Source organism: Alsobacter soli, from assembly GCF_003004785.1.
Lineage (GTDB): Bacteria > Pseudomonadota > Alphaproteobacteria > Rhizobiales > Beijerinckiaceae > Alsobacter > Alsobacter soli.
The window spans coordinates 166,268-209,612 of record NZ_PVZS01000007.1 but is presented as its reverse complement, the minus strand read 5'-3'; the positions used below and the strand labels follow the sequence as shown (position 1 = coordinate 209,612).

The following is a 43,345-nucleotide window of genomic DNA, read 5'->3' as shown; positions in this document are numbered from 1 at the left end:
GCCAGGCGCCCAGCTCCGCAGCGCGGATGCAGGCGGCCCGGCGCGCGCCGTCCACGTAGGCGTCCAGCCCGGGCTCGGCCGCGCGGCAGGCGTCCAGCGCGTGCGGGCAGCGCGACGCGAAGGCGCAGCCTTGCGCCTGGGCGAACGGGCTCGGCGGCTCGCCCGCGACCGCGCCTCTCAGGCGCGGAACGGCCGCATGCGGGCGCGGGGACGCCTCCAGCAGCATGCGCGTGTACGGGTGGCGCGGCGCGCCCAGCACCTGCCCGGCCGGGCCCGTCTCCACCAGCCGCCCCGCGTAGAGCACGCCCACCCGCGAAGCCAGATGCCTCACCACGGCCATGTCGTGGGAGATGAAGACGTAGCTGACGCCCAGGCGGGCCCGCAGGTCGGCGAGAAGGTTCACGACCTGCGCCTGCACGGACAGGTCCAGCGCGGAGACCGGCTCGTCGCAGACGATCAGCTCGGGCTCGACGGCGAGGGCGCGGGCGATGGCGACGCGCTGGCGCTGCCCGCCGGAGAAGGCGTGGGGATGGCGATCGAGGTGCTGGGAGGAGAGGCCGACCAGCTCCAGGAGCTCCACGACCCTGTCCTTAACGCCGGCCGCCGGGCGAAGGCCATGGAGGCGGATGGGAGCCGCGATGGCGTCCCCGACCCGGACCCGCGGGTCCAGGGAGGCGAATGGATCCTGGAAGATCATCTGGACCCGCCGCCGCAAGCGGCGGAGGTCGGCGGCCCCGAGACCCCGGACGTCCTGCCCGTCGAACAGGATCTCTCCCGCGTCCGCCTCGATCAGCCGCAAGATCATGCGGCCGATGGTGGACTTGCCCGAGCCGCTCTCGCCGACAAGGCCGAAGACCTCGCCGCGGTTGACGGCGAAGCTCACGTCCCTGACCACCTTCGCGACACGGGGAGGCCGCAACAGGCCGCCGCCCGAGCGGAAGCTCTTGGACACGTTCCGAAGTTCGAGCAGCGCGGCGCTCATGGGGCGACGCTCCGCTCGAGGGGGGCGCGCCAGCACGCGGCCCAATGGCCGAGCGCGACCTCGGCCAGGGGCGGATAGGCGGCTCGGCAGCGCTCCTGGACAAAGGGGCAACGCGGCGCGAAGCGGCAGCCCTGCGGCATGCGGCCGACCGCGGGGGGCTGGCCCTCGATGGTGGTCAGCGGCCCCCCGACATCCTCCTCGCGCGGCAGGGCGGCGAGCAGCGAGAGGGTGTAGGGGTGCATGGGATCGTAGAACAGGTCGGCCCGGGAACCCTTCTCGACGATGCGGCCGGCGTACATCACCGCGATCTCGTCGGCGATCTCCGACACGAGGGCGAGGTTGTGCGTGATGAACAGCACCGCCGTCCCGAGCTCGGCCCGCAACGCGTCGACGAGGTGGAGGATCTGGCTCTGGATGGTGACGTCGNTCGACGAGGTGGAGGATCTGGCTCTGGATGGTGACGTCGAGCGCGGTGGTGGGCTCGTCGGCGATCAGCAGGGCCGGGCGACAGATCAGCGCCATGGCGATCATCACCCTTTGCCGCATGCCCCCGGAGAGCTGGTGGGGATAGGCCGCGAGCCGCGCCTCGGGGTCCGGGATTTTGACTCGGCGGAGCATGTCCAGCGCGGCGGTCCGGGCCTCGGCCCGGCTGGCCCCGCGATGGGCCTCCAGGATCTCCGCCATCTGCTCCCCGACCGACATCACCGGATTGAGGGAGGTCATCGGCTCCTGGAACACCATCGCGACGCGGTCTCCGCGCAGGGCGTTCATGGCCTTTTCGGATGCCTTCGAGAGGTCTTCGCCCTCCAGGGCGAAACGCTCGCTCGTGACGCGGGCGCCGGGCGGCAGGAGCCCCATGAGCGACAGCGCGGTCATGCTCTTGCCCGAGCCCGATTCTCCCACGAGGCAGAGGAGCCGCCCCCGATTCAACCTCAGGTCGACGCCGTCCAGGATGGGCGGCCCGCCGAAATCGACGCGCAGGCCGCGCACGTCGAGGACCGGGCGGTCGCCGGAGGCAGGCGTTCTGTCCAGAGACATGCAGCGGGAGCCCCGTCTGGAATGCGTGCGCCTGGCATTGACACCGGCGACGACACCTGCAGTATCAGACGCATTGAACCGGTTCAAGGCGGCGCGGACGGCCATGGGACGCTATCTGCTGGGACGGCTTGGCAGCCTCGTCCCAATCCTGCTCGGCACGTCGCTCGTCGCCTTCCTGCTGATCCGGCTGGTGCCCGGAGATCCCGCCGTCGCGCTGCTCGGCATGGAAGCCGACGACACGGCCCTTGCCGCGCTGCGCGCCAAGCTGGCGCTCGACCAGCCGCTCTGGGTCCAGTACTTCTCGTGGCTTGCCGCCATCCTGAAGGGGGATTTCGGCCGCTCGATCCAGGGCGGGCGCGAGGTGCTGCCCCTGCTCGCATCGGCGCTCGGCCCCACGGCGCTGCTGTCGGCCGCCGCCCTCGCCATCTCCCTCGTGATCGCGATTCCGGCGGGCGTGATCGCCGCCACGCGGCGGAACACGGGGGCGGACTATGCGGCCTCCTTCGTGGCCCTTTGCGGCCTGTCCCTGCCCAGTTTCTGGCTGGGGATCCTGCTGATCCTGCTCTTTTCCGTGCAGATCCCGCTGCTGCCCGCGTCCGGCTATGTCTCGCCTCTCGTGGATCCCGCCGGCTTCCTGGCCCGGCTCGTCCTCCCGGCCGTCACCCTGGGGGCCGCCCTTGCGGCGTCCACCATGCGCATGACGCGCGCTGCGATGCTGGAGGTGCTGCGCTCGGACTATGTCCGCACCGCCCGGGCCAAGGGTCTGGCCCCGTCGCGCGTGGTCTGGCGCCATGCCTTCGCCAACGCCCAGATCCCCATCGTGACGCTGCTTGGCATCCAGATGGGGCAGCTGCTCGGTGGCGTGGTGATCACCGAGACCGTGTTCGCCTGGCCCGGCATCGGCAAGCTGACCGTCGACGCCATCTTCGCGCGGGACTACCCCGTCGTGCAGGGAGCGGTTCTGCTCACGGCGGCGCTGTTCGTGCTCATCAACCTCGCCACGGACCTCGTCTACACCGTGATCGATCCGCGCGTGAGGGTGGCATGACCGACGCCGCTCTCGCGAACGCGGAAAAGCCCCGCCGCGACTGGACAAGGGGCCTGCTGCGTGACCCGCGCGCGGCGCTCGGCGTCGCGCTGGTGCTTCTGGCCGTGATCCTGGCGATCGGCGCGCCGCTGATCGCGCCTTTCGATCCCGAAACGCCGGACTTCGGCGCGATCCTGTCGCCGCCCTCCGCAGAGCATTGGTTCGGCACGGACGACCTGGGCCGGGACGTGCTGTCGCGCATCATCTTCGGGGCCCGCGCCTCCATCGTGGTCGGCGTCCTCAGCGTAGCCGGGGCTCTCGTGGTCGGCGCGGCCGCCGGCCTCGCGGCGGGTTTCTTCGGACGCTGGACGGACGCGGTGATCATGCGCGTCATGGATGTGCTGTTCGCGTTCCCGAGCATCCTGCTCGCGCTGGCGATCACGGCGGTGCTGGGCCCGAGCCTGCAGAACGCCATCCTGGCGATCGCGGTGGTGAACCTTCCCGTCTTCGCACGCATCGCCAGGGCGCAAACCATGGTGGTGCGCGAACTGGAATACGTCGACGCCCAGCGGGCGCTCGGCTTCGGACCCTGGGCCATCCTGCTGCGCACGGTCGCCCCCAACATCGCCGCGCCCCTGATCGTGCAGGGCTCGCTGCTGTTCGCCTCGGCCATCATCACCGAATCCTACCTGTCCTTCCTGGGGCTCGGGGTGCAGCCCCCAGCGCCCACCTGGGGCAGCATGCTGCGCAACGCGATCGGGTTCCTCGACATGGGGCCGTGGCTCGCCTGGTTTCCGGGCCTGGCGATCTTCCTCGTGGTGCTCGGCTTCAACCTGCTTGGGGACGGGCTGCGGGACCGCTTCGACCCCCGCGAGACACGCTGACCATGACACTGTTGGGAGGGACTGATCGATGCTGAGACGGATCCTGGGCGCCGGGTTGGGCGTCGCTTTGGCGCTGGCCGCCGCCCACCCTGCCGCGGCGCAGGACAAGAAATCGCTGGCGGTCGGCATCGTATCCGACCCGGTGACGCTCGATCCCGCCCAAATGGCGTCGTTCTTCGAACTGTCGGTCCAGTACAACATCCACGAGCCGATCCTGCACATGACGCCGGATCTGAAGATCGAGCCCGGGCTCGCCAGCGTGGAAACGCCTGATCCGCTCACCTACGCCTTCACGCTGAAGCCCAACCTGACCTTCCACGACGGGACGCCGATCGACGCGCAGGCCGCGAAGGCGAACTTCGACCGCATGCTCGACCCGAATGGCGGATCGCCGCGCCGGAGCGAACTCGGTCCGGTGGACTCGGTCACGGTCACCGGGCCGCTGACCTTCACGATCAAGCTGAAGACGCCCTATGCGCCCTTCCTGCAGGTGCTCGCCAATCGCGCCGGCATGCTGGTGTCGCCCGCGGCGGTGAAGTCCCTCGGGGCGGACTTCGCGACCAAGGCGGTGGGGGCGGGGCCCTACAAGGTGGTCAGCTGGACCAAGAACTCCGAACTCGTCCTCGAGCGTTTCCCCGGCTATTGGCGCGGCCCGGCCGCGATCGAGCGCATCGTGTTCCGGCCCATGGCCGACGAAACCGTGCGCGTCACCAACCTGCGTTCCGGCACGGTGCAACTGGTGGACGCAGTTCCAGCCCAGACGGTGGCCCAGCTCGGGCGCGAGAGCGCCATCACGGTCAAGCAGACGGACGGCCTCGGCTTCAACGCCTTCTCGTTCAACACGACCCGGCCGCCCTTCAACGACGCCAAGGTGCGCCGCGCCTTCGCCATGGCGATCGACCCGACGGCGGTGCAGAAGGCCGTGTATTTCGGCACGGGCGCGCCTGCCTACGGCCCCATCCCGCCGTCCATCGGCTGGGCCTACGACAAGACCGCCCCCCATCCGAAAGCCGACCCGCAGGGCGCCAAGAAGCTGCTGGCCGAGGCCGGCGTGACGACCCCCGTGCCGGTGGCGATCACGGTGACCAATTCGCCGGCGCAGGTGCGCACCGCGGAAATCCTCCAGGCTATGGCCAACCAGGCCGGTTTCAAGGCCGAGGTGAAGCAGATCGACGCCACGAGCCTGATCACCGTGCTGCGGCAGAAGGACTTCGACCTGTGCATGTCGCCCTGGTCCGGCCGTTCGGACCCGGACGGCAACATGTTCAACTACTTCACCAAGACCGGCCCCAACAACTTCGCCGGCTACGCCAGCGACAAGGTGACCGACCTGCTGATGCAGGCGCGCAGCGTCGCCGCCCAGGACGAGCGCGCGAAGCTCTACAAGGAAGCCGAGAAGCAGATCGCGGCAGACGCCCCCATGCTGTTCCTCACCTTCCCGGCCACCATCCAGGCCTCCGTCTCCAGCCTGGACTGGCTGCAGTATCCGGACGGCGCCTTCCACCTGCAGTTCGCCAAGTTCAAGTGACCTTGCGCCCCTCCGGCCTGCGCCGGAGGGGCCCGCCCACCAGAGGCTCCATGACCAAGACCATCCTCCTCGCCGGCGAAAGCTGGACGTCCACCGCCACCCACATCAAGGGCTGGGACCAGTTCGCCTCCGTGACGCACCACCGTGGAGCGGACCCTTTCATGGCCGCGCTCGACGGCTGCGGCTTCACCTTCGACTACATGCCCTGCCATGTGGCGGCGGAGCGGTTCCCGTCCACGCCGGAGGAGTTCGACCGCTACGACGCGGTCATCCTGTCCGACATCGGAGCCAACACGCTGCTGCTGCCGCCCGAGGTGTGGATCCATTCGCGGCGCGCGCCGAACCGCCTCAAGGGCCTGCGCGACTACGTGGCGCGCGGCGGCGGGCTCATGATGGTGGGCGGCTACCTGAGCTTCCAGGGCATCAACGGCAGCGCGCGCTTCCGCGGCACGCCCGTCGAGGAGGCGCTGCCGGTCGCGATCTCGCCCTGGGACGACAGGCGCGAGATGCCGGAAGGCGTGCATCCCGCGGTGACGGAGACAGGCCGCGGCCACGCGGCCCTGGGCGCGGTGGCGGGCGAGATCCCGTACGTGCTGGGCGTCAACGAGGTCACGGCCAAGCCGGGCGCGGAGGTGCTGCTCGCGCTGCCGGACGAGGAGGGCGGCTGGCCGCTGCTGGCGGTCGGCCGCCACGGTCAGGGCCGCACGGCGGCCTGGACCACGGACATCGGCCCGCACTGGCTGCCGAACGAGTTCCTGGCGTGGAACGGCTTCCAGCCGCTGTGGACGAACCTGCTCGGCTGGCTGTGCGAACGCTCGGCCCGCTAGAAGGCGCGCAAAATCAGCGTCGTCACGCCGGGCCAAAGGCGAACAGGCGGCGTGGGGTGTCCATGAAGAGCTTGCGCCGGTTCGCCTGGTCGGGAACCAGGCTGGCCATCAATGTGAGCAGCGGGCCATAGTCGACCCGCTGCCTCGCCTTCAGGTAGGGCCAGTCGGAGGCCCAGACGCAGGCGTCGGAACCGGACGAACGCCAACGCGTCCCGCTTCGCTTGACGAGGACCGTGGGCTATGGCTGCAGGGCAGCGGTTGAAACGGAGCACGGGCATGCAGCCGGGAGTACGGGTCAGGTCGCCGGAACCTCAGGACAGGGACGCATGGGGGCGGCTCTACGCAGGCTACGCGGCCTTCTACAAGGTCGAGCAGACCGAGAGCATGCGTGACCGGGTCTGGAACTGGATCCGGGATCCCGCGCATGAGGTCCAAGGCCTCGTGGCCGAGCACGGCGGCCAGTTGGCGGGGCTGGCTCATTTCCGCGCTTTCGCCAGGCCGCTTTCGGCCACGACGGGCGGCTTCCTGGACGACCTCTTCGTCGATCCCGCCGCGCGGGGCTCCGGAGCCGCCGAAGCCCTGATCGCCGCCGTCAAGGCGGAGGGCCAGGCCCGGGGCTGGTCCGTGATCCGGTGGATCACGGCCGAGGACAACTATCGCGCCCGCGGGCTTTATGACCGGGTGGCCGAACGCACCAAGTGGGTGACCTACGACATCAGGCTCTGAGGGCGAGGCCGCGCCGCCGGGCTCACAGCCCGGCGACGGCGGCCGTCAGCCGGCGGATCGCCTCTTCCACCGTGGCGCGCGGGCAGCCCAGGTTCACGCGCATGTAGCCGTGCCCCTCGGCCCCGAACTTCTGCCCCTTGTCGAGCCAGAGCCGCGCCTTCGTCAGCATGAAGGCGTTGAGCGCGTCCGCGTCCATGCCCAGGCCGCGGCAGTCCATCCACGCCAGGTAGAGGGCGTCCGCCGGCAGAACCGTCACGCCGGCGCCGAGGCCGTTCACGCCCTCCGCGAAGCGCGCGTGATTCTGGCGCAGATAAGCGAGCAGGTCCTCCAGCCACGGCTCGCCATGGGCGTAGGCAGCCTCCGCCGCGACCATGCCGAGGACGTTGACCAGCGGGAACATGTTGCGGTCGTACTGACGCTGGAATTCCTCCCGCAGGCGCCGGTTCGGGATGAACAGGTTGGCGCTCTGCAGCCCGGGGAGGTTGAAGGTCTTGCTTGGGGCCGTGCACGTGATGCTGCTCTGGGCGAAGGCGTCGCCCAGCGAGGCGAAGGGGATGTGCCTCTTCGCCTGGTTCATGACGAGGTCCTGGTGGATTTCGTCGGAGATCACGAGGACGCCCCGGCGCAGGCAGATCTCGCCCATGGTCCGCAGTTCGTCCGCCGACCAGACGTTGCCGGTCGGATTGTGCGGATTGCTGAGGATGAACAGCTTCGTGTTGTCCTGGATCGCCGCCTCGAAGGTCGCCGCGTCGAAGCGGTAGCCGGTCTCGGTCCGCAGCAGGGGCGCGAAGGCCAGGCTCCGGCCGTTCAGCAGCACGTCGGTGTGGAAGTGCCCGTAGACCGGCGGCTGGATCAGCACGCTGTCGCCCGGCGCGGTGAACGCCTGGATGACCGTCTTCAACGCGGTGATGATGCCCGAGGTCTGGACGACCCACTCCCTGGCGACCTCCCAGTGGAACCGCCGGGCCTGCCAGCCCACGACGGCGTCGACGTAACTTGCCGTGGCTCCGCCGGGATACCCGAACACGCCCTCGGCCACCGCCTCCTGCAAGGCGTCGATGACCGGCTGCGGGGAGCGGAAGTCCATGTCGGCGACCCACATGGGCAACGGGTCGGCGGCGGCCTCCGCCGGCTTCAGCAGCTTGTGTCCGCAGGCCCACTTCATGGAGTTCGACTGACGCCGGTCGATCACGTCGTCGAACACGGTCGCGAGGCGGCGCGAGGCGGCGAGCGTCTTCGGGTCAGTCGCGATGGTCATGTGCTGTCCTCTTGGCAGGGCGGAGCGCGCGAGCCGGGCAGGGGCGCCGCGTCGCCTCTCCGTAGCGGCTGGCTCTCATGACGAAAAATGGTATGTTCTCATGCTTGCATGAGCAGGAGTCATGATGCTGGACTGCCAACACCTGGCCATTCTGCGGGAGGTCCACCGGGCGGGAAGCGTCACGGCGGCCGCCGAGCGGCTGAACGTCACGCAGTCGGCCCTGTCCCACATGATCCGCAAGGTCGAGGAGCGATACGGCGTGAAGATCTGGATGAAGCAGGGCCGCGGCCTGCGCTTCACCCAGGCCGGCGAATACCTGCTCGCGCTGGCGCAGCGCATTCTGCCCCAGGTCGAGCACGCCGAGCGGATCCTGGGCGATTTCGCCCGGGGACGGCGCGGCTCGCTGCGCGCCGGCATGGAGTGCCACCCCTGCCAGCGGTGGCTGATGCGGATCACCCCGCACTACCTGGCGGCCTGGCCGGATGTGGACTTCGACATCCGCACGGACTTCCGGTTCGACGGCGTCGCGGCGCTCCTGGGCCACGAGATCGACCTGCTGATCACGCCTGACCCGGTCGACCTGCCCGAGGTTCTGTTCAAGCCGGTGATCGACTACGAGCTCGTGCTGGTGGCGCACGAGGAGCATGCGCTTGCCCGGCGCGGGTTCGCGAAGCCGCAGGATCTGCTCGACGAGGTGCTGATCACCGTTCCGGTGGGCGCCGAGCGGCTTGATGTCTACACGCGATTCCTCGTGCCCGGGCAGTGCCGTCCGCGCGAGCACAGGACCGCCGAGACCATCGACCTGATGCTGCAACTGGTTGCGGCCCGGCGCGGCGTGGCAGTGCTGCCGGACTGGCTCCTCCGCGAGGAGGGAGCGCATCTTCCCGTCCGCGCTGTCCGCCTGGGCGAGCAGGGCATCCAGAAGAGCATCAACCTCGGCGTGCGCCGGGGGGAGGAGAGTGTGGGCTATGTCGCCGGCTTTCTGGCTCTCGCGCAGGAGATCGGGGTGTAAGGTCGCGCGGCGGGCAGGGGCGAAGCTGATCCACGGATGGCCTATGCTGGAAGCCGGCGCAGGCCGGCCTGCGCCTTGGATGAAGGAAAACGCATGACACTGACGGTGCTCGTCACGGGCGCATCGAGCGGGATCGGTCGGGCGACGGCCATTCGCCTGGCGCGAGTCGGCTACAGGGTGCTGGCGCTCGCGCGCAATCGCGAGGCGCTGGACAGGCTGGCCTCCGAGACCGGGGCCGAGGCGCTCGTCGCCGATCTTGCGGATCCCGAGTCGCTGGAGCGCGCCGTGAGGGGTCGCGCCATCGACGTGCTCGTCAACAACGCCGGGCTCTTGTCGATCAAGGCGCCTTTCCAGGAGACCCCGCCCGAGGCCATCGCGGCGCATGTTGTCACCAACGTCACGGGGCCGCTCACGCTGACGCGCCTCGTCCTGCCCCAAATGGTCGAACGACGGACAGGGCATGTGCTGTTCGTCACCTCCATCGTGGCCAGGGTCCCCCATCCCGACATCGCCCTCTACGCCGCCACCAAGGCGGCCCTCGCCCATTTCAGCGACAGCCTGCGCTGCGACCTGCTGGGAACAGGGGTGCGGGTCACCGATGTTGCGCCTGGGCGCGTCCAGACCGAACTCTACCGGGACGCCCTGGACGAGTCCGGCCGGCAAGCGCTGTACGAGGGCTTCCGAAACCTGCAGCCCGATGACGTCGCCGAGGCGATCGCGGGCGTGCTCGCCGCGCCCGACCACGTCAACATCTCGCGGATCGAGGTCAATCCCACGGAACAGGCGGCTGGCGGGTCCAGGATCGTGAGCTTGCGCGCCTGAGCGGCGGCCAGTGGACTCGCGAACAGCCGCTTGGAGGACCACGCGCGGCCGTCCGTCCAGCCTGCGCCGCCGCGTTCAGAACGGTCCTTCGCCCCGGGTCCTGACGAGGGCCTCCCGCAGACGCCGTTCCGCGTCGCCGAGACTTTCGCTGATCACAACGGGGTAGGGCGTAGCCGCAGGCGCGTTGGCGGCGACGGGATCCGGGAGCCGCGCGAGGGCTTCGGCGGCGCGCCGGCGGATTTCGCCCAGGGGGCGGATTCCGGCAGGCAGGATGGCGCCGTCGCGCATCACCGGTTGGAGGAGCGGTTCGCCGGTAAGGCCTTCGTCCCGCAGGGCCAGCGTGTCCTGGCGGTAGCGGCCGTCGCGCATCTCCCTGAAGACCTGCTTTCGCCCAGGATAGGTGCGTTTGCCCGCAGACAGCTTCATGCGCCCGCGTCCGCCGTACTCGGTCAGCTTGTACACGATGTCGAGGTCCGGGGCGTCGCGGGAGACGCTCATCGCCGTGCCGATGCCGAAGGCGTCCACGGGCGCTCCGGCGGCGACGAGCGCCTCGATCCTGTTCTCGTCGAGACCGCCGCTGGCGAAGATCTGGACGTGGGACAGCCCTCCCTCGTCCAGCAAGGCCCGGGCCTGGCGGGACAAGGGGTCGAGGTCGCCCGAGTCGAGCCTTATCCCGCGGATCGGGCCCAGGCGCCCGGCCCGATGCAGCCCCACGATCTTCCGGACGGCCTCCAGGGTGTCGTAGGTGTCCACCAGCAGGATCGTGTTGGGGTAGAGCGCCGCGAAGCGCTCGAACGCCGCATCTTCCGAGTCGAAAGCCTCGATGAAGCTGTGCGCCACCGTCCCGGCGACGGGCAGGCCGTCGCGGCGTCCGGCCATGAGGTTCGACGTCGCGGCAACCCCGGCGATCGCGAACGCCCTGGCGCCCTTCACGGCGGCGTCGAGCCCTTGGGCCCGGCGGCTGCCGAAATCGACCACCGGGCGCCCCTGCGCGGCCCGCACGACCCGGGCCGCCTTGGTGGCGAGCATCGTCTGCAGCCCGATCTGGTTGGCCAGGAAGGTCTCCAGCAACTGCGCCTCGCCGATGGGGGCCGTCACCTCCAGCAGGGGTTCGTTGGCGAAGACCGGTGAGCCTTCCGGCACGGCGTCGATGTCCCCGCTGAACCGGAAATGCTTCAGGCTGTCCAGGAACGGCGGCGGAAACAGGCCGAGGCTGGACAGGTACTCGATGTCCTCGGACGCGAAGCGCAGCGATTCCACAGCCGCGAGCGCGTCCGCGAGGCCGCAGGCGACGAGGTAGTTGCGGCACGGCGGCAACTTGCGGACGAACAGGCTGAACGTCGCCCGCTCCTGCATGCCGAGGGCCTGGTAGGCGCGCAGCATGGTGAAGAGGTAAAGGTCGGCGAAGAGTGGAGCCATCGTCGCGGACCTCGTCAACCGCCCACCAGGGTCACCCCGGCCTGCCGCATCTCGGCCCGGGCCGCGGCCTGCCCCTCGGGGCTGAGGGCCCGCGTGGCCTCCGTGAGCAGCCGGACCTCGAAGCCTTCGGCCGCGCCGTCCAGGGCCGACGCGCGCACGCACACGTCCTCGGCGAGCCCGCCGACCCACAGGCGCCTTACCCCCCGCTTCCTCAGGAAGGACGCGAGCCCCGTGTCGTCGAAGGCCGAATACTGGTCGCGGTCGAGCCGCGTTCCCTTCGCCACCAGGACGGCGTCGGGCGGCAGCCGCAAGCCGGGATGCAGGGCCGCGCCGGCCGTTCCCTGCACGCAATGGCGCGGCCAGGGCCCGCCCTGCGCGGCGAAGCTTGGGTGCTGGGCTGGGTGCCAATCCACCGACGCGATCACCGGCGCTCCGGCAGCGGCCGCCTGCTCGATCCACCTGTTCGCGGATGGGATCACGGCGTCTCCGTCCGGAACGGGCAAGGCGCCGCCGGGGCAGAAGTCGCTCTGCACGTCAACGAGGAGGAGGGCGTCTTCCGACGAAAGGTTCGGCTGCATGTCCGACGAGCCCGCAACGAACACCCCACAAGCCCTACACTATCACGAGACGGCCGCTCTGATCCGGGTCATCGCAGCGCGGCCGGCGAGGCGGTTTCGGCAAAACTGATCCGGGGCAGCATCGCGGCGCATCAGCCGCCCCATCCTGATCTCCTGTGCAGAATGGCGGCGCGGACCGCCGGCCAGGGGGAAGCGCCATGTACCGCCACATCCTCGCCGCCACGGACGGAACGCCGTTCGCCAGGCACGCCGTGGAACACGCCGTTGGGCTGGCCCGGGCGCTCGGAGCCCGTCTCTCGATCGTGACGGTGACCGAGCCGTTCCATGTTTTCTCGCTCGAGGTCCAGCAGCTCGAGGACACGCGGACCCAATACGAGGCGCACGCGCGCGAGTGGGCCGACCGCGCGCTCAACGATGCGGCGGCGCTCGCGCGCGCCCAGGGCGTCAGCCACGACCTGGTGCAGGTCGAATCCGACAGGCCCTACCAGGCGATCATGGACGCGGCGGCCGATCGGGACTGCGACCTCATCGTGATGGCCTCCCATGGACGCCGCGGGCTCGCGGCGATGATCCTGGGCAGCGAAACCCTGAAGGTGCTGACCCATTCCAAGGTCCCGGTCCTGGTGATCAGGCCCGGCGGCGCCGAGCCGTGGCAGGCCCTGACCTGACGCGGGAGCGTTCGCCCGATGGCGGCTGCGGCCGCCGAAGGGCGGGCGAGAGCGGGCCGTCGCTGCCCGGCGCGCGGCGAGGACGTGGTCGTGGACGAACGCAGGACTGAGACGGTCGAGGCCGGGCGGGATCTCCCGGACGCCCTTCGGTCGGCCATGGCGGTCGCATCCGACCTGTATGTCCAGCTGCATGGCGGGCGACCGCCCCCGCAAAGCCTGACCCCCGCCAGCTCGCTCGACCGCGACTGGGGATTCGACAGCCTTTCGCGTGCGGAACTGCTCCTGCGCGTCGAGCGCGCCTTTCGGGTCCGTCTTCCGGAGACCCTGCTGGCCAGGGCCGACAATCTCGAAACGCTCGTGGAAGCCGCCCTGAGCGCGGGCGCCCACCCGGTCGCCCCCGTCGCCGCGCCGATGCTGTCGTCCGGGGAGGTTGGCGCCCCCGTGGCTGCCGAAACCTTGACCGCCGCGCTGGACTGGCATGCGCAGCGCTGGCCAGACCGCGTGCATGCGGTGCTTCATGGCGGCGACGGATCCGAAACGCCCATCACCTACGGCGAGCTGCGCCGGCGAGCTCTGGCCGCGGCCGGCGGCCTTCTGCGCGCCGGCTTGCGCCCAGGCGAGCGCGTCGCCCTGATGCTGCCCACCGGGGCAGACTTCCTCGTCGGCTTGTTCTGCGTCCTCTACGCCGGAGGGGCGCCGACGCCCATTTACCCGCCGTCGCGGCCGTCGCAATTGCTGGAGCACCTGCAGCGGCAGGCGGAGATCCTGCGCAATGCGGCGGCCGCAGCGCTGGTCGTCCCGGCGGAAGGCAAGGCCATGGCCGGCATGCTCCGCCTCCAGGTGGAGTCGCTGAGGCTCGTCGCCACCGTGGAAGACCTGGGAGACACGCCGCCGGACAGCACCGGCGCCGCCGACCCTCATGGATTGGCGCTGGTGCAGTACACGTCCGGCAGCACCGGCCGGCCGAAAGGGGTCGCGCTGAGCCACGCCAACCTGCTCGCGAACATCCGCGCCATGGGCGCCGCCATGGAGGCGAGCTCCAGGGACGTGTTCGTCAGCTGGCTGCCGCTCTACCACGACATGGGGCTGATCGGGGCCTGGCTCGGCAGCCTCTATTTCGGAGCGCCTGTGGTGATCATGGCGCCGCTGGTGTTCCTCGTGCGGCCGTCCGAGTGGCTCTGGTGCATCCATCGCCATCGCGCGACGCTGACCGCCGCCCCGAACTTCGCCTATGAGCTTTGCATCCGAAAGGTCGCGGACGCGGATCTCGAAGGGCTCGACCTCTCCTGCCTGCGCATGGCGGCGAACGGGGCCGAGGCCGTGAGCGCCGGCACGGTTCGCCGCTTCACCGAACGCTTCGCGCGCTGCGGATTCAGGCCGTCCGCCATGGCGCCGGTCTATGGCCTGGCCGAGAACGCCGTGGGCCTCGCCTTTCCGCCGCCGGGGCGCGCGCCGGTGTTCGACCGCATCGACCGCGGCGCGCTCGCCCGGGAGGGCCGCGCCCGTCCGGCGCCTGCGGACGCTCCGGACGCAATGGAGCTCGTCGGCTGCGGACGGCCGCTGCCGGGCCACGAAGTGCGCATCCTGGACGAGGCGGGCGAGGCGCCGGACCGGCGCGAGGGACGACTGCAGTTCCGGGGACCTTCGGCCACGGCGGGCTACATCAACGACATCGCCAAGACCCGCGAGCTGTTCGACGGGCCGTGGCTCAACACCGGCGATCTCGCCTACACGGTCGCCGGGGAGATCTTCATCACGGGCCGCAGCAAGGACATCATCATCCGGGCGGGCCGGCACATCTATCCGGAAGAGATCGAGGGGGCCGTCGGCGAAGTCGCGGGCGTCCGGAAGGGATGCGTGGCGGTGTTCTCGGCTCCGGACGTCAAGGCCGGCACCGAGAAGATCGTCGTCATGGCCGAGGCGCGCGACGCCGAGCCGGCCAGGCTGTCCGATTTGCGCATGCGCGTGACCGCCGCGGCCGGGGCCCTGCTCGACGCGCCGCCCGAGGAGGTTGTGCTCGTGCCGCCGCATGTCGTCCCGAAGACGTCCAGCGGCAAGCTGCGGCGCTCCGCGGCGCGCGACCTCTACCTCGAGGGCCGCCTGGCGCCCTCCAGTCTCCCGCCGTGGTTGCAAGGCGTGCGCTTCGGCCTCCAGTCCCTCGGGGCGGCGGCGGCGCGGGCCGGCCGCGCGGCAAGGGCCTACGCCTTCGCGGCCCGCTGGTGGTGCGCCATCGTGGCCGGGGGCGTGGTCGGCTGGCCGCTGGTGGTGGCCACCCCGGGCCGGGAGCGGCGCTGGCGCGTGCTCCGCGCCGTGGCGCGCGCCGTTCTGCGGGCGGCGGGGACGCCCGTCCAGCTGCGCGGGGCCGAACGGATCCCCCGGGATGGGGTGATCGCGGCCACGCACGCAAGCTACGTGGACGGGCTTGCGCTGGCGGCGGTCCTGCCCGGACCCCTGACCTTCGTGGCCAAGCAGGAGCTCGCCTCCCAATGGGTGGCGGGGCCGTTCCTCCGTGCGCTCGGGACGGTGTTCGTCGCTCGGGACGCCTCCGACCTCGCCACGGCGGACCTGTCGGGCCCCGCGGAGGCGGTTGGCCGCGGGGAATATGTCGTGGTTTTTCCCGAAGGCACTTTCACCCGCGAGGCGGGGCTTCGCCCGTTCCGCCTCGGCGCGTTCCTGCTGGTCGCCGCGACCGGCCGTCCGGTGACGCCGGTCGCCCTGCGCGGAACGCGATCGGTGCTGCGGGGGGACCAATGGTTTCCCCGCAAGGCGGCGATCGTCGTGGAGGCGTTGGCGCCGGAGACGCCCGAGGGATCCGGCTTCGAAGCGGCGGTGCGCCTGCGCGATGCGGTGCGCAGGAAGCTGCTGCCCGCCTTCGGCGAGCCGGATCTGGCGCCGTGACCGCCACCTCTCGGCCCGCTCTCAGCCGGAGGAGCCGCCCGACGCCTCGGGGGACTCCGCGTCGGGACGGCCCGGCTCGAACTCCTCGCAGGACAGGTCGAATTGGGCCAGCCCTTCCTGGAGATAGTCGCCCAGCAGCGGCGTGCCGCAAAGGTAACGCGCCGTCCTCGTATTGTGGGCCTCGGCGGCGGCCTGGCGAAGGCTTTCGAAGTTTTCGACGCTGTCGTCTCCCCGGCCGAGCCAGGCGAGGGCGACGAGGTCGATCTGCTCGTCCTCGCTGAGACCGTTTATGAGGCTGACGAGCTCCCTCAGGGCGGGGTCGTCGGGATGGTTCTCCAGCACCGCCGCCTGCAGGTCGTCGGCGGGGTTGGAGGCGACATCCGTTTCCGTGACCGCGTCCTTGGCGTCCCATCGGCGCGCCAAGGCCGCCACCGCGCAGACCTTTTCGGGCGAGATCGCAAGTTCCACGTCCGCCATCGTCGTCTCCCGTCCGTCGTGATCAGCGCGCCCGCCGGCGCTCACAGGCGCATACCGTGCCGGCCCAGCGGCCGTACGGTGCTGGCCTGCGGGCCCTTGTCGCCCATCTCCTCGGCGAAGGAGACCCGCGAGCCGACCTTGAGGCGGGGATACTGGCCATGCAGGACGCTGTTGCGGTGGAAATAGATCTCGCGCCCGTCCGCGGTGGTCAGGAAGCCGAATTCCGCATCCGGCGAGAGCTGCGTCACCGTCCCCACCGGCGCGTCCTCATGGACCTTCACCTGCCGCTGAAGCTTGCGGACATGGTCCTGCAGGCGGCGCTCGGCGCGCTTGAACGCGTCCCCGAGGGCGAAGATCAGATGGGAATGCCGCTCGTCGAGTTGCGGCGTCTTCACCACCGCGACCTCGCGGCCTTCCGGCAGCGAGAGCCAGATGTTGATTTCGTAGAGCCCGCCTGTCTGGTGATGGCCGCTGGGCTTCTTCACCGCCACGCGGCAGGCCGTGATCCGGCCATAGCGTTTTTCGAGTTTCTGCACGTGTTCGACGACCTCTTCGTGCACGAAGTCGACCGGCTCCATGCCCTGGAAGTCGATCTCGACGGGTGTTTGCATGGTCCACCTGGAGGTTCGAACGGGAGCCCGCCGGCCGGCCGGCGGCGTCGGACCGCGCCTTCGCCCGGCCCCGTCCGGGGTTCCCGCATTCGGTTCAGATGCGCCACACTAGGCCGCGAGCGCTCGAACGGGGTTGCTGAGGATCAGTTCTGGCCCTTGGGCAGGTGGCCGAGGCCGCCGGCTCGATGGTCCCGCCGTCATCCCTGGCGCAAACGACGGCGAGAGCCGCTTAAGGCTATGCAGGACTTCGCAGCCCGGTGCGGCTGCGACCTGCCGGTCGTAAGCCAGGCGCGCCAGCAATACCAACGCTTCGTGGATTCCGGAGGCCGCCTAGGCCAGGAGCGAGGCGGTCAGATAGCGCGCCTCCAACTGGTCCAGCGCAGTGTTGACCCGTTCGGCCTTGGCCGCCAGGTCCAGCGATTTCCAGTCCCGGCGGCCGACGCAGACGCCGTAGGCGGTCAGTCGGGCCCGAAGGAGATCCAGCATGGCTTCGCCGTCAAGATCCGCTTCCCGCGCCGCCGTGATTTCGTCGAGCAGTCCCATTGTACATCCCCTTTTCGGGGATGTTGGAATTGAGCAAGTCACCCATCAATGCGCGAGATCAAAGCTCAAATCCTACGATACTGGCGTGGAGGAACAGCCAGGTCAGAAGCCGCGCGTCCCGGCGGGCCGCTGGTCGATGCTCCTGCCGTCCTGCAGCCGCGGTCGCTTGCGGGTCGACGCCGACGGGATCGCGCGACTGAGGCAAGATCCGCCAACGAAAGACGTATCGGCTATCAGCGGAATTACGAATTGGAAAGAAAGTAGGCGCAGGTCACGCTGTCTTCAATTCTCCCGGACCTTCACCCACATGCCTGATTACCTGCTCGGACTTGAGCTGCTGGACCAGCTCGCGGCGCGTCCCGTGTCGTCGCTGTCGGACCTGAGGGAGAAGTACGAGGCCCTGCACGCGCTCCTGCGCTGCCTCGAGGTGCCCGAGCCTGTGCTCAACGCCGCCCTCGCGATCGAGGTCGGGATGCGGCAGTTCATCTCCGTGGAAGTCGCCGAGTAGATGGCCGGCTCATTGGATCGACGTGCGCGCAAAGCCCCGATCGAGTGCCCAGTCCGCCGGCTCGGCATCTGCGGCGCCGCGGCCGATCCCTGCGGCCGGCTCAGGGGCGCCCGGAAGAAACACGGCCCTGACGAGACCCTTGTGGAAGAGGGCGAGTCCGTGGCGACGATCCAGGTCGTGGTCTCAGGATGCGTGCGCGCGTTCAAGATGCTTCCCGATGGCCGACGGCAAATCGTCGGTTTCCTCGGCCCCGGCGACCTGATCGGGCACCTGTCGGACCGGCAGATCGCCGGCTGCGAAGCCGTTGACGCCGTCGAGGTCTGCGCGTTTCCGAAGATTCGGCTGGAGAACGCCTGCAGCGAAGAGCGGGCGGTCCTGGCCGAGCTGGACAACATGCTCGCCGCCCAGGCCCACCGCGCGCAGGAACTGGCGGCGAACCTGGGCCGCAAGAACGCCCTCGGACGGGTCGCCTGGTTTCTGCTGGACCGCGCGGGCCGGTCGGCTCGGCGGTCGGAGATCCCGCTTCCGATGTCCCGGATGGACATTGCGGATTTCCTCGGGCTCCGGATCGAAACGATCTCCCGGGCCTTCTCGGCTCTCAAGAAGAGCGCCGCGATCGCGACGGGGCCGAGCTCGTTCTCGGTGCGCGACCACGGCGAACTTGCGAGAGCGGCAGGCGGATAGGCGGGGGTCTGAAACTGGCCCGAGCGCATGGTGGGCGGCGCGCTGGGGAACCTTTGGCGCGAATCCAATTGACGATTTTGGCCTGCGGGAGCCCAATTCCCCACAGGGGAGGGGGCGCGCACGGATTCATTCCCGGCCGCGTTCGTAGCCCCGCCGTCCTCGACACGCTCCCAGGCGCTGAGCCCGCTTGAAGCCGCCAGCAAAGCCGCCGGGATCCTGGCCGCGGACGGTTTTGCGAACTGCTGAACGGCGCACGCCGCCAACGGCAAGGGAGGATGAGCCATGACATCGTCTGCGAAGTCTGCGAATGCCCCCGAAGATCCCGCGCTCTGGCCGGCGGAGCTGGACGCGGTCGCCGCGGCTCCGCGCCACCACCGAGTTCTCTTCGAAAATGAGGCGCTTCGGGTTCTCGAAGTCACGCTCGATCCGGACGATGAAGAGCCGGTTCACCACCACCGCTGGCCATCGGTCTTTGTGTTCGACGAAGTGCAGGGCCCTGTTCACGACGTCGCGCCCGATGGCGCGATGCTCCCGCCGAACCGGGACGTCATGCGCGCCATCGAGACCTGGGACGGCAAAGGCTGCCTCGTCGTGAACATGGCTCCCCAGCCTGCCGGCCGTGTGCTCAACCGCTCCGGCAAGCGCATCCACGGCGTCCGCATCGAAATGAAGAAGTAGCCTCTGCGTCGCCTGCTGCCCGGAATACATGTGAGCAGGGCCGTGGCGACGCGGGGCTAAGAACCCGAAGCGAGCGTGCGCTCCAGTGTTTATCGGGGCCGCCCAGGAAGGGGCGGCCTTTTTCTGGATGTCTGTTCGCGATCAGCAGACGGGCGTTCGATGGAGGAACCATGCCCCCGCCACGTGATTGACAGCCGTCGAGGGAGGACACCATGGCGAACCAGGCAAGCTTCACACCAGAGGAATGGGCGCGCGTCGTAGGGAGCCCGATGGTGGCAGGGCTCGCGATCACGGCCGCGGACCCCAGCGGGCTGTGGGGCCTCCTGAAGGAAGCCATGTCGGGCGGCTGGGTTCTGCTGGAGGCCAAGCAGGATGCGAACGCAAACCCGCTCGTGAAGGCGGTGGCGGACGGCCTGTCGAACTCCCAAACGCGGACTGCGGCCCGCGATTGGTTGGGATCGCGGTTCAAGGGCGCGCAGGCGGCGGACCTTAAGGCGCGCGCGCTCCAGGAACTCAGGGACGTTGCGCAGATCCTCGACGCGAAGGCCCCCGAGGACGCGGCCGCCTTCAAGCTATGGCTCCAGCACGTGGCCGAGAAAGCAGCCGAGGCCGGCAATGAGGGCGGGTTCCTGGGGTTTGGCGGGGTCCAGGTCAGCGAAGCCGAGAAAGCGACCTTGGCGGAAATCTCCGCTACCCTGAATGGCGCGTCACCGACGATCTGAACAGTCGGTTCCAGCCTTGCGACCGCCGAGACCTTGCCCAAGCATGCGGCTCGCAGGGCAAGCCCTCGGAGAAACGAATGCGCGAGGCCACATGCAGTTGCGGACGGTTGCGGATCGCCTGCGATGGCGAGCCGGACATCGTGTCGCTTTGCCACTGCCTCGATTGCCAGCGCAGGACCGGGAGTGCGTTCGGCGTCCAGGCCTGGTTCGCCGAGGACCGTGTCTCCCTGCCGAACGGCGAGATCGAGCGCCATACCCGCGTCGCCGACAGCGGCGGCTCCGTGCATTACGGGTTCTGCAGAAGCTGCGGCAGTACGGTATTCTGGCGGGCGGACAAACAGCCTGGGAAGATCGCCGTCGCGGTCGGCGCCTTCGCCGACCCGACGTTTCCAGCGCCAGCCCGCTCCATTTGGGAACGGCGACAGCACCCCTGGACCAAACGGATCGAGGACCTCGCGGCCAAGCACGCCGATTAGGGGGGCGCGGGAGGCGCGAGGCTGCGCGCTACTCGAACCCGGCGGCCCGGAAAGCCGCCTTGCCGTCCGGGCCCGTGGCGTATTCCAGGAACTCCTGAGCAGCGGGATTCGACCGGCCTGCCGGCGTCAGGGCGGCGGTGTAGGTGCTGACCAGTTGCTGCGCCTGGGGCAGGAAGCCGGCGATTTCCACGCCCGGGACCGCCAGCACCTCGCTGGCCTGGGTGACGCCGAGAACCGCGCGGCCTTCGGCCACCTCGCGCATCACGTCCAGGCCGTCCTTCTGCAGGTTGGCCTTCGCGTTCACGGCTTCAGCGACGCCCATCTGCTCCAGCACCTTGGCGAAATGGATGCCCGTCGTGGCGCCGGCCTTGGGATCGCCATAGCTGACGCTGGGCGCCGCGACCAGGGCGGCCTTCAGGGCCTCGGTCGTGCTGACGTCCGGCTTGGCGGCGCCCTTGCGCACGGCGACGGCCATGCGGACGTGGCCCAGGTCGCGAGGCTCGCCGACGATCTTCCCGCCGTTTCCGAGGGCGGCGATGCTCGCGCGGCTGGAGGCGACGATATCCGCCGGTTCTCCCGCCTCGATGCGGCGTGTCACGACTCCGGCGGTGCCATAGGTCCCTCTCAGGTCGTGGCCTGTCCTGGTCTTGAAGTCCTGGGCCAGCTTCTCGAGCGTATGGCGCACCGCGCCCGTGCCGACCAAGACGACCTCCCCGGCCCGCGCGGCGCCTGCGGCCATCATCGCAGCCGCCATCACCGCGGTTCCTACCCTGCCTCGCATCGCCGTCCCTCCTCGTGTTCGTTGGGGGGAGCTTCAGGCGACAGCCGCCCTTGTTCAAGCGTCTGCGAGTATGCGTCACGCAGCGTTGACAAAGCTGGCGTCCGTTACGCCAGATGGCGGAGTCGGCGCGCGCCGGCCTACGACAACCATAAGCTTGAAGGAAACGCCATGGAGCAAAACCGTCGGGAGATGCTGAGCCTTGCGGCTCTGGCCGGCGCGGGCGCCGTTCTGGCGTCCGAGGCGCAGGCGCAGGTGAACGCCGGCCCGAAGACGCTCTTCACCGTGCAGCAGACGACCATTCCGATCGCGGGAAGCGACCAGGTCTTCCCTGTCCGACGCATCTATTGCATCGGCCGAAACTACGCCGCGCACTCGCGCGAGATGGGGTCGGATCCCAACCGCGAGCCGCCGTTTTTCTTCCAGAAGCCCAGCGACGCCATCCAGAACGTGAAGATCGGCGAGGTGGCGGACCATCCCTATCCGTCGCTGACCAAGAACTACCATTACGAGGTCGAACTGGTGGCGGCCCTGAAGAGCGGCGGCCGCAACATCCCCATGGACAAGGCGCTCGACCACGTCTTCGGTTACGCTGTCGGCCTGGACATGACCCGGCGCGATCTGCAGCGGGCCATGGGCGACGAGAAGAAGCCCTGGGAGATCGGCAAGAGCTTCGACCATTCCGCGCCGCTGGGACCCATCCACCCGGTGGACAAGGTCGGCCATTTCACCAAGGGGGCGATCTCGCTGGCGGTCAACGGCCAGGTGAAGCAGTCGAGCAACCTGTCCAACATGATCTGGAGCGTGGCCGAGCAGATCGCCAAGCTGTCGGAGGCGTTCGAGCTCATGCCGGGCGACATCATCTACTCGGGCACGCCGGAAAACGTCGGGCCGGTGGTGAAGGGCGACGTGCTGTTGTGCAAGATCGAGGGCCTGCCGGACATGTCGGTGAAGATCGTCTGATCTCGCCCGTGAAGGCCGGCTCTGCAATCGCTCGGCGGGCCGGCCGACCTGGAAGCTCGAAGGCTCGTCCGGGCTGGCCCGCATGTCGGCAGGCTTGCCCGGACGGCAGGGCCGCTCACGGGGCTAGCAGGCTGATCAGGACATAGCTCATCGTCGCCAGGGCCATGATCGACAGCGTCACGGCGGCCGTGACGCGCGCGCCCACGTGCCGCAGCTGGCGGATGTCCACGCCGAGGCCGAGGGCGGCCATGGACATGATGGTCAGAATGGCTGTCGTGGTCTGGATGGGAGCAAGAGCGCGCTCCGGGATAACGCCCGCCGCCCTGAGCAGGGCCAGGCCCACGAAGCCCACCACGAACCACGGCACGAAGCGCCAGATGCTGAACCGCACGGCGGGGCCCGGGGCGCCGCGCGTGGCCCGGCGCGCCAGCGCCACGCCGAACACGAGCGGACCGAGGATCATGACGCGCACGAGCTTCACGACGGTGCCTAGCTGGGTGGCGATGGGCCCGACCGGAACGGTCGCAGCCAGCACCTGCGGAACGGCGTAGACGGTCAGGCCCGCCAAGGCTCCGTAGCGCATCTCGTCAAGGCGGAGCAGACCGGCCGCCACCGGCAAGGTGAGCACGACGATCACGCCCAGGATGGCCGTGAAGGCGATGGAGGAGGCGATGTCCTCGGCGTCGGCCTCAATGACGGAGGCGACCGCAGCGATGGCCGAGTTGCCGCAGATTGCGTTTCCGGAGGCGATCAGCAGGCCCATGGTGGCGCTGAGACCCAGGGCGCGGCTGAGCCCATAGCTGATGACCAGCGATGCGGCCACCACGAGCAGGATGCCGAGCAGCAGCGGCGCCCCGGCGGCCGCCAGGGCGGCGGTGCTGATCGAGGCGCCGAGCAGCATCACGGCGATCTCCAGCAGAGTCTTGCCGCTGAACGCGATTCCCTTCCGGAAGGCAACGCCCGGCGTCCAGCTACTCCGCAGCGCCGCGCCCGCGAGGATCGCGAGCACGAGGGCCTCGACGTAGCCGTGGCCGAAAAACCGCTCCTCGGCCCGCTGCACGCCAACAGCCGCCAGGCTGATCGCCGCGCACAGGAGCACGCCGGGCGCCAGGGTTTGAACGGGCCCCGGCAGGGCCCAGGAGGTTCGTTGTGCGGTCATGGAAGCCTTCGAGCGCGCCATCCTCCGCCGCGCGAGCGGCAGGGAAGGAGGCTGCTATTTCATCATGCCGAGCTGTTGCAGCCACTGGACCGTGATCTGGTCCTGTTTCCTGGCGAAGGCCGTGAAGTCCTCCGGGCCGGCGAAGCTGTATTCCAGGGAGCCGGTCTTCAGATAGGACTGCATGTCGGGCGACTTCATCACCTTCTCGATGGCCGCCGCGAGCTTCTGCTTCACATCCGCCGGCATGCCCTTGGGGCCGATGACGCCGCGCCACTGCTGCCATTCGGTGGGCACGTCGAAGCCTTGCTCCCTGAAGGTGGGCACATCGGGGAACTGGGCGATGCGCGATTCCGTCATCACGCCGACGACGCGCAGGTTGCCCGCTTCGACGTGGTCCTTCACGAGGTCCACATAAGAGACGGTAGCCACGCCATGGCCGCCCAGCACCGCGGTGACGCCGTCGCCGACGCTGTCGTAGGGCACCCAGTTGGCCGCGTTGCCGGGCAGGCCCGCGGCCTTCATCAGCATCTCCCAGGCGATGTGGCTGCCCGATCCGCGAGTGAAGCCGGCGATCACCGTCTTGCCGGGAGCGGAGCGGATGCTCTCGACCAGGTCCTTCAGGCTCTTGATGGGGCTGTCGTTGCGCACGACGATCAGGTAGGGCTCGGCCGCAAGGCGGGCGATCCAATCGACGCTGTCGATCTTGTACTGCTTCAGCGTCTGGTGAAACGCCGCGATGTGGGTGTTTGTGACGCTCCCGATGGTGTAGCCGTCGGGCTTGGCGTTCTTCAGCTCGGCCATCTGGGACGCGCCGCGTCCGCCCGCGCGGTTGTCGATGACCAGAGGCTGCCCGAGCTCCTGCTGGAGGCCGATGCCCAGCTTGCGGGCCATGACGTCTGTCGCGCCGCCAGGCGAGACGTGGAGGACGTAGCGAATCGGCTTGTCCGGATACTCGGCCTTGGCCGCGGTGCTCGCAGCCGCGATGGCGACGGCGACGGCCGCGACCTTGATGAACGACGCCATGTCGTGAACCTCCCGTGTTGCCACCCGTGTCCGCTTTTTCGTGGGCTCTCCGGCCCCTGCGCGAGCGGATGATGGTGACTAGTTGCAGCTAATGCAACTACTTTTGTTCCCGCTGTCTGGCCGTGTTCGCTCGTGCGCCGACGCGCGCGCCAAGGCAGGGCTCCGGCGAGGCCGCGCAGTCGTGCGTTGTCGCTATTGCAACTACTAAAACGCTGGACTAGGGTCGCCCTCAACAAGCAGTCCCGGAGGAGGCGCGCATGGCCCTGGTCGACGTCAAGACGGAAATCACCGGCAACATCTGGAAGATCGTCGCAGCCCCGGGGTCCCGGCTGGAGGAAGACGAGCAGATCCTCATCATGGAATCCATGAAGATGGAGATCCCGGTCTCGGCGCCCGAAAGCGGCGTCGTGGTCGAGATCCTGGTCGCCGAGGGCGACACCGTGACCGAGGGCACGGTGGTGGCGAGGATCGAGGCATGAGCGGGCTCGGCCCCATCCGCCGCGTGCTCGTCGCCAACCGCGGCGAGATCGCGCTGCGCGTGTTCCGCACCTGCAAGGCGCTCGGGCTGGAGACGGCCGCAGTGTACTCGGACGCGGACGCCGAAGCGGCGCATGTCCAGGCCGCGGACCGCGCGGTCCACATCGGGCCCGCCGCGGCGCGCGAAAGCTACCTCGTGGCCGACAAGGTGCTGGCCGCCGCCCGCGAGGCGGGGGCCGACGCGATCCATCCCGGATACGGCTTCCTCAGCGAGAACGCCGCCTTCGCGGAAGCGGTCGCGGCGGCCGGCCTGGTCTGGGTGGGCCCGCGCGCCGAGGTGATCCGCGCCATGGGCGACAAGCAGCGCGCCCGCGACCTGGCCGAGCAGGCGGGCGTGCCGGTGGTGCCCGGCAGCCGGCGCTTCGCCGAGGGAGACACAGAGGGCCTCGCCGCCGAGGCGGAGCGCGTGGGCTATCCGCTCCTCGTCAAGGCGGCCGCCGGCGGCGGCGGCATCGGCATGCGCCGGGTGGACGCCCCGGCGACCCTGGCCGACACGGTCTGGGCGACCCAGTCCATGGCGGCCAAGGCCTTCGGTGACGGCGCCGTGTTCCTGGAGCGCTTCGTGCCCAAGGCGCGGCACGTCGAGATCCAGGTGTTCGGCTACGGGGACGGAACCGCCGTGCATCTCTTCGAGCGCGACTGCTCGCTCCAGCGCCGCTTCCAGAAGGTGATCGAGGAGAGTCCCGCGCCGGGGCTGCCGGAGCCCGTCCGCGCCGCCATGGCGGAAGCCGCGCTGCGGCTCGCCCGGGCCGTGCGCTACGAGGGCGCGGGCACGGTGGAGTTCATCGTGGACGCCGAGAGCTTCGCGTTCTTCTTCCTGGAGATGAACACCCGCATCCAGGTGGAGCACGCCGTCACGGAGATGATCACCGGCCGCGACCTCGTGGCGATGCAGCTGGAGCTCGCCGCCGGCCAGCCCGGCCGGCTCGCCCAGGAGGCGATCGCCGCCAAGGGCCACGCGATCGAGTGCCGACTCTATGCCGAGAACCCGGCCAAGATGTTCATGCCGTCGCCGGGCCCCTTGCGCATCTTCCGAGCGCCGGAGGCTGCGCGCGACCTGCGCATCGACAGCGGCTACCGCGAAGGCGATCTCGTCACGCCCTTCTACGACCCGATGCTCGCCAAGGTGATCGCCTGGGGACCGGACCGGACCGCCGCCCGCCGCCGGGCGGCCGACGCCCTGCGCGCCTTCGCGGTGGAGGGCATCGCCACCAACCGCGAATTCCTCCTCGCCTGCCTGTCGGACGAGGCCTTCGCCTCCGGCGACGTGCACACCGGATTCATTGACAGCCGCCGCGCCCAGTTGCTCGCCACGGGAGACAAGCCATGACCACCCGCGACACCGTCTTCGCCGACGCCCTCTGGGCGCCTTCCAACCGCCTGCTGCGCGACGGCGCGCTGGCGCTCGCCGGCTCGGCCCTGATCGGCCTTTCGGCCCATGTCGCGCTGCCGATGTGGCCCGTGCCCGTCACCATGCAAACCTTCGCGGTGCTGCTGATCGGCCTGGCCTACGGACCTCGCCTTGCGGCCGTGACGGTGGCGGCCTACCTGCTCGAGGGCCTCGTCGGCGCGCCGGTGTTCACCGGCGGGCCCGCGACGCTTGTCGGGCCGACGGGAGGCTACCTGATGGGCTTCCTCCCCGCGGCCGTCCTCGCGGGCGCCCTGGCGAGCCGCGGCTGGAGCCGCACGCCGCTGCGCGTCGCCGCCGCCATGCTGGCCGGCTCGCTGACGATCTACGTCTTCGGCGCCGCCTGGCTCGCCGGCTTCGTCGGGCCGTCGAAGGCGGTGGCGCTGGGCGTCGCGCCCTTCCTTGTCGGCGACGCCATCAAGGCGGCGCTTGCGGCGGCGCTGGCGCCCGTGGCCTGGCGTTGGCTGGGGCGTTCGGCCTGAGCGTCAGCGCAAGCTTGCGGCCGCGGCGAAAATCGTCTCACTCTCCGGACGAGGAGATCTCGAAGTGGCCGGCAAGCTCAGCGTTTCGCAAGCGACAGGAACCGAGGCGACGGCTGACCTGCGTCGCCTCGGCTTCACGGATTATGAGGCGAGGATCTACGTGCAGCTGGTGCGCCAGTCGCCCGCCACCGCCTACGAGATCTCCAAGACCACCGGCGTGCCGCGCCCCAACGCCTACCAGGCGCTGGAGGCGCTCGCCCAGCGCGGCGCCGTGCTGCCTGTCAGCGAGAACCCCATCCGCTATGTCGCGGCCGATCCCAAGCAGCTGTTCGACGCCATTGCGCGCCAGACCCGCAATCTCTGCACGGACCTGGCCGACCAGCTCTCCGCTCTGACGCCGCCCCTGGAAGACCAGTACGTCTGGACGCTGCGCGGCGAGGCGAGCGTCCACGACAAGATCGACACCCTGATCCGCGAAGCCCAGAGCGTGCTGTGGATCAAGGCGGCGGACGAAGTGCTTCGCCGCCACAAGGCCGCCTTGCAGGAGGCCGCAGATCGGGGCGTCGAGGCGCTGATCGTGCTGTTCGGACCTGATGCCGACGAGTTCCGATTCAACGAGCGCTGGCGCGTCTACATCCACGAGGGCAACGGCGTGCGCATGGGCTCCGCCGACAACCTGTTCACGGTGGCCGTCGACCACGCCCAGATGCTGACGGCGCGCCTCGACCAGGAGGTCGTGGCCGCGCACACCCGCAACAAGCCCATCGTGACCCTGGCCCAGTCGCTCGTCCGGCACGACTACTACATGGCCGAAATCTTCGCCCGCTTCGGCCCGCAGATCGAGGCCGCCTTCGGGCTCCACCTGCGCGACCTGCGAATGGCCTGCTTCTCGCCCGCCGAGATCCGCTCCTTCCAGGAGCGGACGGGACTAGGCTAGCGCGGATCGAGCTCCCCCGTCCTTGCGAGGAGCGCAGCGACGAAGCAATCCAGGGGCGGACGGGGGAAACGATACCGGCGTCGCGCCCAGCCCCACTGGATTGCTTCGCCTGCGGCTCGCAATGACGGCGGAGGGCTTCTAGACGCGCCGGCTCCCGGGAGAGACGGCGCGGGATGCCGGCGCCCTCAGGCGACGAGCCTTTCCTCCAGATGCCGCACATTGGCGAGGGCGGCCGCCATGGGGGCGATCTCGTCGAACACGGGGACCCCCGCCGCACGCGCCTTTTCCCGGTAGAGCCGGCGGCGCTCGTCCAGTTCGGCCGAGCCGTCTGTCCGCAGGGCCAGCAGGAAATGCGCCTTGCCGGCCCACTTGCGCTGGGTCTGCTCCACCACGGCGAACAGGTTGTCGATGGGGTCGACGCTGCCGCGCCCCACGAAGGCCGCCAGGTTGAGGTGCATGGCGATCGCGTCCGGCGCCGCGTGGGCGTAGACGATGTCCAGGATCTCCCCGGCGACGAGCCCGTCCTTTTCCTGAAGTGTCCGGACCGGCGTGTCGATCGGGTTGGCGACGCTGGTGCCGGGCGGCAGGCCCATGGCCTCCAGGCGCTCGCGCGCCTCCCCCTCGTAGGGCAGCACATCAAGCCCGACCGCCGCGAAGGCGTCCGCGCCGAGCACGCTCGAGCCGCCGCCGTTTCCGAACAGGGTCACGGAGCGGGTGGGACGCTCCGCGCGCAGGGTCAGGTGCTGGAGCGCGAGCAGCGTGTCGATGAAGGCGTCCACCGTCGCCACCAGCACGGCGGGCGTCTGGCGGGCCAGCGCGTCCCAGGCCTTGTCATCACCCGCCAGGGCGCCCGTGTGCGAGGCTGCGGCCAGGCGGCCCTGGCTGGAGCGTCCACCCTTGAGGATGACCACCGGCTTTGTCGCCTTCGGCGAGCGCATCAGGTCGAAGAAGGCGCGCGCGTCCTTCACGTCCTCGATGTAGAGCCCGACCGCCTTCGTGACCGGGTCGGCGAAATAGTACTCGAGCAGTTCATGCGGGGCGACGTCGGCGCTGTTGCCGATGGTCACGAGGCCGCTGAATCGCAGTCCGCGCCATTGGCCGCGCTTGATGATGTCCGTCGACAGGCCGCCCGACTGGGCGACAACGCCGATGGTGCCTACCTCCTGGGGCGCGCCGGCGGGGAAAGTGAGCTTGCCGCGCGGCGAGTAGGTCCCGAGGCAGTTGGGGCCGATCACCCGGACGCCTGCCTCGCGCGCCTTGGCGACAAGGTCGCGTTCCAGCTCCTTGCCTTCCTCCACCTCGCCGAAGCCGGACGAGATGACCTGTGCGACCCTGCAGCGGCCGCGCGCCGCCGCGATCGCGTCCGGGATGCGCGCCGCCCCGATGGCCACATAGGCGTAGTCCACGGGCTCCGGCGTCGAGCCGAGGTCCGGGTAGGCGGTGAAGCCCTCGATCTCGGTCGCGGTCGGGTGGATGGGATAGATCGCGCCGTCGTAGCCGAACGCCTTCAGGCGGCGGATGAACGTGTTGGCGATGGCGACGTCCTTCGTGGATGCGCCCATCACCGCCACCGTGCGCGGCTCGAACAGCGGGCGGAACGCCGCCACCGGGTCGGCATCCGCCGCGCGGCCCTCATGCGCTTCGGCGGGACGCAGCAGCACGCGCGCGTCCACCGCCACGGCGCCCTTGGCGGAGACGATCACGGGGTTTAGGTCGAGTTCGGCGACAACGTCGGCGTGGCGCATGAGCAGGCCGTCGGCGCCGCCCACCTTCAGCATCACGTCGACCAGGGCGTCCTCGTCCACCGCCGCCGAGCCACGCGCGCCGCGCAGCAGCTCCTGGCCCTTGAGCTCGGCCAGCATGGCGCGCGCCTCGCCCGCGTCTATAGGGCAGATGCGGAAGGACACGTCCTTGAGCACCTCGACGAAGATGCCGCCGAGCCCGACCATGACCATGGGGCCGAACTGTGGGTCGCGGAAGCCGCCGACCACCACCTCGCGCCCTGCCGGGACCATCTCCTCGACCAGCCAGCCTTCGACGTTTGCGCCCGCGATGGCGGGCTTTTGCGCCATGGCTGCGATTGCAGTCCGTACGGCAGCCGCGTCGGCGACGTTGAGGGCCACCCCGCCAGCGTCGGATTTATGCAGGATGTCGGGCGATACCACCTTCACCACGAAGGGCGGGGTGAAGCCGGCCGCGAGGCGCTCACCCTCGGCCGCATCGGCGGCCACGGCGGAGCGCGGCGTGCGCACCCCGAAGCTTTCCAGCACGGCCTTGCCGGACTTCTCATCCAGGGCGGAGCGGCCCTCGGCGACGGCGCGGGCGAGCAGTTGATCGCCCGTCAGCGGGCTTTGCGACTGGAACGTCATGGAGGACCTCGGGTTTGGTCGAAATGGAGTCGTGGCTCAGGGCGTCATCCCCGGCGCGCCGAACGCGCGGGAAGGGGATCCAGAGGCAGCGCGCGTGGCCCTGGATCCGCTTCCCCTGCGCCGCTCCGCGGCTCCGGCCGGGGATGACGCCGGGAGGGACTCGCGAGAATCTCCGCGGCCCTCAGAAGCTCGTCGGCCAGGTGCGCATGAGGTGCTGGCCCAGGCCGCCCGACCGGCGGCGGCGCTGGATGTCCAGCATGCGGATGAGATAGACGCGGGTTTCCTGCGGCTTGATCACGTCGTGAGCCGAGAAGATGCGGGCCATGTCCCAGATCTCCAGATCCTTCTGGATCTCGGCCAGGGCGTCCTCGAAGCCCTCGTCCCCGGGCGACTTGTTCTTCACGATGTTGGTGGCGAACACCGGGTCCATGAAGCTCACCTCGGCGCCCGGCCAGGCCACCATGACGTCGTTGTGGGCGCCGCCTCCCATGGCCACGTAGGCGCGGCCATAGGCCTTGCGGCAGATGACCGTCACCTGCGGCACCGTGGTGAGGCACGTGGCGTTCATGAAGTTCATGATCTGCCCAGGGGCGCCCTTGCGCTCGGCGTCGAGGCCCACCACGAAGCCGGGCGTGTCCATGAAGCGCACGAGCGGGATGTTGAAGCTGTCGCACATCACCGTGAAGTCGATGATCTTGCGGCAGGCCTCCGCCGACAGGGCGCCTCCGCCCACCTGGGGGTTGTTGGCGATGACGCCGACGGCCTTGCCGCCCAGGCGCGCGAGCCCAACCGTGGCGGAGCGTCCGAAGCGGGGCTTGATCTCGAAATAGGAGCCCCGGTCCACGATCACCTCGATGATCGCCTTCATGTTGTAGACCTGGGTGCGCTTCTCCGGCAGCACCTCCAGGATGCGCTCCTGCCTGTCGCCGGAGCCCTCCGCCACGGGGGCGTCGGGGGGCAGCTCGCCGTTGTGGCTCGGCATGTAGGACAGGAACCGCCGGATGGCCGCCATGGCCTCCTCGTCCGTGTCCACGAAATGGTCGATGAGGCCGGTCTGCTCCGCGTGCAGGCGCCAGCCGCCGAGGGCCTCCAGGTCGACCTTCTCGCCGATGGCCATCGAGACCAGGCGCGGGCTCGACACCGACATGATCGAGCCCTTCTTCATGACGGCGAAATCGGCGCAGCAGCACATCCAGGCAGACGAGCCGAAGGAGGTGTCCAGCGCGGCCGAGACCCAGGGCGTGTCGCGCATGCGCCTGAACTGGGTCACATCGTTGCCGAGCAGGGCGCCCATGCCCTTGGAGCCCATGGCGTCGGGCAGGCGGGCGCCGGTGGACTCGCCCACATGGATGAAGGGCATGCCCTTCTCCGTGCAGGTCTTGCGGATGTAGCCCATCTTCTTGGAGTTGGTGGCGCTCGTAGAGGCCCCCTTGGTGGTGAAGTCGTTCACCACGACGCCCACGTCGCGGCCGTCCACCCGGCCGAAGCCGGTGAGCTTGCCGTCGCGTGGGGTGGAGGGCACGTCTGACTCGAATACGCCGGAGGCGCCGAGAAGGCCGACCTCGAGGAAGCTGTCCGGATCGATCAGGGCGTCGAGGCGCTGCTGCGCGCTGAGCTGGCCGCGCTCCTCGCGCTTGCGCAACTTGTCGGGTCCGCCCATGCGGCTCGCCGCCGCGCGACGCCGGTCGAGTTCGGCGAGCATCTCTTCGTGGGCCATCAGGCTGTCCTCTCGTGGTCGGGTCCGAACGTCATGCGCTCGGTGGTGAAGCGCTCGAGGGCGTCGCGATCGAGGTCGGGCCAGTAGCCCGCCGGCAGGCGCATCGAGCCGTCGTTGAAGGGCAGGGGGTTGCGGAACAGCCGATCGTGCGGCTTCAGGAAGCCGTTGAACTCGCCCGCGCCGCGGATGGTGGTGCGGGCCACGCAGGCTTCCAGCCAGCCCTGGATCTCGCTGCCGAGGCCGTCGCCCAACACGGGCTCCATGCCATGGGCGCGCACGGCGTCGAGCCCCGCCTTGAGGCGGTCGAGCCCGCCGAAGCGCTTCAGCTTGAGCTTGCAGAAGGCCACGCGCTCCATGCCGCCGGCCCGGGCGATGTCGGCCAGCGTGCAGATGGGCTCGTCCAGCATCAGCGGCACGGTGGAAGCCTTGGCGACCGCGCCGTTGGCCTCCCAGTCGTCCGCGTGGCAGGGCTGCTCGAAGAGCTCGATCCCTTCCGGATCCAGGCGGGACGCGAAGGCGACCCCCTGCTCGCGCGTGTAGGCCCGGTTGGCGTCGAGGCGGAGCGTCGCCTGTCCGCGGGCGCTGCGCTGGATGGCGGCGACCCGGGCGAGGTCGGCCTCCACGTCGGCCCCCACCTTGACCTTGAAGGTGCGGAAGCCCTGCTCAAGCAGCGCCTCGACCTCGCGGGCGATACCGGCTTCGTCGAGGGCGCCCACCGGGACCAGCAACGGCAGCGTGAGGTCGGCCGGGATGTCCAGCAGCGGATTGCGCTCCAGGACCTCGATCGCGCTGACCAACGCGGTGGTGGCGGCCTTGCTCTCTTCGAAATCGTCGAGAACGAGCGCCTTGGCCTCGGCGGGAGTGCGTCCGAGCGCGCGCGCCGCGTGGTCCGCGATGAAAGCCCACGCTCCCTCGCGGGTCTCGCTGCTGGACCCCGGAGACACGTGCGCGTCGCCGAAGCCGCTGCGGCCCTCGTCGTCGTGCGCGAAGACCACGTAGGGCTCGAACTCCTGAAAGGTCCGATAGGAGAGCCGGTAGGGCTTGACCAGCGGCAGCCTCAGCCGCCGGACTTCGATCCGTTCGATGCGCGCCATGAGCCTCCCCGATCCTGCTTTTTCGCGGCGTCGCGCCGCAGCGCGCCCGGTGGTTGTTGCTATTGCTACTACGCTCGTTTAGTCATTGCAACACGGGCTTGAGCAACGGACGGAGGACGCCATGCAGGCAGATGCGAGCGGGGTCTTCGCGGGGCGCGAACTGGAGGGCCGGGTGGCGCTGGTCACCGGCGCGGCGCGCAATATCGGGCGTGCCATCGCGCTGGGGCTGGGCCGGGGCGGCGCCTCGGTGCTGGTCGCCGCGCATGCGTCGCGGGACGCCGCCGAGGAGACCGCCGCGCTCGTGCGCGCCGACGGGGGCGCGGCCGAGGTGGCGCTCGCCGATGTCGCCGACCCGGCGGGCGCGCAGGCCCTGGTCGACGCGGCGCTGCGCGCCTTCGGGCGCCTCGACATTCTGGTCTGCAACGCGGCCGCCCGCTCGGACGGGGCCATCGAGTCCATCACCCCGCAGGAGTGGCGCCGCATCACGTCGAGCATTCTGGATGGGACGTTCTTTTGCGCGCAGGCGGCCGGGCCGCACCTGCGCGCGAGCGGGCAGGGCGCGCTGGTGACGCTCGGGGGCGTGGCCGCGCATGTGGGCCTGTCCGGGCGCGCGCACGTGTCGGCCGCGAAGGCGGGCGTGCTCGGGCTCACGCGCGCGCTCGCGCGCGAATGGGCGCCCCACGTGACCGCGAACTGCGTGTCCCCGGGCTACGTCGCGACCGCGCGCGCGGGCGAGGTCCCGGCGCACTTCCGCGAGCGGGCGCCGCTGGCGGGGCGCCCGGGCGCGCCGGAGGAGATCGCCGCCGCCGTGCGCTACCTCGCCGGGCCGGCGGCGCGGTTCGTGACGGGGCAGACGCTGCATCTCAACGGCGGCTGGCACATGGGGGCGTGACCGCCTGGGCCCTGGGCCTAGTAGGTCGCCGCGAGGTAGTCGACGATGGCCTTGACGTCCGTCTCGGCGATCGGCGCCTTGTAGGTCTTGATCATCTTGGCGACCTCGCCCTCCCAGAAGGCGCGCCCCTGCTTCGGCGGCTGCATGGCGAGGTAGTCCGCCGAATGGCACGCGGAGCAGTTGTTGCGGGCCGTCTCCACTCCCGGCCCGGGCCGCAGCGTCGCGGTCTCCTCCGGCAGCGTATAGGTGACGGGGGCCGCCAAGGCGGCGCCCGACGTGGCGAGCAGGGCGCCGGCCCACAGGGCGCGCGCGAGATTGCGTCCGTTCATCAGAGCCTCCCTCACGCCGCGCGCACGCGCACGGTCTCGACGACATTGCGCATGTAGCCGGCCGGATTCCAAAGCGGCTCCATGGGTTGCGACTGGCCGATGCGGTTCACCGCCCGGACCTTCAGGGCGTGCTCCCCGGGCGGCAACCGCAAGGCGACCTGCCACTCGCGGAAGGAGTAGCGGCCGAGGTCCTCGCCCAGCCGCGCCGCGATCCATGTCGCGCCGCCGTCCGGAGACACGGCCACGTCCGTCACCCCGTAGCCGCCATCGAAGGCGATCCCGCGCACGACGACGTCCTCGCGCGCCCTTACGGCGGCGCCGTCCGCCAGGCTGGTGATGAAGGAGCGCACGTCGAAGCGCTTGATGGGCGTCGTGGCCTTGGGGGCGGTCCCGGGGTCCACGCAGGCGCAGGCGTTGTCCGGGATCCGATAAGCCGTCGCCATCCAGAAGCCGCTGAAGACCGAGTCCAGCACGGTGATCCGGTTCAGGTGCTTCACCCAATAGGTGCCGTAGTGGCCGGGCACCACCAGGCGTAGCGGGTAGCCGTTCAGGAACGGCAGGTCCTCGCCGTTCATGGCGTAGGCCAGCATGACCTCGCCGTCGCGCGCATGGTCGATGTCGAGCGCCTTGACGAAATCAGGCGTCTCCTGGACCACCGGCCCATCGAGGCCGTCGAACGTGGCCTGGCGCGCGCCGGCCTGCACGCCGGCCTTGTCCAGAACCGCCTTGAGGGGAACGCCCTTCCAGCGGGCGTTGCCCATGGCGCCGTTGGCGAGCTGGCCGCCGGCCACCCGGGGCTCGAAGAAGCCGCGGCTGTTGCCGGAGCACTGGTTCACGGCCGTCACCTCCACCGCCTCCATGGCCTTGATGTCGGCCAGGGAAAGCGACAGCGGCTTGTCGACCTTGCCGCCGACCTCGAGGCGGAACGCGTCCGGATCGATCGACAGGGGGATCCCGGCGAGGTGATAGCGCACGAAGAACGCGTCGTTGGGCGTGATCACGCCCTCGTTGAACACGGAGAACGGCGTTTCCAATTGCGGCGGGCGCGCCGTCATCTGGATCAGGGGCCGCTTCTGGGGGTAGCGGACCAGCGGTCGCTCGCCAGCCTCGAAGGGCAGCGTCACGGTCTCGGCGGCGCGCGCCAGACCGGCCGCTCCGGACAGGCCCGCAGCCACCACGGCGCCTCTCTGCATGAAATCACGGCGACTCAGCATGTGCCCTCCCATGCGGCGCGCATCGCAGGCCGCGCCGTTACGCCTGAAGCCGGTCACGACACCGCCAGGGCCTTCTTCGCGCCCGGACGCGGGATCATGGGCATCACCAGGACCGCCACTGCGGCGACCAGGCAGAGCATCGGCACCGGATGCACGAAGACGCCATATTCGCCGCCCGAGCTCAGCAGCGCACGCCGAAAATTCGACTCGGTCAGGTAGCCCAGGACCAGCGCCAGGACGATCGGGGCCGGTTCGACATGGATCTTCTTCATGGCGTAGCCGATCACGCCGAAGAAGATCGTGATGTAGATGGAGAAGACGTCGTTCTGCGAGGCGTAGCTGCCGAGCATACACATGGCGGCGACGAGACCGGCGATGACGCTCTTCGGCACCTGGGTCACGCGCACCCACAGCCGCGCGCCGCCCAGGCCCAGGGCGACCATGAACGGCATAGTGACCGCCATGGCGATGAAGATCGAGAACGGGATCTCCGGGTTCTTGTCGAACAGGAGCGGGCCGGGCTGAACGCCGTGCAGCGTAAGGGCGCCGATCAGCACCGCGGTGCTCGCCGAGCCCGGAATCCCAAGCGACAGCATGGGGGCTAGCGCTCCGGGAACGGAGGCGTTGGCCGCGGTCTCAGCCGCGACCAGCCCCTCCGGGTTGCCGTGGCCGAAGGTCTCCGGCCGCTTCGACAGCCGCTTCTGAAGGCCATAGGACACGACGGCGGAAATGACCGCCCCGTGGCCGGGAATGACGCTGACGAGGTAGCCCACCAGGGTGCTGCGCGTCAGCGTGCCCAGATAGGGGCGCATGAGGCCGAATTGGCCCGAGATCTTGGGAAGACTCTTGAGCGCTTCCGGCGCCTCGGCCGCGTGCTCCACCATCGAGAAGACGCTGGACATGGCGAACAGGCCGATCAAGGCGGGCAGGAACGTAACGCCGCTGAGCAGGCCGTCCGTGAAGACGTACCGGCTGACGCCGTCGAGAGGATCCGTGCCGATCACGCCGATGCCCAGGCCGAAGAACAGGCCGATGAACCCCTTGAGCATGGACGAGCCCGAGAGCGAGGAGACCAGGCTCAGCCCGAGCACCGCGATCGCGAAATACTCCGCCGGCCCGAATGCGAGCGCGACGGAGGCGATGGAGGTCGAGGTGACGATCAAAAGGGCCGTGCTGACGAAGGATCCGAATGCGGCGCTCAGGATGGACATCGTGAGGGCCGTTCCGGCTTCGCCCCGCAGCCGCATGGGATAGCCGTCCAGAGCCGTCACCGCTGCGGCGGGTATCCCTGGCGTGTTCATCAGGATCGCCGGGATCGCCCCTGCGTATTCCGTGGCCATGTACAAGGTGACCAGCATCACGATGGACACCACAGGCGACAGCGCGAACGTGAACGGCACCATGAGGGCTATGCCGATGCTGGAGGTCAGGCCGGGGATGGCCCCCACCAGATATCCGACCAGAATGCCGACGATGAGCCCGGCCAGCACGTGCCAGGAGATCATGTGCGACAGGGCGACTCCGAAACCGGTCAACATGCCGTTGCTCCTCAGGGCAGGGGGGTGCCGAGCACCGTTTCAAAGAGCACCTTCGTGAACACGAGGAACCCGACGGAGCACCCGAGGATCAGCAAGGGGCTGCGGCAGCCCGAGATCCAGAAGAAGGGCAGCAGCCAAAGCCCGGTCGCGGCGTAGTAGCCGAGCCAGTGCAGCAGGAATGGGTAAAGGATGACCAGCATGATGGCCGCCAGCACCGACATGGGCCGCTGTACGGTCACGGGCCGCTCCAGGCGGCGCCCGGACAGAGCCGCCGCGCCCTGGATCGCCAGCATCAGGGCCGAGCCCCCCAGCAGGATCGCTACGCCGCGGGGAAAGCCCGCAGGGCCATTCAGGCCTTGGCCCGTGTCTTCGATGGACGCGGCGCCGAACCACAGCCACAGGGCGGTGGCCAGGAACAGCAGTCCCCCGATCAGGTCCAAGACCGGCGCCGAAAGGCGCATCGTCGGCTCGGACGCCACCCCGAAGCGCTCCCGTCCGGCGCTTGACGGCTCAGCCATCGCCATCCTCCCCTTGGTCGGCGAAGTTTTCTTCGCTCGGCGACGCGAGCTTGGGCTCCGTCGCAAGGAAAGGCTAGTGAGGAGATCGCGACCCCGCAATCAAAAATGAACCTATGTTCCGAAATTTGAAACAAGAGCCGTGCGTGCTGCTCCGTTCTGCGCCTGCAGGCCTGGAAATCCCTCTCGGAACCGGCGGAATTGGCCGGCTGTCTGCGTCGCCTGGAGTGTAGATCCGCCAAGCGAAGCTGTTTCAAATGCTGAACCGCTTGTGCTAGCTTTCGCATGATGCGATCACGTGGGCTGTAATCATGGCGAAGGCGGACCCGACCAAGGATGCAGGCGCCCGAACGGGATCCACCTCGCTGACCGTCCGCAAGTCGCTGGACGTGATGGACTCGTTCCTCGATCGGCCCGAGGGCTACACGTTGACTCAGCTGGCGGCCCGAAACGGGATGAGCAAGGCCACGGCCCTGCGCCTGTGCGCCACCCTGGAGGCGTGCGGCTACCTCGACCGCGACGAGCGCATGATCTATCGGATCGGCCCGAAGGTGCTGCGGCTGGCGCAAGGCTATCGCCACCAGTTCCGGCTCGAGACAGTGGTCCGGCCCGTTCTGCAGCGCCTGCGCGACCAGACGGGCGAGAGCGCGTCCTTCTACGTCGCGGAGCATACGGAGCGCGTGTGCCTCGTTCGCGAGAACTCGCGCCACGTGATCAGGCATCACCTGGAGGAGGGGACCAGGCTGCCGTTGCACGAGGGCGTGGTCGGCCGCGTGCTGCAGGCGTTCCAGGGCGCGAAAGGGCGGCAGTTCGATCGGATCCGCGCGGACGGCGTGCTGATGGCGCGGGGGCGAGAACCGCATACGGCTTCCGTCGCGGCGCCGGTCCACGACATGGCCGGACGACTCATCGGGGCGCTGGTGATTTCGGGCCCTTACTCGCGATTCGACGCGGGGCGCCAGCACGCCGCGGCCGCGTTGCTGCTGGGCGCGCGGGACGACATCGCCCGCCACGTCCCTTTGGAAGGCGACATGGGCAAGCCAACCGCCCTGGCGACGCAGACGCCTGTTCTGTCTCGGGCCGGCTAGTTCTCAAGAGGCGCCGGACGCCCCTGGGTCGTTCGAATGATCAGCAACCGCGTCCGTATCGGTCATTCGGGTACAAATCAGAAAGCCCGTTGTTGAGACAACCAGCGGCATCTATGCTCCCTCAATAAGCGAACGCCGTTGCAAGGCGTCGTGCCTGGGAGGACATGATGAGCCGCACTCCACGTGCCTGGCTGCTGGCAGCCTGCGTCTTCGCGCCAAGTCTATTCGGCCTATCTTCACCAGGCTATACGCAAGGGATTCCGCAGAATATTCCGCGCAACGAAACGCTCATCTTGGAAAACCCCGAAGGCACCATCAAGAATGCCGGGTGGTTCAATATCTGGGCGATCAATGCTGGCAGCCAATCGAATGGACTGCAGCAGGTAGCGCTCGATACGCTCTGGTATATCGACCCGGAAAGCGGGATCGATGGCGTCTGGGACAACTCGCTCGCTTCGGACAAGCCGGCCTACAACGCCGACTTCACCGAGATGACGGTGAAGCTGCGCAAGGGGATCTACTGGAGCGACGGCGTCGAGTTCACCGCCGCCGACGTGGTCGGCACGGTCGACACCCAGATCAAGAACCCGGGCATGCGCTTCAGCGCGGTGCTGGCCAACAACGTCGCCTCCATGGAGACGCCGGACGACTACACGGTCGTCTTCAAGCTGAAGAAGCCGAACTCGCGCTTCCACACCAACTTCACCGTGCGCTGGGGCGCCATCTGGATCCTGCCGAAGCACATCTTCGAGAAGGTGGCCGATCCGCTCAAGTTCGACTTCAACAAGCCGGTGTCGCTGGGCGCCTATGTGCTGCACAGCTATGACCCGGATGGGAAGTGGTACATCTGGCAGCTCCGGGACGACTGGCAGCGCACCACGCTCGCCCGCTTCGGCAAGCCCGGGCCCAAGTACCTCGCCTATGTGGATCCCGGCCCGCCAGACAAGCGGGTCATCGCGCAGCTGAACCACGAGCTGGACGTGGTCCACGACATCGCGCCCGAAGGCATGTTCACGCTCGCGAAGCAGGGCAAGAGCACGATCTCATGGTTCAAGGGTTTCCCCTACGGGCACCCGGATCCGACGCTGCCGGCCCTGATCTTCAACACGCAGAACGAGAACTTCAAGAACAAGGACGTGCGCTGGGCGCTCGCACTCCTCATCGACATCAAGTCGGTGGTGATGGCCGCCTATCGCGGCGCAGCCACCATTTCGGCCATCGGCGTGCCGCCCACGGGCAAGCACGTGCAGGCCTACCACGAGCCCATGGAAGCCTGGCTCAAGGACTTCGAGCTCGACACCGGCAAGCAGAAGTTCAAGCCGTACGACCCGGGCGTCGGCCAGCAGATCGCCGCCATGCTCCGGCCTTCGCTCGGCGACCAGATCCCGAAGGACCCGAAGGAGGTCGAGAAGGCCTTCGGCATGGGCTGGTGGAAGAAGAACCCGCAGGCGGCCCAGGAGCTGCTGGAGCGCGCCGGCTACAAGAAGGTGGGCGGCCAGTGGCATACGCCCGACGGCAAGCCGTTCACCATCCGGGTGATGGTGGAAGGAGACCTGCGGCCGGTGATGACCCGCGCCGGATCCATGATCGCGCAGGAATGGAAGCAGGCCGGAATCGACGCCAAGATCGACGTCGCCCAGGGCACGCTGCTGACCCGGCGTGGGGCAGGGGACTTCGACACCTTCATCGGGTGGAGCGTCGAGACCTGGGGCGGGCACCAGGACCTGTCCTACTTCATGGACAGCTGGCATTCCCAGTTCGTGGCCGAGCCCGGCAAGCCGCAGCCCCTGCGCAACTGGCAGCGCTGGTCCAATCCGGAACTCGACAAGATCATCGAGAAGACGCGGACCATCGACTTCGATGACCCGAAGGCCATCGAGCTCGGCAAGGACTACGTGAAGCTCGCCGTTCGCGAGATGCCGACCATTCCGCTGATGGCCTACAACGTCTTCACGGCCATGGACCAGACCTACTGGACCGGCTACCCGACCGCCGCGAACCCGTACACGAACCCGGTCCCGAACTGGGGCAACTCCCGCTACATGTTCGTGAAGCTCAAGCCCACCGGGAAATAAGGCGCCCCGCGCCATCGCCGGGCGGCGGCCTCGCCGCCCGCAAGCCCCCGCACATCCGGAAGGCTCATGAGCGGCTATCTCGCCTACCTCGCCAAGCGTCTCGGACAGTTCGTCCTGGTGGTCTTCATTGGCGTGAACCTCGCCTATGTGGTCACGCACGCCACGCCCATCGACCCTGTCGAGCAGTCGATCTCGGCCGCCACCTCCTTCGGCAACACGGCGCCGGAGGCGATCGAGCAGATGCGCCAGTCCCTGAAGGAGCTCTACGGGCTCGGCGGATCCTGGAGCCAGCAGTACCTGACGTTCTGGTCCCGGATCCTGCGGGCCGACTTCGGCCCCTCCCTCTCGGCCTTCCCGACGCCGGTGTCGGCCCTGATCGGGCGGGCGCTGCCCTGGACCATGGGGCTGCTGATCGTGTCCACGGTGGTGACCTGGGCGCTCGGCAACCTGCTTGGCGGGCTCGCCGGCTACTACCAGCGCAACCGCGCGCTCAAGCTGATGGGCGTGGTGGCCATGGGCCTCCATCCCATCCCGTACTACATCGTCGCCCTGGTGCTGCTGATCGTCTTCGGCTTCGTCTGGCCAGTGCTGCCGATCAACGGCGGCTCGGCCATGAACCTGCCCCAGGGCTGGACCTGGGCCTACGCGTCCAGCGTCCTCCTCCACTCGATCCTGCCGGCCCTGTCCTTGATCCTCATCGGCGTGGGCAGCTGGTTTTTGGGCATGCGCTCCCTCGTGTCCAACATCGTCACGGAGGACTACGTCCAGTTCGCCGAACTCGGCGGGGTGAACCGGGAGCGCATCCTGGGCTCCTACGTGATGCGCAACGCGCTGGGCCCGCAGGTGACCGGCCTCGCCATGTCGCTCGGCGGCATCTTCAACGGCGCCATCATCACCGAGAAGGTGTTCGGCTACCCGGGCGTGGGCACGCTGCTGGTCGACGCGGTCTACGCCGGCGACTACGGCCTGGTGCTCGGGGTCACCACGATCTCGATCCTGGGCGTGTCGATCGGCGTGCTCGCCATCGACCTGCTGTACCCGCTCCTCGATCCCCGCGTGCAGGTGCGCTGATGCTGGCGATCCTGCGCGACCTCCTCAAGTACAACCTCGAGTTCCGGATCGGGATCATCCTGGTCGGGATCGTGATCGGGCTGGCGGGACTGTCCTTCTTCTCGCCCTACCCGCCGACCGACGTCTACGTGGTGGCGCCGGACGTCCCGCCCTCCGCGGAGTACTGGTTCGGCACGACCTCGCGCGGGCAGGACGTGTTCTGGCAGCTGACGGTCGCCATCCGCAACACGCTGCTCTTCGGCCTCACCGTGGCCGTCATCAGCCGCGTGCTGTCGCTCGTGATCGGCCTGCTCAGCGGCTACAAGGGCGGCTGGATCGACCGCGCCCTGATGGCGGTGAACGACACCTTCATCGTCATCCCGCTCTTTCCGCTGCTGGTGCTGTTCTACTTCGTGCTGCGCGACAGCATGAGCTGGCTGCTGCTGGCGGTGATCATGGCCGCGCTCGGCTGGGCCTATGACGCGCGCCTGATCCGCTCCGTGGCGATGAGCCTGAAAACGCGCGAGTTCACGCAGACGGCCGTCTTCTCCGGGATGACGACGCGCGAGATCCTGGCGCGGGAGCACCTGCCCTACGTCATGCCCATCGTGTTCTCGACCACGATGAACAACATGAACTGGTCCATCGGGCTCGAGGTGACGCTCTCCGTCCTGGGCTTCACGGACATCAACACCCCGACCATCGGCGGCATGATCTACTGGGCCAACCAGCACACCGCCATGGTGGCCGGCGTCTGGTGGTGGATCGCCTTCCCGGTGGCGGTGGTGATCATGGCCTTCGTCGGGCTCTTCCTGCTCGCCGTATCGATGAACGAGTACATCGACCCGCGCAGCCGGCTGAGCCGCATGGGGGGAGGCGCGCGATGAGCGGTCCCGTCGCCCTGAAGCAGCCCATGACGCCTGTCGCCAGCGCCGCCGCCTCGACCGAGCCGGTGCTGCAGGTCAGGGACGTGCAGGCCCATTTCCGGACGCACCATTTCGGCGTGAGCCGGGACGTGCGCGCCGTGGACGGCGTCACCTTCGACGTGCGCCGCAACGAGATCTACGGCCTCGCGGGGGAATCCAGCTCCGGCAAGACCACGCTGATCAAGACCATCGCGGGCGCCATCAAGCCGCCGCTGGAGGTGGTCGGCGGCTCGATCCGCTTCAGCTTCCTGCCGGACTATCCCGGCCTGCACGCCGCCCCGCCGGAGGTGTTGGAGAGGGTGCGCTGGCGCCACCTGTCCTACGTCATGCAGGGCTCGATGAACGTGCTGAACCCGATGCGCCGGGTCATCGACACGTTCCGGGACTTCGCGTGGCGGCACATCGGCGGCTCCCGCAGGGCGTTCGAGGAGCGGGTCGCCGACCACGTCTCGCGGGTGCGGCTCGATCCCGCCGTGCTGCGCGCCTATCCGCACGAGCTCTCGGGCGGCATGCGCCAGCGCGTCACCATCGCGCTCGCCACCATCTGTAAGCCCGAGTTCATCATCGCCGACGAACCCACGACGGCGCTGGACGTCATCGTGCAGAAGGACGTGCTCGGCATGATCCGCGGCATCCAGCGCGAGATGGGCTCGTCCGTCCTGTTCGTGACGCACGACATGGGCGTGCACGCCCATCTCACCGACCGGCTCGGCATCATGTATGGCGGGCGGCTCGTGGAGGAGGCGCCCACGCCCGAGGTCTTCGCCCGCCCGCTGCATCCCTACACGACCTACCTCATCGGCAGCCTGCCGCGCATCGGCGACGACACGCCGCGCAAGAGCCTGGAGGGAAGCCCGCCCAACCTCGCGGACCCGCCGCCGGGAT

General features: G+C 69.2%; 43 protein-coding genes and 2 pseudogenes (1 of these 45 only partly in view). 25 read left to right on the top strand and 20 right to left on the bottom strand.

The genetic code is table 11. The features are described 5' to 3' along the window. The 3 genes and pseudogenes from SLNSH_RS08600 to SLNSH_RS25310 all read right to left on the bottom strand — a co-directional run. Window positions 1-982, bottom strand: a 982-nt coding sequence (locus SLNSH_RS08600; protein WP_106336256.1) for an ABC transporter ATP-binding protein, incomplete at its 3' end; no start/stop codon positions are given. Further along, a complete protein-coding gene (locus SLNSH_RS25315) occupies window positions 979-1,341 on the bottom strand; it encodes an oligopeptide/dipeptide ABC transporter ATP-binding protein (protein ID WP_245422157.1) in 363 nt (120 codons plus the stop codon). The genes SLNSH_RS25315 and SLNSH_RS08600, both read right to left, overlap by 4 nt. Window positions 1,342-1,471: 130 nt before the next feature. Then, a pseudogene (locus SLNSH_RS25310) lies at window positions 1,472-2,020 on the bottom strand (ATP-binding cassette domain-containing protein); the annotation flags it as partial. A gap of 103 nt (window positions 2,021-2,123) precedes the next feature. On the opposite strand from SLNSH_RS25310, the gene SLNSH_RS08590 reads away from it, so the two are divergent. From SLNSH_RS08590 to SLNSH_RS08575, 4 genes are read left to right on the top strand one after another with little or no spacing between them, the layout of a single operon-like run. Continuing rightward, on the top strand, window positions 2,124-3,068 hold the full coding sequence (locus SLNSH_RS08590; RefSeq protein WP_106336275.1) for an ABC transporter permease: 945 nt from the start codon (window positions 2,124-2,126) through the stop codon (window positions 3,066-3,068). After that, complete coding sequence (locus tag SLNSH_RS08585) at window positions 3,065-3,931, top strand: ABC transporter permease (RefSeq protein ID WP_106336255.1); 867 nt, start codon at window positions 3,065-3,067, stop codon at window positions 3,929-3,931. Before SLNSH_RS08590 ends, SLNSH_RS08585 begins: the two co-directional genes overlap by 4 nt. Window positions 3,932-3,959: 28 nt before the next feature. Next, window positions 3,960-5,459 (top strand): ABC transporter substrate-binding protein, encoded by a 1,500-nt coding sequence (locus tag SLNSH_RS08580; RefSeq protein WP_106336254.1) that lies wholly within the window; start codon window positions 3,960-3,962, stop codon window positions 5,457-5,459. 50 nt (window positions 5,460-5,509) lie between these two features. Then, a complete protein-coding gene (locus SLNSH_RS08575; protein WP_106336253.1) occupies window positions 5,510-6,286 on the top strand; it encodes a glutamine amidotransferase in 777 nt (258 codons plus the stop codon). Between the two features lie 22 nt (window positions 6,287-6,308). Here the strand turns inward: SLNSH_RS08575 and SLNSH_RS25705 are convergent. Next, window positions 6,309-6,467 (bottom strand): annotated as a pseudogene (locus tag SLNSH_RS25705) (amidohydrolase family protein); the annotation flags it as partial. A 95-nt stretch (window positions 6,468-6,562) separates the two neighbouring features. Between SLNSH_RS25705 and SLNSH_RS08570 the strand changes: the two are divergent. Further along, window positions 6,563-7,012, top strand: a complete 450-nt coding sequence (locus tag SLNSH_RS08570; protein WP_106336252.1) for a GNAT family N-acetyltransferase — start codon at window positions 6,563-6,565, stop codon at window positions 7,010-7,012. 22 nt (window positions 7,013-7,034) lie between these two features. Here the strand turns inward: SLNSH_RS08570 and SLNSH_RS08565 are convergent, their stop codons facing one another. Beyond that, window positions 7,035-8,270, bottom strand: coding sequence for a MalY/PatB family protein (locus tag SLNSH_RS08565; RefSeq protein ID WP_106336251.1), 1,236 nt, complete (start codon window positions 8,268-8,270; stop codon window positions 7,035-7,037). Window positions 8,271-8,394: 124 nt separating this feature from the next. On the opposite strand from SLNSH_RS08565, the gene SLNSH_RS08560 reads away from it, so the two are divergent. Then, the gene (locus SLNSH_RS08560; protein WP_106336274.1) at window positions 8,395-9,282 is read left to right on the top strand and encodes a LysR family transcriptional regulator; all 888 of its coding nucleotides are present in this window, start codon (window positions 8,395-8,397) and stop codon (window positions 9,280-9,282) included. A 93-nt stretch (window positions 9,283-9,375) separates the two neighbouring features. Next, window positions 9,376-10,104: an SDR family oxidoreductase gene (locus SLNSH_RS08555; protein WP_106336250.1), complete on the top strand. Its 729-nt coding sequence runs from the start codon at window positions 9,376-9,378 to the stop codon at window positions 10,102-10,104. A 75-nt stretch (window positions 10,105-10,179) separates the two neighbouring features. Here SLNSH_RS08555 and SLNSH_RS08550 read toward each other — a convergent pair whose 3' ends face one another. Continuing rightward, entirely contained in the window at window positions 10,180-11,523 is a 1,344-nt protein-coding gene (locus SLNSH_RS08550) for a nicotinate phosphoribosyltransferase (RefSeq protein ID WP_106336249.1), read from the bottom strand. Window positions 11,524-11,537: 14 nt separating this feature from the next. Beyond that, window positions 11,538-12,101: a nicotinamidase gene (locus SLNSH_RS08545; RefSeq protein ID WP_106336273.1), complete on the bottom strand. Its 564-nt coding sequence runs from the start codon at window positions 12,099-12,101 to the stop codon at window positions 11,538-11,540. 197 nt (window positions 12,102-12,298) lie between these two features. On the opposite strand from SLNSH_RS08545, the gene SLNSH_RS08540 reads away from it, so the two are divergent. Together SLNSH_RS08540 and SLNSH_RS08535 are read left to right on the top strand one after the other, a co-directional pair. Beyond that, complete coding sequence (locus SLNSH_RS08540) at window positions 12,299-12,769, top strand: universal stress protein (protein ID WP_106336248.1); 471 nt, start codon at window positions 12,299-12,301, stop codon at window positions 12,767-12,769. A gap of 18 nt (window positions 12,770-12,787) precedes the next feature. Continuing rightward, window positions 12,788-15,667: an AMP-binding protein gene (locus tag SLNSH_RS08535; protein WP_106336247.1), complete on the top strand. Its 2,880-nt coding sequence runs from the start codon at window positions 12,788-12,790 to the stop codon at window positions 15,665-15,667. Between the two features lie 21 nt (window positions 15,668-15,688). On the opposite strand, the gene SLNSH_RS08530 is transcribed toward SLNSH_RS08535, so the two are convergent. The 3 genes from SLNSH_RS08530 to SLNSH_RS08520 all read right to left on the bottom strand — a co-directional run bounded on the left by SLNSH_RS08530 (window position 15,689) and on the right by SLNSH_RS08520 (window position 17,298). After that, complete coding sequence (locus tag SLNSH_RS08530; RefSeq protein WP_106336246.1) at window positions 15,689-16,144, bottom strand: DUF3775 domain-containing protein; 456 nt, start codon at window positions 16,142-16,144, stop codon at window positions 15,689-15,691. A gap of 41 nt (window positions 16,145-16,185) precedes the next feature. Continuing rightward, a complete protein-coding gene (locus SLNSH_RS08525; protein WP_106336245.1) occupies window positions 16,186-16,755 on the bottom strand; it encodes an HPF/RaiA family ribosome-associated protein in 570 nt (189 codons plus the stop codon). 330 nt (window positions 16,756-17,085) lie between these two features. Next, window positions 17,086-17,298, bottom strand: a complete 213-nt coding sequence (locus SLNSH_RS08520; RefSeq protein WP_106336244.1) for a hypothetical protein — start codon at window positions 17,296-17,298, stop codon at window positions 17,086-17,088. A gap of 307 nt (window positions 17,299-17,605) precedes the next feature. On the opposite strand from SLNSH_RS08520, the gene SLNSH_RS08515 reads away from it, so the two are divergent. The 5 genes from SLNSH_RS08515 (at window position 17,606) to SLNSH_RS08495 (ending at window position 20,366) form a co-directional block, all read left to right on the top strand. Next, window positions 17,606-17,806, top strand: a complete 201-nt coding sequence (locus SLNSH_RS08515) for a hypothetical protein (RefSeq protein ID WP_106336243.1) — start codon at window positions 17,606-17,608, stop codon at window positions 17,804-17,806. Then, window positions 17,807-18,490 (top strand): Crp/Fnr family transcriptional regulator, encoded by a 684-nt coding sequence (locus SLNSH_RS08510; RefSeq protein WP_106336242.1) that lies wholly within the window; start codon window positions 17,807-17,809, stop codon window positions 18,488-18,490. Window positions 18,491-18,772: 282 nt separating this feature from the next. After that, window positions 18,773-19,168: a hypothetical protein gene (locus tag SLNSH_RS08505; RefSeq protein ID WP_106336241.1), complete on the top strand. Its 396-nt coding sequence runs from the start codon at window positions 18,773-18,775 to the stop codon at window positions 19,166-19,168. 335 nt (window positions 19,169-19,503) lie between these two features. Continuing rightward, on the top strand, window positions 19,504-19,890 hold the full coding sequence (locus SLNSH_RS08500) for a hypothetical protein (RefSeq protein ID WP_245422152.1): 387 nt from the start codon (window positions 19,504-19,506) through the stop codon (window positions 19,888-19,890). Between the two features lie 77 nt (window positions 19,891-19,967). After that, the gene (locus tag SLNSH_RS08495) at window positions 19,968-20,366 is read left to right on the top strand and encodes a GFA family protein (RefSeq protein WP_106336239.1); all 399 of its coding nucleotides are present in this window, start codon (window positions 19,968-19,970) and stop codon (window positions 20,364-20,366) included. Window positions 20,367-20,394: 28 nt separating this feature from the next. On the opposite strand, the gene SLNSH_RS08490 is transcribed toward SLNSH_RS08495, so the two are convergent. After that, a complete protein-coding gene (locus tag SLNSH_RS08490; RefSeq protein ID WP_158266722.1) occupies window positions 20,395-21,120 on the bottom strand; it encodes a molybdate ABC transporter substrate-binding protein in 726 nt (241 codons plus the stop codon). Window positions 21,121-21,315: 195 nt separating this feature from the next. On the opposite strand from SLNSH_RS08490, the gene SLNSH_RS08485 reads away from it, so the two are divergent. Beyond that, the gene (locus tag SLNSH_RS08485; RefSeq protein WP_106336237.1) at window positions 21,316-22,107 is read left to right on the top strand and encodes a fumarylacetoacetate hydrolase family protein; all 792 of its coding nucleotides are present in this window, start codon (window positions 21,316-21,318) and stop codon (window positions 22,105-22,107) included. A 115-nt stretch (window positions 22,108-22,222) separates the two neighbouring features. On the opposite strand, the gene SLNSH_RS08480 is transcribed toward SLNSH_RS08485, so the two are convergent. Together SLNSH_RS08480 and SLNSH_RS08475 are read right to left on the bottom strand one after the other, a co-directional pair. Next, window positions 22,223-23,287: a YeiH family protein gene (locus SLNSH_RS08480; RefSeq protein WP_106336236.1), complete on the bottom strand. Its 1,065-nt coding sequence runs from the start codon at window positions 23,285-23,287 to the stop codon at window positions 22,223-22,225. 33 nt (window positions 23,288-23,320) lie between these two features. Continuing rightward, the gene (locus SLNSH_RS08475) at window positions 23,321-24,289 is read right to left on the bottom strand and encodes a tripartite tricarboxylate transporter substrate binding protein (protein WP_106336235.1); all 969 of its coding nucleotides are present in this window, start codon (window positions 24,287-24,289) and stop codon (window positions 23,321-23,323) included. Window positions 24,290-24,546: 257 nt separating this feature from the next. Between SLNSH_RS08475 and SLNSH_RS08470 the strand changes: the two genes are divergently transcribed. From SLNSH_RS08470 to SLNSH_RS08455, 4 genes are all read left to right on the top strand, one after another. Further along, window positions 24,547-24,768 carry an acyl-CoA carboxylase biotin carboxyl carrier protein subunit gene (locus SLNSH_RS08470; protein WP_106336234.1) on the top strand — a complete coding sequence of 74 codons (222 nt, stop codon included), beginning with the start codon at window positions 24,547-24,549 and terminating at the stop codon, window positions 24,766-24,768. Continuing rightward, window positions 24,765-26,156, top strand: a complete 1,392-nt coding sequence (locus tag SLNSH_RS08465) for an acetyl-CoA carboxylase biotin carboxylase subunit (RefSeq protein ID WP_245422149.1) — start codon at window positions 24,765-24,767, stop codon at window positions 26,154-26,156. Before SLNSH_RS08470 ends, SLNSH_RS08465 begins: the two co-directional genes overlap by 4 nt. After that, complete coding sequence (locus tag SLNSH_RS08460; RefSeq protein ID WP_106336233.1) at window positions 26,153-26,716, top strand: biotin transporter BioY; 564 nt, start codon at window positions 26,153-26,155, stop codon at window positions 26,714-26,716. Before SLNSH_RS08465 ends, SLNSH_RS08460 begins: the two co-directional genes overlap by 4 nt. Before the next feature lie 64 nt (window positions 26,717-26,780). After that, window positions 26,781-27,653, top strand: coding sequence for a TrmB family transcriptional regulator (locus SLNSH_RS08455; protein ID WP_158266721.1), 873 nt, complete (start codon window positions 26,781-26,783; stop codon window positions 27,651-27,653). 185 nt (window positions 27,654-27,838) lie between these two features. Here SLNSH_RS08455 and SLNSH_RS25220 read toward each other — a convergent pair whose 3' ends face one another. From SLNSH_RS25220 to SLNSH_RS08435, 3 genes are all read right to left on the bottom strand, one after another. Continuing rightward, complete coding sequence (locus SLNSH_RS25220; protein WP_210202491.1) at window positions 27,839-30,022, bottom strand: acetate--CoA ligase family protein; 2,184 nt, start codon at window positions 30,020-30,022, stop codon at window positions 27,839-27,841. A gap of 181 nt (window positions 30,023-30,203) precedes the next feature. Next, window positions 30,204-31,739, bottom strand: a complete 1,536-nt coding sequence (locus SLNSH_RS08440) for an acyl-CoA carboxylase subunit beta (RefSeq protein WP_106336231.1) — start codon at window positions 31,737-31,739, stop codon at window positions 30,204-30,206. Then, complete coding sequence (locus SLNSH_RS08435) at window positions 31,739-32,833, bottom strand: mandelate racemase/muconate lactonizing enzyme family protein (RefSeq protein ID WP_106336230.1); 1,095 nt, start codon at window positions 32,831-32,833, stop codon at window positions 31,739-31,741. Before SLNSH_RS08435 ends, SLNSH_RS08440 begins: the two co-directional genes overlap by 1 nt. A gap of 121 nt (window positions 32,834-32,954) precedes the next feature. Here SLNSH_RS08435 and SLNSH_RS08430 point away from each other — a divergent pair, with 121 nt between their 5' ends. Then, a complete protein-coding gene (locus SLNSH_RS08430) occupies window positions 32,955-33,725 on the top strand; it encodes an SDR family NAD(P)-dependent oxidoreductase (protein ID WP_106336229.1) in 771 nt (256 codons plus the stop codon). Window positions 33,726-33,742: 17 nt separating this feature from the next. On the opposite strand, the gene sorB is transcribed toward SLNSH_RS08430, so the two are convergent. The 4 genes from sorB to SLNSH_RS08410 are packed head-to-tail and all read right to left on the bottom strand — an operon-like array spanning window position 33,743 to window position 37,324. Further along, window positions 33,743-34,054, bottom strand: a complete 312-nt coding sequence (gene sorB / locus SLNSH_RS08425) for a SorB family sulfite dehydrogenase c-type cytochrome subunit (RefSeq protein WP_106336228.1) — start codon at window positions 34,052-34,054, stop codon at window positions 33,743-33,745. An 11-nt stretch (window positions 34,055-34,065) separates the two neighbouring features. Continuing rightward, entirely contained in the window at window positions 34,066-35,268 is a 1,203-nt protein-coding gene (sorA, locus tag SLNSH_RS08420) for a SorA family sulfite dehydrogenase catalytic subunit (RefSeq protein WP_106336227.1), read from the bottom strand. Between the two features lie 53 nt (window positions 35,269-35,321). Continuing rightward, a complete protein-coding gene (locus tag SLNSH_RS08415) occupies window positions 35,322-36,806 on the bottom strand; it encodes a tripartite tricarboxylate transporter permease (protein WP_106336226.1) in 1,485 nt (494 codons plus the stop codon). An 11-nt stretch (window positions 36,807-36,817) separates the two neighbouring features. Further along, window positions 36,818-37,324: a tripartite tricarboxylate transporter TctB family protein gene (locus SLNSH_RS08410; RefSeq protein WP_158266720.1), complete on the bottom strand. Its 507-nt coding sequence runs from the start codon at window positions 37,322-37,324 to the stop codon at window positions 36,818-36,820. Window positions 37,325-37,632: 308 nt separating this feature from the next. Between SLNSH_RS08410 and SLNSH_RS08405 the strand changes: the two genes are divergently transcribed. The 5 genes from SLNSH_RS08405 to SLNSH_RS08385 all read left to right on the top strand — a co-directional run. Further along, window positions 37,633-38,409 (top strand): IclR family transcriptional regulator, encoded by a 777-nt coding sequence (locus tag SLNSH_RS08405; RefSeq protein WP_106336224.1) that lies wholly within the window; start codon window positions 37,633-37,635, stop codon window positions 38,407-38,409. Between the two features lie 167 nt (window positions 38,410-38,576). Further along, entirely contained in the window at window positions 38,577-40,484 is a 1,908-nt protein-coding gene (locus SLNSH_RS08400; protein ID WP_106336223.1) for an ABC transporter substrate-binding protein, read from the top strand. Window positions 40,485-40,550: 66 nt separating this feature from the next. Beyond that, a complete protein-coding gene (locus SLNSH_RS08395) occupies window positions 40,551-41,555 on the top strand; it encodes an ABC transporter permease (protein ID WP_106336222.1) in 1,005 nt (334 codons plus the stop codon). Further along, a complete protein-coding gene (locus tag SLNSH_RS08390) occupies window positions 41,555-42,421 on the top strand; it encodes an ABC transporter permease (protein WP_106336221.1) in 867 nt (288 codons plus the stop codon). The genes SLNSH_RS08395 and SLNSH_RS08390 overlap by 1 nt, the downstream gene beginning before the upstream one ends. A 26-nt stretch (window positions 42,422-42,447) precedes the next feature. Beyond that, window positions 42,448-43,345, top strand: the 5' portion of a protein-coding gene (locus SLNSH_RS08385; protein WP_106336271.1) for an ABC transporter ATP-binding protein. Its footprint extends 125 nt past the window's final position; the window shows 898 of its 1,023 coding nt (coding positions 1-898); the start codon lies at window positions 42,448-42,450; the stop codon falls past the right edge of the window.

Excerpts from the sequence above, each read along its gene's own strand:
- SLNSH_RS08490 (WP_158266722.1), bottom strand. The coding sequence starts at position 21,120 with ATGGCGGCTGCGATGATGGCCGCAGGCGCCGCGCGGGCCGGGGAGGTC.
- SLNSH_RS08580 (WP_106336254.1), top strand. The coding sequence starts at position 3,960 with ATGCTGAGACGGATCCTGGGCGCCGGGTTGGGCGTCGCTTTGGCGCTG.
- SLNSH_RS08545 (WP_106336273.1), bottom strand. The coding sequence starts at position 12,101 with ATGCAGCCGAACCTTTCGTCGGAAGACGCCCTCCTCCTCGTTGACGTG.
- SLNSH_RS08590 (WP_106336275.1), top strand. The coding sequence starts at position 2,124 with ATGGGACGCTATCTGCTGGGACGGCTTGGCAGCCTCGTCCCAATCCTG.
- SLNSH_RS08435 (WP_106336230.1), bottom strand. The coding sequence starts at position 32,833 with ATGGCGCGCATCGAACGGATCGAAGTCCGGCGGCTGAGGCTGCCGCTG.
- SLNSH_RS08575 (WP_106336253.1), top strand. The coding sequence starts at position 5,510 with ATGACCAAGACCATCCTCCTCGCCGGCGAAAGCTGGACGTCCACCGCC.
- SLNSH_RS08410 (WP_158266720.1), bottom strand. The coding sequence starts at position 37,324 with ATGGCTGAGCCGTCAAGCGCCGGACGGGAGCGCTTCGGGGTGGCGTCC.
- SLNSH_RS08440 (WP_106336231.1), bottom strand. The coding sequence starts at position 31,739 with ATGGCCCACGAAGAGATGCTCGCCGAACTCGACCGGCGTCGCGCGGCG.
- SLNSH_RS08485 (WP_106336237.1), top strand. The coding sequence starts at position 21,316 with ATGGAGCAAAACCGTCGGGAGATGCTGAGCCTTGCGGCTCTGGCCGGC.
- SLNSH_RS08505 (WP_106336241.1), top strand. The coding sequence starts at position 18,773 with ATGACATCGTCTGCGAAGTCTGCGAATGCCCCCGAAGATCCCGCGCTC.
- SLNSH_RS08500 (WP_245422152.1), top strand. The coding sequence starts at position 19,504 with ATGTCGGGCGGCTGGGTTCTGCTGGAGGCCAAGCAGGATGCGAACGCA.
- SLNSH_RS08405 (WP_106336224.1), top strand. The coding sequence starts at position 37,633 with ATGGCGAAGGCGGACCCGACCAAGGATGCAGGCGCCCGAACGGGATCC.
- SLNSH_RS08555 (WP_106336250.1), top strand. The coding sequence starts at position 9,376 with ATGACACTGACGGTGCTCGTCACGGGCGCATCGAGCGGGATCGGTCGG.
- SLNSH_RS08540 (WP_106336248.1), top strand. The coding sequence starts at position 12,299 with ATGTACCGCCACATCCTCGCCGCCACGGACGGAACGCCGTTCGCCAGG.
- SLNSH_RS08495 (WP_106336239.1), top strand. The coding sequence starts at position 19,968 with ATGCGCGAGGCCACATGCAGTTGCGGACGGTTGCGGATCGCCTGCGAT.
- SLNSH_RS08470 (WP_106336234.1), top strand. The coding sequence starts at position 24,547 with ATGGCCCTGGTCGACGTCAAGACGGAAATCACCGGCAACATCTGGAAG.
- SLNSH_RS08430 (WP_106336229.1), top strand. The coding sequence starts at position 32,955 with ATGCAGGCAGATGCGAGCGGGGTCTTCGCGGGGCGCGAACTGGAGGGC.
- SLNSH_RS08535 (WP_106336247.1), top strand. The coding sequence starts at position 12,788 with ATGGCGGCTGCGGCCGCCGAAGGGCGGGCGAGAGCGGGCCGTCGCTGC.
- SLNSH_RS25220 (WP_210202491.1), bottom strand. The coding sequence starts at position 30,022 with ATGACGTTCCAGTCGCAAAGCCCGCTGACGGGCGATCAACTGCTCGCC.
- SLNSH_RS08560 (WP_106336274.1), top strand. The coding sequence starts at position 8,395 with ATGCTGGACTGCCAACACCTGGCCATTCTGCGGGAGGTCCACCGGGCG.
- SLNSH_RS08510 (WP_106336242.1), top strand. The coding sequence starts at position 17,807 with ATGGCCGGCTCATTGGATCGACGTGCGCGCAAAGCCCCGATCGAGTGC.
- SLNSH_RS08570 (WP_106336252.1), top strand. The coding sequence starts at position 6,563 with ATGCAGCCGGGAGTACGGGTCAGGTCGCCGGAACCTCAGGACAGGGAC.
- SLNSH_RS08480 (WP_106336236.1), bottom strand. The coding sequence starts at position 23,287 with ATGGCGCGCTCGAAGGCTTCCATGACCGCACAACGAACCTCCTGGGCC.
- SLNSH_RS08515 (WP_106336243.1), top strand. The coding sequence starts at position 17,606 with ATGCCTGATTACCTGCTCGGACTTGAGCTGCTGGACCAGCTCGCGGCG.
- sorB (WP_106336228.1), bottom strand. The coding sequence starts at position 34,054 with ATGAACGGACGCAATCTCGCGCGCGCCCTGTGGGCCGGCGCCCTGCTC.
- SLNSH_RS08565 (WP_106336251.1), bottom strand. The coding sequence starts at position 8,270 with ATGACCATCGCGACTGACCCGAAGACGCTCGCCGCCTCGCGCCGCCTC.
- SLNSH_RS08525 (WP_106336245.1), bottom strand. The coding sequence starts at position 16,755 with ATGCAAACACCCGTCGAGATCGACTTCCAGGGCATGGAGCCGGTCGAC.
- SLNSH_RS08395 (WP_106336222.1), top strand. The coding sequence starts at position 40,551 with ATGAGCGGCTATCTCGCCTACCTCGCCAAGCGTCTCGGACAGTTCGTC.
- SLNSH_RS08475 (WP_106336235.1), bottom strand. The coding sequence starts at position 24,289 with ATGGCGTCGTTCATCAAGGTCGCGGCCGTCGCCGTCGCCATCGCGGCT.
- SLNSH_RS08585 (WP_106336255.1), top strand. The coding sequence starts at position 3,065 with ATGACCGACGCCGCTCTCGCGAACGCGGAAAAGCCCCGCCGCGACTGG.
- sorA (WP_106336227.1), bottom strand. The coding sequence starts at position 35,268 with ATGCTGAGTCGCCGTGATTTCATGCAGAGAGGCGCCGTGGTGGCTGCG.
- SLNSH_RS08465 (WP_245422149.1), top strand. The coding sequence starts at position 24,765 with ATGAGCGGGCTCGGCCCCATCCGCCGCGTGCTCGTCGCCAACCGCGGC.
- SLNSH_RS08400 (WP_106336223.1), top strand. The coding sequence starts at position 38,577 with ATGAGCCGCACTCCACGTGCCTGGCTGCTGGCAGCCTGCGTCTTCGCG.
- SLNSH_RS08520 (WP_106336244.1), bottom strand. The coding sequence starts at position 17,298 with ATGGGACTGCTCGACGAAATCACGGCGGCGCGGGAAGCGGATCTTGAC.
- SLNSH_RS08460 (WP_106336233.1), top strand. The coding sequence starts at position 26,153 with ATGACCACCCGCGACACCGTCTTCGCCGACGCCCTCTGGGCGCCTTCC.
- SLNSH_RS08415 (WP_106336226.1), bottom strand. The coding sequence starts at position 36,806 with ATGTTGACCGGTTTCGGAGTCGCCCTGTCGCACATGATCTCCTGGCAC.
- SLNSH_RS08550 (WP_106336249.1), bottom strand. The coding sequence starts at position 11,523 with ATGGCTCCACTCTTCGCCGACCTTTACCTCTTCACCATGCTGCGCGCC.
- SLNSH_RS08390 (WP_106336221.1), top strand. The coding sequence starts at position 41,555 with ATGCTGGCGATCCTGCGCGACCTCCTCAAGTACAACCTCGAGTTCCGG.
- SLNSH_RS08530 (WP_106336246.1), bottom strand. The coding sequence starts at position 16,144 with ATGGCGGACGTGGAACTTGCGATCTCGCCCGAAAAGGTCTGCGCGGTG.